56 protein-coding genes are annotated in these 57,134 nt (G+C 33.2%); 25 read left to right on the forward strand and 31 right to left on the reverse strand.

Features of this window, described 5'->3' with window-relative positions; all coding sequences use genetic code 11:
* The 18 genes from DCO46_RS23060 to dusB form a co-directional block, all read left to right on the forward strand.
* On the forward strand, positions 1-231 hold a 231-nt coding region (locus DCO46_RS23060; RefSeq protein ID WP_207784958.1), incomplete at its 5' end, for a hypothetical protein.
* Between the two features lie 5 nt (positions 232-236).
* Complete coding sequence (locus tag DCO46_RS09260; protein WP_116752274.1) at positions 237-899, forward strand: hypothetical protein; 663 nt, start codon at positions 237-239, stop codon at positions 897-899.
* A gap of 19 nt (positions 900-918) precedes the next feature.
* On the forward strand, positions 919-1,536 hold the full coding sequence (locus tag DCO46_RS09265; protein ID WP_116752275.1) for a 3-oxoacyl-ACP synthase: 618 nt from the start codon (positions 919-921) through the stop codon (positions 1,534-1,536).
* A gap of 2 nt (positions 1,537-1,538) precedes the next feature.
* Positions 1,539-1,796 (forward strand): phosphopantetheine-binding protein, encoded by a 258-nt coding sequence (locus tag DCO46_RS09270; RefSeq protein WP_116752276.1) that lies wholly within the window; start codon positions 1,539-1,541, stop codon positions 1,794-1,796.
* A gap of 100 nt (positions 1,797-1,896) precedes the next feature.
* Positions 1,897-3,096 carry a beta-ketoacyl-[acyl-carrier-protein] synthase family protein gene (locus tag DCO46_RS09275; protein WP_116752277.1) on the forward strand — a complete coding sequence of 400 codons (1,200 nt, stop codon included), beginning with the start codon at positions 1,897-1,899 and terminating at the stop codon, positions 3,094-3,096.
* Positions 3,096-4,160, forward strand: a complete 1,065-nt coding sequence (locus tag DCO46_RS09280) for a beta-ketoacyl synthase N-terminal-like domain-containing protein (protein WP_116752278.1) — start codon at positions 3,096-3,098, stop codon at positions 4,158-4,160. The genes DCO46_RS09275 and DCO46_RS09280 overlap by 1 nt, the downstream gene beginning before the upstream one ends.
* The gene (locus DCO46_RS09285) at positions 4,157-4,933 is read left to right on the forward strand and encodes a polysaccharide deacetylase family protein (RefSeq protein WP_116752279.1); all 777 of its coding nucleotides are present in this window, start codon (positions 4,157-4,159) and stop codon (positions 4,931-4,933) included. Before DCO46_RS09280 ends, DCO46_RS09285 begins: the two co-directional genes overlap by 4 nt.
* Entirely contained in the window at positions 4,923-5,552 is a 630-nt protein-coding gene (locus tag DCO46_RS09290; RefSeq protein WP_116752280.1) for an outer membrane lipoprotein carrier protein LolA, read from the forward strand. Before DCO46_RS09285 ends, DCO46_RS09290 begins: the two co-directional genes overlap by 11 nt.
* Positions 5,518-6,153: a hypothetical protein gene (locus DCO46_RS09295; RefSeq protein ID WP_116752281.1), complete on the forward strand. Its 636-nt coding sequence runs from the start codon at positions 5,518-5,520 to the stop codon at positions 6,151-6,153. The genes DCO46_RS09290 and DCO46_RS09295 overlap by 35 nt, the downstream gene beginning before the upstream one ends.
* A gap of 31 nt (positions 6,154-6,184) precedes the next feature.
* Positions 6,185-6,799, forward strand: coding sequence for a porin family protein (locus DCO46_RS09300; protein ID WP_116752282.1), 615 nt, complete (start codon positions 6,185-6,187; stop codon positions 6,797-6,799).
* A gap of 5 nt (positions 6,800-6,804) precedes the next feature.
* The gene (locus tag DCO46_RS09305) at positions 6,805-7,176 is read left to right on the forward strand and encodes a 3-hydroxyacyl-ACP dehydratase (protein WP_116752283.1); all 372 of its coding nucleotides are present in this window, start codon (positions 6,805-6,807) and stop codon (positions 7,174-7,176) included.
* A gap of 2 nt (positions 7,177-7,178) precedes the next feature.
* A complete protein-coding gene (locus tag DCO46_RS09310) occupies positions 7,179-7,664 on the forward strand; it encodes a hypothetical protein (protein ID WP_116752284.1) in 486 nt (161 codons plus the stop codon).
* 16 nt (positions 7,665-7,680) lie between these two features.
* Positions 7,681-8,865 carry a DUF2062 domain-containing protein gene (locus DCO46_RS09315; RefSeq protein WP_116752285.1) on the forward strand — a complete coding sequence of 395 codons (1,185 nt, stop codon included), beginning with the start codon at positions 7,681-7,683 and terminating at the stop codon, positions 8,863-8,865.
* Positions 8,865-12,551 (forward strand): 1-acyl-sn-glycerol-3-phosphate acyltransferase, encoded by a 3,687-nt coding sequence (locus tag DCO46_RS09320; RefSeq protein ID WP_116752286.1) that lies wholly within the window; start codon positions 8,865-8,867, stop codon positions 12,549-12,551. The genes DCO46_RS09315 and DCO46_RS09320 overlap by 1 nt, the downstream gene beginning before the upstream one ends.
* Positions 12,548-14,065, forward strand: coding sequence for a phytoene desaturase family protein (locus tag DCO46_RS09325; protein WP_116752287.1), 1,518 nt, complete (start codon positions 12,548-12,550; stop codon positions 14,063-14,065). The genes DCO46_RS09320 and DCO46_RS09325 overlap by 4 nt, the downstream gene beginning before the upstream one ends.
* 10 nt (positions 14,066-14,075) lie before the next feature.
* Positions 14,076-15,734 carry a C45 family autoproteolytic acyltransferase/hydolase gene (locus DCO46_RS09330; protein WP_116752288.1) on the forward strand — a complete coding sequence of 553 codons (1,659 nt, stop codon included), beginning with the start codon at positions 14,076-14,078 and terminating at the stop codon, positions 15,732-15,734.
* A 2-nt stretch (positions 15,735-15,736) separates the two neighbouring features.
* Positions 15,737-17,026 (forward strand): phenylacetate--CoA ligase family protein, encoded by a 1,290-nt coding sequence (locus DCO46_RS09335; protein WP_116752326.1) that lies wholly within the window; start codon positions 15,737-15,739, stop codon positions 17,024-17,026.
* Positions 17,027-17,176: 150 nt separating this feature from the next.
* Entirely contained in the window at positions 17,177-18,169 is a 993-nt protein-coding gene (gene dusB / locus DCO46_RS09340; protein ID WP_116752289.1) for a tRNA dihydrouridine synthase DusB, read from the forward strand.
* A 40-nt stretch (positions 18,170-18,209) separates the two neighbouring features.
* Here the strand turns inward: dusB and DCO46_RS09345 are convergent, their stop codons facing one another.
* The 3 genes from DCO46_RS09345 to rbfA all read right to left on the reverse strand — a co-directional run bounded on the left by DCO46_RS09345 (position 18,210) and on the right by rbfA (position 21,401).
* Complete coding sequence (locus tag DCO46_RS09345; RefSeq protein WP_116752290.1) at positions 18,210-19,637, reverse strand: MATE family efflux transporter; 1,428 nt, start codon at positions 19,635-19,637, stop codon at positions 18,210-18,212.
* A gap of 170 nt (positions 19,638-19,807) precedes the next feature.
* Complete coding sequence (locus tag DCO46_RS09350; RefSeq protein ID WP_116752291.1) at positions 19,808-21,007, reverse strand: ABC transporter permease; 1,200 nt, start codon at positions 21,005-21,007, stop codon at positions 19,808-19,810.
* A gap of 1 nt (position 21,008) precedes the next feature.
* A complete protein-coding gene (gene rbfA, locus DCO46_RS09355) occupies positions 21,009-21,401 on the reverse strand; it encodes a 30S ribosome-binding factor RbfA (protein WP_116752292.1) in 393 nt (130 codons plus the stop codon).
* A gap of 258 nt (positions 21,402-21,659) precedes the next feature.
* Here rbfA and DCO46_RS09360 point away from each other — a divergent pair, with 258 nt between their 5' ends.
* Positions 21,660-22,049 (forward strand): CBS domain-containing protein, encoded by a 390-nt coding sequence (locus tag DCO46_RS09360; RefSeq protein ID WP_243416283.1) that lies wholly within the window; start codon positions 21,660-21,662, stop codon positions 22,047-22,049.
* A 39-nt stretch (positions 22,050-22,088) separates the two neighbouring features.
* On the opposite strand, the gene DCO46_RS09365 is transcribed toward DCO46_RS09360, so the two are convergent.
* The 18 genes from DCO46_RS09365 to DCO46_RS09455 form a co-directional block, all read right to left on the reverse strand.
* Positions 22,089-23,342: a murein hydrolase activator EnvC family protein gene (locus DCO46_RS09365; protein ID WP_116752294.1), complete on the reverse strand. Its 1,254-nt coding sequence runs from the start codon at positions 23,340-23,342 to the stop codon at positions 22,089-22,091.
* A gap of 23 nt (positions 23,343-23,365) precedes the next feature.
* The gene (locus tag DCO46_RS09370) at positions 23,366-24,145 is read right to left on the reverse strand and encodes a DUF4292 domain-containing protein (protein WP_116752327.1); all 780 of its coding nucleotides are present in this window, start codon (positions 24,143-24,145) and stop codon (positions 23,366-23,368) included.
* Between the two features lie 15 nt (positions 24,146-24,160).
* The gene (locus tag DCO46_RS09375) at positions 24,161-25,510 is read right to left on the reverse strand and encodes a tetratricopeptide repeat protein (RefSeq protein WP_116752328.1); all 1,350 of its coding nucleotides are present in this window, start codon (positions 25,508-25,510) and stop codon (positions 24,161-24,163) included.
* Between the two features lie 45 nt (positions 25,511-25,555).
* Complete coding sequence (locus DCO46_RS09380) at positions 25,556-26,572, reverse strand: sugar phosphate nucleotidyltransferase (protein WP_116752295.1); 1,017 nt, start codon at positions 26,570-26,572, stop codon at positions 25,556-25,558.
* 149 nt (positions 26,573-26,721) lie between these two features.
* Positions 26,722-27,156 carry a dUTP diphosphatase gene (gene dut, locus DCO46_RS09385; RefSeq protein WP_116752296.1) on the reverse strand — a complete coding sequence of 145 codons (435 nt, stop codon included), beginning with the start codon at positions 27,154-27,156 and terminating at the stop codon, positions 26,722-26,724.
* A 51-nt stretch (positions 27,157-27,207) separates the two neighbouring features.
* Positions 27,208-28,668 (reverse strand): lipopolysaccharide biosynthesis protein, encoded by a 1,461-nt coding sequence (locus DCO46_RS09390; RefSeq protein WP_116752297.1) that lies wholly within the window; start codon positions 28,666-28,668, stop codon positions 27,208-27,210.
* A gap of 92 nt (positions 28,669-28,760) precedes the next feature.
* On the reverse strand, positions 28,761-29,207 hold the full coding sequence (locus DCO46_RS09395) for a GNAT family N-acetyltransferase (RefSeq protein WP_116752298.1): 447 nt from the start codon (positions 29,205-29,207) through the stop codon (positions 28,761-28,763).
* Positions 29,208-29,778: 571 nt separating this feature from the next.
* Positions 29,779-30,639 carry an ATP synthase F1 subunit gamma gene (atpG, locus tag DCO46_RS09400; RefSeq protein ID WP_116752299.1) on the reverse strand — a complete coding sequence of 287 codons (861 nt, stop codon included), beginning with the start codon at positions 30,637-30,639 and terminating at the stop codon, positions 29,779-29,781.
* Between the two features lie 91 nt (positions 30,640-30,730).
* A complete protein-coding gene (gene atpA, locus DCO46_RS09405) occupies positions 30,731-32,308 on the reverse strand; it encodes a F0F1 ATP synthase subunit alpha (RefSeq protein WP_116752300.1) in 1,578 nt (525 codons plus the stop codon).
* Positions 32,309-32,346: 38 nt separating this feature from the next.
* A complete protein-coding gene (atpH, locus tag DCO46_RS09410; protein ID WP_116752301.1) occupies positions 32,347-32,880 on the reverse strand; it encodes an ATP synthase F1 subunit delta in 534 nt (177 codons plus the stop codon).
* Between the two features lie 4 nt (positions 32,881-32,884).
* Positions 32,885-33,385 carry a F0F1 ATP synthase subunit B gene (locus DCO46_RS09415; protein ID WP_116752302.1) on the reverse strand — a complete coding sequence of 167 codons (501 nt, stop codon included), beginning with the start codon at positions 33,383-33,385 and terminating at the stop codon, positions 32,885-32,887.
* 127 nt (positions 33,386-33,512) lie between these two features.
* Positions 33,513-33,704 (reverse strand): ATP synthase F0 subunit C, encoded by a 192-nt coding sequence (gene atpE, locus DCO46_RS09420; RefSeq protein WP_165828897.1) that lies wholly within the window; start codon positions 33,702-33,704, stop codon positions 33,513-33,515.
* Between the two features lie 85 nt (positions 33,705-33,789).
* Entirely contained in the window at positions 33,790-34,941 is a 1,152-nt protein-coding gene (atpB, locus tag DCO46_RS09425; protein WP_116752304.1) for a F0F1 ATP synthase subunit A, read from the reverse strand.
* Between the two features lie 568 nt (positions 34,942-35,509).
* The gene (locus tag DCO46_RS09435; protein ID WP_116752306.1) at positions 35,510-35,737 is read right to left on the reverse strand and encodes an AtpZ/AtpI family protein; all 228 of its coding nucleotides are present in this window, start codon (positions 35,735-35,737) and stop codon (positions 35,510-35,512) included.
* Positions 35,706-36,113, reverse strand: coding sequence for a polymer-forming cytoskeletal protein (locus DCO46_RS09440; RefSeq protein WP_116752307.1), 408 nt, complete (start codon positions 36,111-36,113; stop codon positions 35,706-35,708). The genes DCO46_RS09435 and DCO46_RS09440 overlap by 32 nt, the downstream gene beginning before the upstream one ends.
* A 4-nt stretch (positions 36,114-36,117) precedes the next feature.
* Positions 36,118-38,730, reverse strand: coding sequence for a tetratricopeptide repeat protein (locus DCO46_RS09445; protein ID WP_116752308.1), 2,613 nt, complete (start codon positions 38,728-38,730; stop codon positions 36,118-36,120).
* A gap of 87 nt (positions 38,731-38,817) precedes the next feature.
* On the reverse strand, positions 38,818-39,513 hold the full coding sequence (locus DCO46_RS09450) for an ABC transporter ATP-binding protein (protein WP_116752309.1): 696 nt from the start codon (positions 39,511-39,513) through the stop codon (positions 38,818-38,820).
* 123 nt (positions 39,514-39,636) lie between these two features.
* Positions 39,637-41,106 carry a DUF5687 family protein gene (locus DCO46_RS09455; RefSeq protein WP_116752310.1) on the reverse strand — a complete coding sequence of 490 codons (1,470 nt, stop codon included), beginning with the start codon at positions 41,104-41,106 and terminating at the stop codon, positions 39,637-39,639.
* Between the two features lie 128 nt (positions 41,107-41,234).
* Here DCO46_RS09455 and DCO46_RS09460 point away from each other — a divergent pair, with 128 nt between their 5' ends.
* Positions 41,235-42,287 carry a ferredoxin--NADP reductase gene (locus DCO46_RS09460; RefSeq protein ID WP_116752311.1) on the forward strand — a complete coding sequence of 351 codons (1,053 nt, stop codon included), beginning with the start codon at positions 41,235-41,237 and terminating at the stop codon, positions 42,285-42,287.
* Positions 42,288-42,354: 67 nt separating this feature from the next.
* Here DCO46_RS09460 and DCO46_RS09465 read toward each other — a convergent pair whose 3' ends face one another.
* Together DCO46_RS09465 and DCO46_RS09470 are read right to left on the reverse strand one after the other, a co-directional pair.
* A complete protein-coding gene (locus tag DCO46_RS09465) occupies positions 42,355-43,374 on the reverse strand; it encodes a glycosyltransferase family 9 protein (RefSeq protein ID WP_116752312.1) in 1,020 nt (339 codons plus the stop codon).
* A gap of 40 nt (positions 43,375-43,414) precedes the next feature.
* Positions 43,415-44,020, reverse strand: coding sequence for a DUF4254 domain-containing protein (locus tag DCO46_RS09470; RefSeq protein ID WP_116752313.1), 606 nt, complete (start codon positions 44,018-44,020; stop codon positions 43,415-43,417).
* Positions 44,021-44,133: 113 nt separating this feature from the next.
* Here DCO46_RS09470 and upp point away from each other — a divergent pair, with 113 nt between their 5' ends.
* On the forward strand, positions 44,134-44,787 hold the full coding sequence (gene upp, locus DCO46_RS09475) for a uracil phosphoribosyltransferase (RefSeq protein ID WP_116752314.1): 654 nt from the start codon (positions 44,134-44,136) through the stop codon (positions 44,785-44,787).
* On the opposite strand, the gene DCO46_RS09480 is transcribed toward upp, so the two are convergent.
* Entirely contained in the window at positions 44,782-45,711 is a 930-nt protein-coding gene (locus tag DCO46_RS09480) for a DUF6427 family protein (RefSeq protein WP_116752315.1), read from the reverse strand. The genes upp and DCO46_RS09480 overlap by 6 nt on opposite strands.
* Positions 45,712-45,850: 139 nt before the next feature.
* Here DCO46_RS09480 and DCO46_RS09485 point away from each other — a divergent pair, with 139 nt between their 5' ends.
* Entirely contained in the window at positions 45,851-46,081 is a 231-nt protein-coding gene (locus tag DCO46_RS09485) for a DUF6341 family protein (protein WP_116752316.1), read from the forward strand.
* A 43-nt stretch (positions 46,082-46,124) separates the two neighbouring features.
* Here the strand turns inward: DCO46_RS09485 and purD are convergent, their stop codons facing one another.
* Positions 46,125-47,399, reverse strand: coding sequence for a phosphoribosylamine--glycine ligase (purD, locus tag DCO46_RS09490; RefSeq protein WP_116752317.1), 1,275 nt, complete (start codon positions 47,397-47,399; stop codon positions 46,125-46,127).
* 133 nt (positions 47,400-47,532) lie between these two features.
* Here purD and DCO46_RS09495 point away from each other — a divergent pair, with 133 nt between their 5' ends.
* Both DCO46_RS09495 and DCO46_RS09500 read left to right on the forward strand, forming a co-directional pair.
* Positions 47,533-48,843 carry a phenylacetate--CoA ligase family protein gene (locus DCO46_RS09495; protein ID WP_116752318.1) on the forward strand — a complete coding sequence of 437 codons (1,311 nt, stop codon included), beginning with the start codon at positions 47,533-47,535 and terminating at the stop codon, positions 48,841-48,843.
* 41 nt (positions 48,844-48,884) lie between these two features.
* Positions 48,885-49,412 carry an ORF6N domain-containing protein gene (locus DCO46_RS09500; RefSeq protein ID WP_116752319.1) on the forward strand — a complete coding sequence of 176 codons (528 nt, stop codon included), beginning with the start codon at positions 48,885-48,887 and terminating at the stop codon, positions 49,410-49,412.
* Positions 49,413-49,610: 198 nt separating this feature from the next.
* Here the strand turns inward: DCO46_RS09500 and DCO46_RS09505 are convergent, their stop codons facing one another.
* Together DCO46_RS09505 and DCO46_RS09510 are read right to left on the reverse strand one after the other, a co-directional pair.
* On the reverse strand, positions 49,611-50,378 hold the full coding sequence (locus DCO46_RS09505) for a glycosyltransferase family 2 protein (RefSeq protein ID WP_116752320.1): 768 nt from the start codon (positions 50,376-50,378) through the stop codon (positions 49,611-49,613).
* A gap of 34 nt (positions 50,379-50,412) precedes the next feature.
* The gene (locus tag DCO46_RS09510) at positions 50,413-51,396 is read right to left on the reverse strand and encodes a UDP-glucuronic acid decarboxylase family protein (RefSeq protein ID WP_056207444.1); all 984 of its coding nucleotides are present in this window, start codon (positions 51,394-51,396) and stop codon (positions 50,413-50,415) included.
* A 188-nt stretch (positions 51,397-51,584) separates the two neighbouring features.
* Between DCO46_RS09510 and DCO46_RS09515 the strand changes: the two genes are divergently transcribed.
* The gene (locus tag DCO46_RS09515) at positions 51,585-52,661 is read left to right on the forward strand and encodes a glycosyltransferase (RefSeq protein WP_116752321.1); all 1,077 of its coding nucleotides are present in this window, start codon (positions 51,585-51,587) and stop codon (positions 52,659-52,661) included.
* Here the strand turns inward: DCO46_RS09515 and DCO46_RS09520 are convergent.
* The 4 genes from DCO46_RS09520 to DCO46_RS09535 all read right to left on the reverse strand — a co-directional run.
* On the reverse strand, positions 52,638-53,867 hold the full coding sequence (locus tag DCO46_RS09520) for an O-antigen ligase family protein (RefSeq protein WP_243416284.1): 1,230 nt from the start codon (positions 53,865-53,867) through the stop codon (positions 52,638-52,640). The two genes, DCO46_RS09515 and DCO46_RS09520, sit on opposite strands and share 24 nt — an antisense overlap.
* 37 nt (positions 53,868-53,904) lie before the next feature.
* On the reverse strand, positions 53,905-54,969 hold the full coding sequence (locus DCO46_RS09525) for a hypothetical protein (protein WP_116752323.1): 1,065 nt from the start codon (positions 54,967-54,969) through the stop codon (positions 53,905-53,907).
* A 1-nt stretch (position 54,970) separates the two neighbouring features.
* Complete coding sequence (locus DCO46_RS09530; protein WP_116752324.1) at positions 54,971-56,053, reverse strand: glycosyltransferase; 1,083 nt, start codon at positions 56,051-56,053, stop codon at positions 54,971-54,973.
* A gap of 1 nt (position 56,054) precedes the next feature.
* On the reverse strand, positions 56,055-57,134 hold a 1,080-nt coding region (locus tag DCO46_RS09535), incomplete at its 5' end, for a polysaccharide biosynthesis C-terminal domain-containing protein (RefSeq protein WP_116752325.1).

Here is a 57,134-nt window from a genome sequence, read left to right on the forward strand (position 1 = left end):
GATGATTGCGAGAAATTTGGATTTGAAAAATATAAAAACTCAAAAAACATAATAATTTATAATAAGCCAAATTTTCTTTCTATAAATCCAATACACCAAACAAGTAGAATATTTATTTTAGACAAAAATGACATTTATATTGCGATGATAAAAGAAAATCAAAAACTGAATGTTCCTGTTCTTTTCTCGCAAATAGTTTTAAAATCGGATATTAAAAAATTATGCCAATAAGGTTTATGAAAGTATCAAAATTCCTATTACTTTTTCTTTCAATCATTTCCTTTTGGGGATGTGAAAAAAGTGTGACCAAAATAAAAAGACAGTATTTTACTGACGATGTAAAAAATGTAGAATTATTAGCTGTTAACTATTGCGTGGATAATAATGGTCAAATAAGTTCAGTCGTTATTAATCCTGAAAAAACAAATTATAAAAATCAGGAAAAAATAAATGAGGCTATAGAAAACCTGAAAAAGATTTATTATTCTGAAGACAGCAAACTAAGAAATAACTGTTATGATTATATTTTCATATTTGCCAATACAAAATATGAAAATAAAAAACTTGACGCTTCAAAAATTTCAAAATGTGACAACTTAAAAACCGGAACTTTCAAATATAGTGATGGCTCTTTTCCTGAAATGACAATAATAAGGGATGATAAGTTTCAAACAGAAAAGAATTTACATCAAACTTCTACGTTTAGAATTGAGTGGTCTGATAATACGAACTATAGTTTAACCTATGTAAAAGGTAGTAACAAAAGATTAGACTCTTTAATTGGCAGCAAAATTTATGTAGAAATTATAGATATTCTTGATGATGAAAATTATGTCTATAAAGCTACATTGTTAGATAAATCAATTGTTATAGGGATTTTAAAAAAAATCAATTCCTGACCAATACTTTGTTTCAAAAATGACTCAAAACAAAACCTACATACAATCTTATATCACCATCCAAAACAACGAAATTGTTTTGAACGGAACTTCTGTATTTAAAATTGAACCAACCGATTTTGCCGATTTCTCCAAGCAAGCGTATCGTAATTTTGAAATTCAGTATCCAAAGTTTTTCAAAATGGATGCTTTGAGCAAACTGGCTTTTTTAGGATCAGAATTGCTTTTGAGTCCGATCACTTCAAATGAGGAAGAAAATAATATCGCTTTGGTTCTGGCCAATAAATCGTCGAGTTTAGATACCGATATCAAACATCAGGAATCAATTTCAGACAAAGAAAACTATTTTCCGAGTCCGGCAGTTTTCGTTTATACGCTGCCAAATATCTGTCTGGGCGAAATAAGTATCCGTCATCAGCTGAAAAGTGAGAATTCTTTCTTTATATTTGATGTTTTAAACGCTGAATTTTTGTCTAAGTATTCGGAGATTCTGTTAAACACAAATAAAGCAGATTCAGTTCTGTGTGGCTGGGTGGAGTATTTTAACGAAAATTATAAAGCTTTTCTTTGCCTTATCAGCAAGGATCAAAACGGGAAATATAAAAACGAAAATATCAATACATTATATAATAAATAATCATGGAAGCATTAAAAGCAGAATTAAAAAACAAAATCATTTCAACTTTAAACCTTGAAGATATCGCAGTTGAAGATATTGCAGATAACGATCCTTTGTTTGGAGACGGTTTAGGTTTAGACTCGATTGATGCTCTTGAACTAATCGTGATTTTAGATAAAGATTACGGAATCAAATTGGTAGATCCGAAAGAAGGAAAAACGATTTTCCAGTCTATCGAAACTATGGCGGCGTATATCAGCGCTAACAGAACTAAATAGATTGTAGATTTTAAACTTTAGATTTTAGATTTCTTTAGACAGAAATATTTAAAATCTAAGTAATAGTCTGAATCTAAAATTTTAAAATCTAAAATCTAAAATGGCAAAAGGTGTTGCAATAACAGGAATGGGAATTATCTCTGCGATCGGAAATTCGGTGGAGGAGAATTATATTTCATTAATCGAAAATAAAATCGGCGTTTCTCAAATCCAAAATATTTCGACTGTTCATGCAAATGTTATTAAAGTCGGTGAGATTAAAAAAACCAATTCAGAATTGGTTGACGAACTGAATCTTCCTGCTTCTAATAATTTTTCGAGAACGGCAATGATTGGCACTTTGGCAGCAAAACAAGCTGTTCAGAATGCGGGCATTACCTCTATAAACGAATTTAGGACCGGACTTATTTCGGCTACAAGTGTGGGCGGAATGGATATGACCGAAAGACATTATTACGATTATTTTGAAAAACCGGAACTTGTAAAGTACATTACCTGTCACGATGGTGGTGATGTTGCCGAAAAAATTGCCGAAGAACTGGGTTTAAAAGGTATGGTAACAACCATAAGTACCGCATGTTCATCGGCTGCAAATTCGATTATGCTGGGTGCGAGATTAATCAAAACCGGAAAATTAGACCGTGTTATTGTTGGCGGAGCCGATGCTCTGGCAAAATTTACGATCAACGGATTTAAGACTCTGATGATTTTATCTGACGATTACAATAAACCTTTTGACAATAACAGAAAAGGATTAAATCTTGGCGAAGCTGCCGCTTTTTTAGTTTTAGAATCGGATGAAATTGTTGCCAAACAAAATAAAAAAGTATTGGCAAGAGTTTCCGGTTACGGAAATGCAAATGATGCTTTTCATCAGACTGCTTCTTCAGAAAATGGCGATGGTGCGTTTTTGGCCATGAAAAAAGCTTTCGAAGTTTCGGGTTTAAAACCTTCTGAAATTGATTACATCAATGTACACGGAACAGCAACGCCAAACAACGACTTATCTGAAGGAAGAGCTTTACGACGAATTTACGAAGATCAAAAAATTCCTGATTTCAGTTCAACAAAACCTTTTACAGGCCACACTTTAGCGGCAGCAGCTGCAATTGAAGCCGTTTACAGTGTTTTGGCCATTCAGCATAATGTGGTTTATCCGAATTTGAATTTTGAAACTCCGATGGAAGAATTTGATCTTAAACCGCAAACCTCTTTAAAAAATGCAACTATCGAACACGTTTTATCCAACTCTTTTGGTTTTGGAGGAAATTGTTCAACCCTTATATTTTCAAAAAGCTAATGACAAAAAAAACATATATAAATGGAGTAGGCTGTATTTCGACTCAAAAAACATTTGATACTGTTTTTTTAGAAGAAGCCATTGTAAATCATGAAGAAAATGTACTGGCAATTGTTTCGCCGGCGTACAAAGAATATATTTCTCCGGCAGCAAGCCGCAGGATGGCAAAAGGTGTAAAAAATGGAATCGTAGCTTCGGCTTTGGCGATGAAAGATGCCAATATCGAAAACGTTGATGCCATTATTACCGGAACGGGTTTAGGCTGTATAGAAGATTCTGAAAAATTCCTGAAAAGTATTTTAGATAATAAGGAAGAATTTTTAACACCAACTTCTTTTATCCAGTCGACACATAATACGGTTGGTGCACAGATTGCCCTTTTACAACAATGCAAAGGGTATAATTTTACGTATGTAAACGGTGCGGTTTCTTTTGAATCGGCACTTTTGGATGCTAAAATGCAGATTGAAGAAGATGATGCCAATTCAATTTTAGTGGGCGGTGTTGATGAAAATGGTGAGTATACCACTTCTCTTTTTAAACTAAACGGACGCATCAAAGCAGATAATTCTGCTCCGTATGACGTTTTAAATTCTACAACAAGCGGTGCCGTTTATGGAGAAGGAGCCAGTTTTTTTGTTTTAGAAAACGAAAGAAAAGAAAACACATACGCTGAACTTCTGGATATTGCCATTGTAAATACACTCGAAGAAAATGAAATTGAAGCAGAAATCGTTTCTTTTTTAAAGTCCAATAATCTGGAGATTTCAGATATTGATGCCCTGGTTTTAGGTTTTGACGGAAATGCTGATTTCGAAAGTTATTATAAAGATCTTGCAGAAAATGCTTTTGCCAAAACAACTGTTTTGTATTACAAACATTTGAGCGGCGAATATGATACGGCTTCGGCTTTTGCCTTCTGGATGGCATCAAAAGTTATAAAAACACAGGAAGTTCCAGAAATTATCAAAGTAAATTCTATTACGAAACCGGCTTATAAAACTATTTTATTGTACAATCAGTTAAACGGAAAAAATCATAGTTTTACGTTGCTTTCAAAATGATAACGCATAAAAACATATCGATATTTTTTATCCTTTTGTTGCTTTTATTGTTTCTCCTGAACCTTTATATCGCAATTAATTTTTGGTGGTTTGTTGGTATTGTTTTCATATGGCTGGGCATAAATGCGATCGGTTCTTCACTAATTTCTTCTGATTATCATGTAAAGGCATTCTGCAATAATCCATCCGAAACAGAAAAAAAAATTGCACTTACTTTTGATGACGGCCCGACTATTTTTACTTTGGAAGTTTTAGAACTTTTAAAAAAATACAATGCCAAAGCGACCTTTTTCTGTATCGGAAAAAATATAGAAGCACATCCCGAAATACTTAAAAAGGTGATTGAAGAAGGCCATCTGGTTGGAAATCATTCCTACTCTCATTCTGATTTTTTTGATTTTTATACTGCTAAAAAAATTACAGAAGAAATTCAGAAAACGGATTTGCTTTTAGAAAAATATACTTCCAAAAAAATAAACTTTTTTCGTCCGCCTTACGGAGTTACAACTCCTTCTATACGAAGAGCTTTGAAAGTAACCGGGCACAAAGTAATCGGCTGGAATATTCGTTCGCTTGACGGAGGAACTAAAAATCAGGATTTAATTTTCAATCGGATTATAAAACGCATTTCTCCCGGCGGAATTGTACTTTTGCATGATACGGCTCCGCATTCTGTTTTAGTATTGGAACAGTTTTTGCAATTTTTACAGCAAAATAATTATAAAGTAATTTCGACCGAAGAACTTTTGAATCTTAAAGCTTATGAAATCTAAAATATATTTTTTCGTTTTACTCTTAAATATCTGTACTGTTTTTGCTCAGGAACAAAAAATGACTGATGCAGAAATTACTGCTTTTAAACAGGATGTAAATGTGGTGGCCAAAAAAATCAAAACGCTGAGCACCGATTTTGTTCAGTATAAACATTTGGATTTTTTATCGAAAGATATTGAAACGTCCGGAAAAATGATCTTTAAGGAACCTGCTCTTCTTCAATGGCAATATAAAAAACCATACAATTACAGCATCGTTTTTAAAAACGGAAAAATTCTGATCAATGATGAAGGAAAAAAGAGTGCGGTAGATATTGGCAACAGCAAAATTTTTGGGCGAATCAACAAATTAATTGTTGGAAGCGTGAGCGGAAATATGTTTGACGATAAAGAATTTACCATTTCGTATTTTAAATTGAAAGGGCAAAATCTGGCGAAGTTTATCCCGAAAGATGCAACGCTGAAAAAATACATCAAACAAATTGAACTGACTTTTGATAAAGAAGAAGCAACAGTTGTTCAGGTAAAATTATTAGAATCATCTGAAGATTACACCCGAATTGTACTTAAAAATAAAGTAATAAATGCAAAAATCGACGATTCAGTTTTTACTAATTAATTGCTTTCTGGCAATTGTTTTAGTTTCTTGTGGCTCGGTCACAAAAAATTATACGCCTAAAAAATTAGACAAAACGTCTTATCAGTCACCTTATTTTTCAGATTCAAAAACGGATTATGTCTACAAAACCAATATCACCGTTTATGGAAATGAATTGTCCGGAATTTTTATTGCAAAAAAAATAAACGACACGGTTCACCGGGTGGTTTTTACAACTGAATTCGGAAATAAATTACTGGATTTTGAAATTTCTGAAAAGAGTTTTAAAGTCAATTCAATTGTATCAGAATTAGACCGGAAAATCCTGATTAATACCTTAAAAGAAGATTTCAGATTATTGCTTAAAAAGGAATATCTGATTCAGGAACAATTTGAAAATGAATCAGATAACATTTACAAATCAATAGATGGGAAACGTTACAATTTGCTGTTTTTATCCAAAAAAGACCAGAAATTTGAAAAACTCATTCATGCTTCAGCAACAAAAGAAAAAATAACGCTTACATTTAGTTCAGAAAACAATATTTTTGCCGAGAAAATTCAGATTGTACATCAAAATATTAAATTGAAAATCGAGTTAAATTATTTTAAACCAGAGTAGAAATTTAAATTCACCATTAAATCAAACCAAGATGAAAAAAATAATTTTAATTGTTTTCGTTTTTTATATCGGAATCATTGCAACACAAGCGCAAGTAACTGTTAGTCCTGGGATTAGAGGAGGTTTGAACCTTTCGAGACTAACAAATATTGACTACAACAATACCAAATCTGATTTTTATATTGGAGGATTTGTAAACATAAAATTCAATAAATATTTTTCACTTCAACCGGAGCTAAATTATTCCAGACAGGGTTCAGAAGGAAGAGAATATGCTTTTGACAGCAACGCCTACAGAAATGTAAATTACGAGTTAAATTATGTAACGCTTGGAGCACTGGCAAAGTTTAATTTTAAAGGAAGTGGTTTTCACGTTTTAGCGGGACCTTCCTTTGATTTTAAAACAGATGACAATTTTAGTAATTATGATTACAGCCCTGTAAATTTTGATTTGGCTTTTGTTGGCGGCGTTGGTTATAGTTTACCAAACGGACTGACTTTTGAAGCCAGAATTAAACAGGGTCTGATTGATATTTATGGTTACGACGGTCTTAATTATGATGAGAACGGAGATTATTACTATGATGATGTTATCCTGAATCAGGTATTCCAGATCGGTATTAGTTATACTTTTAAAATGAAATAAAATAGATGGTTCTAAAAGATTTTTACAAAATACTTTCGGAAGAAAAAATATCCGATTCTAAATATGTTATCACGATTTTGGTCAATGAAAAACACGACGTTTTTAAAGGCCATTTTCCGGGGAATCCGATTATGCCGGGAGTTTGCATGATTCAGATTATTAAAGAACTGACTGAATCTATTACAAAAAGTACGCTGATGATTCAGACGCTTGCAAATGTAAAATTTATGGCGCTTATAAATCCTGAAGCTACTCCGGAATTGCGTTTAGAACTTGATGTTGTTACTAGTGAAGATAATTTGGTTAAAGTGAAAAATACTACTTATTTTAACGAAACTGTTGCTTTGAAATTAAGCAACACTTATAAAAAATTATAGTTATGAAACTATTACTGACACTATTTGTCTGGATTAATTTTGTTGGTGCTCCCGATTTGGCGAGTATTCGCAAAATGTATACAGAAGCGCCTAAATCTGAAGCAAATGCCAAAGATTTTGTAGAAAAACTTTCGGGTATTTCTACTACTGATGATAAAATTATGGTGGCTTATAAAGCGGCTTCGATTTTGCTGGATTCAAAATACGAGAAAAAATTAGGCGAAAAAATCAGCCGTTTTAAGGAAGGTGCAAAACTGCTAGAATCTACAATTACAAACGAACCCAACAACATCGAGATCAGAATGATCCGCCTGAGTATTCAGGAAAATGTTCCTGGAATTACGGGTTACAAAAAAAATATAAAAGAAGACAAAAAATACCTTACGACGCATTATGCTGAACAGAATGGTCCTTTAAAAGAATACTTAAAAGACTTTGTATTACAATCTAAAAGTTTTTCTGAAAAAGAAAAACAATTCGTAAAGTAGGTAAATAACACTATCCATGAACCCTACTCTATCTCAGCAGGAATTATTAAATTCGACGCATTTTTGCGTTATTGTACCCACATACAATAATCACAAAACGCTAAAAAGAGTTTTGGATTCTATTTTAGATTTTACCCAAAACATCATTATTGTGAATGATGGCTCAACCGATGATACCAGGGAAATCTTAAAAGGATATTCACATTTAATACAGATTCATCACCCAAAAAATTCGGGAAAAGGAATGGCTTTGCGAAATGGTTTCAAAAAAGCAATTGAGTTAAATTTTGAGTACGCGATCACGATTGATTCAGACGGTCAGCATTTTCCTTCCGACATTCCAAATTTTATTGCAGAAATTCAACGGGAACCAAATTCCTTATTGATCGGAAGCCGAAATATGGCGCAGGAAAATGTGCCAAAGAAAAGTAGTTTTGGTAACAAATTTTCAAATTTCTGGTTCAAATTTGAAACCGGAATTAAACTCAGTGACACGCAATCCGGTTTTAGGCTTTATCCTTTAAAACTAATTCCAAAACTATTTTATACCAATAAATTTGAGTTTGAAATTGAAGTAATTGTGCGTTCTGCCTGGAAAGGAATTGTTGTAAAAAATATTCCGATTCAGATTTTATATGATCCGGCAGAGCGAGTTTCGCATTTTCGTCCATTCAAAGATTTTACCCGAATCAGTATTTTAAATACTGTTCTGGTCATCAATGCTATTTTCTACATTAAACCAAGGGATTTCTTTAGAAAAGCAAAAAAAAAAGGTTTTAAAAAATTCTTTTTAGAAGATATTTTAGAAAGCAATGACTCCAATTTCAATAAAGCCTCTGCAATTGCTTTGGGAATTTTTATCGGAATGTCTCCTTTCTGGGGATTACAAACCGTATTGCTTTTGTTTTTTGCCACTATTCTTAAGCTCAACAAAGTCATTGCCTATTTGTCTTCCAATGTGAGCTTTCCTCCTTTTATTCCTTTTATTATTTATGGATCGCTAAAAATGGGAAGCTATTTTGTACCCACCGAAGGTACTTTGGTTTTAGACAGTTCCCTTACGTTTGATGATATTCAGAAAAATGCAACACAATATATCGTCGGAAGTCTTATTTTAGCATCAGTTTGTGCCCTAACTGTCGGACTCTTAAGTTATTTGCTTTTGAGCTTATTTAGTTCATCCAAAAATAAAAAAATATAATGCATCGTTATTTCTATGCCATTCATTTATTTGTAAACCGCAGAAAATCTTTATCGGTTTTACTGGCTTTGCTTATGCTCGTTCTTTTTGGATTTTTTGCATCACAGCTTAAGTTTGAAGAAGACATTACCAAACTTATTCCAACAAATGATAAGTCTGATGTGACGGCAAAAGTGTTGAAACAGCTTAATTTTGCTGATAAAACTACCGTCATTTTCAAACTGGAAAAAAACGGCACAGAAGAAGATTTAAAGGAAATGGCAACCGCTTTTTCTGATAGTGTTAATCATTCCTGCAAGCCTTATATTACAGGAATTCAGGGCAAAATTGACGAAGAAAATATTCAGGAAACAATTGATTTTGTTTACAATAATCTCCCTCTTTTCCTGGAAAACAAAGATTACGCAAGCATACAGGATAAACTTCAGAAAGACAGTATTGCGGAGACCGTTCAGGGAAATTACAAGTCGATTATTTCACCATCAGGATTTGTAACCAAAGATTTCATTCTTCAGGATCCGCTTGGGATTTCTTTTATTGCTTTAAAAAAATTACAACAGCTAAATGTTGGTGATGATTTTACACTCAGCAATGGTTTTGTAATGACGAAGGACAAAAAGAAATTATTGCTTTTTATTACCTCGAATCTTCCGTCGAGCGAAACCGAAAAAAATACTCTTTTTGCTGCTAAACTAAAATCGATTCAGGAAAATTTAAATCAGAAATTCAAAAATAAAACTTCCATCAGTTATTTTGGTTCTGCTCTTATTGCTGTTGCAAATGCCAATCAGATTAAGAGCGATATTATTTTAACAACATCAATTGCAATGTTTACACTGATGTTGATTTTGATTTTATTTTACAGGAAAATATTAATCCCGTTAATCATTTTTCTCCCAACTGTTTTTGGTGCTTTGTTCGCTGTGGCCTTTTTATATTTTGTGAAAGAGCAAATTTCAGCCATTTCTTTGGGAATTGGTTCTATTTTATTGGGAATCACCATTGATTATTCGATTCATATCCTGACGCATTATAAACATAACAGCGATGTAAAAACATTGTACAAAGACATTACAATGCCTGTGATTATGAGCAGCTCCACCACTGCTGTTGCTTTTTTATGTCTTCTTTTTGTAAAGTCCGATGCGCTAAATGACCTGGGGATTTTTGCTGCTGTCATTGTAATGGCTTCTGCATTTTTCTCTCTCTTGATTGTTCCGCATTTGTACAAACCAAAAGAAAATCCGGAAGAGCATAAAAAAAATGTAATCGACAAACTGGCCCATTTTTCTTTTCACAATAATAAATTCCTGATTGGTTTTTGTGTCCTGATTACTATTGTATGCTGTTTTACTTATAATAATGTCGGTTTTAATAATGATTTGTCACAACTGAATTTTGTTCCAAAAGAAATAAAAGCCGCCGAAAAAGATCTTGAAGAAAGTTCCAGTTTAACTTCAAAAACAATTTATGTTGCTTCGTACGGAAAAAGTATGGAAGAAGTTCTGCAAAACAACAGCCGTCTTTTTTCTGATTTGTCTGCAGCAAAACAACAGAACAAAATTTTAAATTTCAGTTCTGTTGGCGGAATAATGCTTTCGCTGAAACAACAGCAGAAGAAAATTGATCAGTGGAATTCATTTTGGGATACCAACAAAAAACAGCTTTTAAAATCGCAATTGATTTCAGAAGGTTCAAAACTTGGTTTTAAGCCCACAACTTATTCGTCGTTTTTTGATCATCTGGATTTTAATTTTAAGCCTATTTCATCCAACGATTATTTAAAAATTAAGGCGTTGCAGTTACATGAATTTGTAACTCAGAAAAATGGTTTTTATACCATTTCAACTTTGGTAAAAGTAACTCCGGAACAACGGGATTCTTTTGTAAAATCGGCCGACTCCAAAAAAGACCTGATTGCAATTGACCGTCAGCAAATGAATGAAACTTTTTTCAGCACATTAAAAACCGATTTTAATTCGCTTGTCAATTATTCTTTTGTGGCCGTAATCCTGATTCTGTTTTTCTTTTTCAGAAGAATCGAACTGGTAATTGTCAGCTGTATCCCAATTGCTTTAACCGGAATTGTAACTGCCGGAATTATGGGAATATTTGGCATTCAGATGAATATTTTCAGTATGATTGTCTGCACATTGATTTTTGGTCATGGGGTTGATTTTAGTATTTTCATGACAAGCGCGCTTCAAAAAGAATATACTAACGGAAAAAATGAAATTGCGATTTACAGAACATCGATAATCCTGGCTGTCATCACAACCATTTTAGGAATTGGTGCGATGATTTTTGCGAAGCATCCGGCTTTGAGATCCATTTCGTCGGTTTCCTTAATTGGGGTTTTTGCTGCTTTGATTATTACGTTTATTTTCTATCCGATTTTATTTAAATTATTTTTATCAAATCGTCCTAAAAAAGGAAATGCTCCTTTTGCATTGCGCAGTTTAATACACGGAATTATTTCATTTGCTTATTATGGCCTTGGCGGAATTTTAATGTCACTTTTTAGTTTGATTATTATGCCAATCCTTCCCATTAGCGAACAAAAGAAAATGAAAGGATTTAGATATATGATTTCTAAATTCATGAAATCGGTATTGTATTCCAATCCTTTTCTTCATATCAAAGTCGTTAATAAATTCAACGAAAATTTTGAAAAACCGGCCATACTGATTGCCAACCATTCTTCTTTTATCGACATTTTGGCGATGGGTATGCTGAGTCCTAAAATTATATTTTTGGTAAATGACTGGGTTTACAATTCTCCAATTTTTGGTGCTACAGTAAGAAAAGCAGGTTTTTATCCGGTGTCGGAAGGAATTGAGGGCGGTGTTGAACATCTGCGCCATAAAGTAAATGAAGGATATTCGTTAATGATTTTCCCGGAAGGCACACGTTCAGAAAGCAATCAAATTAAGCGTTTTCATAAAGGTGCTTTTTATCTTGCCGAAGAATTTAATCTGGACATTGTCCCGGTTTTGATTCATGGTGCTTCAGAAGCAATTCCGAAAGGAGATTTTGTCATTCACAGCAGTAATCTTACCGTTTCTGTTTTAGATCGGATTACTCCTGAAAATCTTTCGTTTGGAAAAAATTATGCTGAAAGAACAAAACAAATCGGAGCTTTTTTTAAAGACGAATTTCATAAAATCCGCCAGGAATTAGAAGGAGTTGACTATTGGAAAAAAATGCTGGTTCACAGTTATGATTACAAAGAAATTGAAATCATAAATAGTGTAAAAAGCAATCTGAAAACACATTTAGAAACGTATTATAATCTCAACAAACATCTTTCGGCGAAAGCCAGAATATTACATTTATTTAATGATTTTGGTCAGCTGGATGTCTTGCTGACTTTGCAGGAACCGCAGCGAAAAATATTTTCTTATACTTCAGACGAAGAAAAACTGGCTGTTGCCAGGACTAATTATGTGGTCACAAAAAGAAAAATTTCTTATTTCGAAAATCTTGAAACAGCATTAAAAAATCAATATGATGTTGTTTTGATTTCTGATGAAAATTATAATGATGATCTTGAGAAAATTATTTCTGCAGCAACGTCCGTTATTTTAATTGATAGTCCGGGTTTAAAAACTAGTTTGATTAACTTTGGTTTTGAGTCGGTTCTGGATGAAAATTCGATAATTATTTTAAAGAAAAAAACAGCATGAAAGAGCATTATGATGTTGTAATTGTCGGCAGCGGTTTAGGCGGATTGGTTTCGTCTATAATTCTGGCTAAAGAAGGCTACAGCGTTTGTGTGCTCGAAAAAAATAATCAATATGGCGGAAACCTGCAGACTTTTGTACGCGACAAAACCATTTTTGATACCGGAATCCATTACATCGGAGGTTTGAGTGAAGGTCAGAATCTTTATAAATATTTTAAATATCTCGGTATAATCGATCATTTGAATTTAAAAAAAATGGACGAAGACGGTTTTGATATTATTTCTTTTGGTCATGATAAAACCGAATATCCGCATGCGCAGGGGTATGAGAATTTTGTAAAACAATTAGAAAATTATTTCCCCGAAGAAAAAACAAATCTGGAAGAATACTGCCGGAAAATAAGATCCGTCTGTGATTCATTCCCGCTTTTTAATTTAAACTGGCAAGGCAGATATGATAATGCTATTTTAGAATTAAATGCCAAAAATACAATTGACGAATTTACTGAAAATGAAAAACTAAGAGCGGTATTGGGAGGTTCTAATTTTTTGTACGCCGGAATTCCGGATAAATCTCCTTTTTATGTTCATGCGCTTTCTGTAAACTCGTATATCCAAAGTTCTTGGCGCTGTGTTAATGGCGGAAGCCAGATTACCAAACAACTTTTGAAACAACTGAAAAAATACGGCGGCGAATTTTATAAACGCAAAGAAGTAGTTCATTTTTCTGTTGAAAATAATAAAGTTACTTCTGTAAAAATGAAAGATGGAACGGAGGTTTCCGGAACTTATTTTATTTCGAACATTGAACCAAAAACCACTTTAAAAATGGCTGGCGAAGAGTGTTTCAGAAAGTCATTTTACAGTCGGATTCAAAGTCTCGAAGGCGTAATTTCTGCCTTTAGCCTTTATGTTGTTTTTAAACCCAACTGTTTCAAATACATCAATCATAACTATTATCATTTTAAAAATAGTGATGATGTCTGGACCGCACATGATTATGATGAAAATTCATGGCCCAAGGCCTATATGGCTTCTATGAATGCATACAAACAAGACGAAGAATGGGCAGAGGGAATGACTTTTATTACCTATATGAAATATGATGATGTTTTGCCCTGGGCAGACACTTTTAATACGGCCGCTGAAGAAAATCATCGTGGAGAAAGTTATGATGAATTTAAGTCCAGAAAAGCTGCTATATTTTTGGATGAAATCGAAAAAAAATTCCCGGGCATCAAACAGTGTATTAAATCCGTACACACTTCAACACCGCTCTCCTATCGGGATTATATTGGCGGAGACGGAGGCAATATGTACGGTTACGTAAAGGATTCAAATAATCCGATGAAAACCCTCATTGCCTCAAAAACAAAACTGGACAATTTATACCTCACCGGGCAAAGTGTCAATATGCATGGTGTTTTGGGCGTAACGATCGGAGCTGTTGTAACCTGCTCGGAAATTCTCGGAAAAGAATATCTGGTAACCAAAATCAATCAGGCTTCTGAATAAAAAAAGGCAAATGAAGAATCGAATTAAAATACTTTTCTTTTTAGGTTTCTTATTGATGTTGGTTTCTTGCGGCATCACAAAATCAAAACGTCATTTACCAGATTTAACCCATTATAATGCGACAAAACCTGTTGTTACCAAACTTTCTGATTCTGTTTTTATTTCAGGCAAAAATTCATTTTTAAAAAACAAACAAGGTCTTTGGGAACTATATGTTGAGGGTGATCCGCTCGAAATTGGCCTTACTACCGGCGCCTTGACTGATTCACTTTTAAAACAGCAGCAAAAGGCTTTTTTCTCCAAAGTAACAGATTTTGTTCCGTCAAAATTCCAGCAAAATCTGCTTCGGAATTTCCTAAAATGGTACAACAGAAAATTATACCAGAATGTTGCAAACGAATATCAGGCGGAGATTTATGGTGTTTCGCAATATACGTCTCATGAGTTCGATAATTTGGCTCCGCAGTATCAACGCAATTTGTATCTGCACGGAGCGCACGACATTGGTCATGCACTTCAGGATTTGGCTTTGGTTGGCTGTTCTTCTTTTGCTGCCTGGGGCGAAAAATCTGAAAATGGAAATTTAATCCTGGGACGCAATTTTGATTTTTATATCAATGACGCTTTCGCGGAAAATAAAATCGTGGCGTTTATAAAACCAAAAACCGGATATCCTTTTATGATGGTAACCTGGCCAGGCATGAGTGGTGCCGTTTCGGGAATGAACAATGAAGGTTTGACGGTAACTATAAATGCCGGAAAATCTAAAATTCCGCTGGTTGCCAAAACCCCTATTTCTATTCTGACAAGAGAGATTTTAGAACACGCAAAAAATATTGAGGAAGCGATCAGCATTGCCAAAAAAAGAAACGTTTTTGTTTCTGAATCTATAATGGTCGGAAGTGCAAATGATGATAAGGCTGTTTTAATTGAAGTATCTCCCAAGAAAATGGATATTTACACGGTTCCAAACAGTGATCAGTTAATTTGTTCCAATCATTTTCAGAGTGATGCTTTTAAAAACGATAAGCGAAATGAATCGCAAATTGTAAATAGTCATTCGAAATATCGTTTTGAAAGAATGCAGGAACTTTTTCAGGAAAACCCAAAAATCAATCCCAAAATTGCTTCAGAAATTCTCAGAAATAAAAAGGGTCTTCAAAATACAGAACTGGGTTACGGAAATGAAAAAGCGTTGAATCAGCTGATGGCGCATCACGGAATTATTTTTAAACCGAAAGAAAAACTGGTTTGGGTTTCGGCAAATCCATATCAAATGGGAGAATTTGTCTGTTATAATTTAGATTCTGTTTTTGGCGAAAGAAAAAATCCTCTCATTTCTTTTGAAGATGAAACCCTGAATATTACAAAAGATCCCTTCATCGAAACTACGGCATGCAAAAACTATCAGAAATTCAGAAAAGAAGACCATAAGATTGATGGCTTTCTAAAAAATAAAACAGAAATTCCTGCAGATTTTATTCAGAACTACCAATCTTTAAACCCTGATTATTGGGTTGTGTATTATAAAGCAGGATTGTATTTTTACCAAAAGAAAAACTTTCTGCTTGCTAAGGAAAATTTTGAAAAAGCATTAACCAAAGAAATTACAACTGTTCCCCAAAAAGAAGCAATTGAAAAATATTTAAAAAAAATCAAAAGAAAATGAACATGATCCCATCAATAGAAAAGGATTCTTTAGAACAGATTAAAATTTTTCAGGAGCAAAAATTAAGCGAGCTTTTAAATTATATCAGTCAGAACTCTCCATTTTATAAGAGACTTTTTGCCGGACAAAATATTGATATTTCAAAGATTAAAACCCTCGAAGATTTACAGCATTTACCCGTAACTAACAAAGAAGATTTACAGCAATACAACGATGATTTTTTGTGTGTACCACAGCATAAAATTATTGATTATGCCTCAACCTCTGGTACTTTGGGAGATCCTGTAACTTTTGGTTTGACCGATTCTGATTTGGATCGATTAGCTTATAATGAAGCCATTTCGTTTGCCTGTGCCGGTATTCAGGAAGGAGATGTTGTTCAGTTAATGACAACCATTGACCGGAAATTTATGGCCGGTTTGGCTTATTTTTTAGGGCTTAGAAAACTAAAAGTGGGCGTTATTCGCGTCGGCGCCGGAATACCGGAATTACAATGGGATTCTATTTTAAAGTACAAACCTTCGTACTTAATTACCGTTCCTTCTTTTTTACTGAAATTAATTGAATACGCCGAAATCCACGGAATAGATTATAATAATTCGAGTATCAAAGGCGCTGTTTGCATTGGAGAATCCTTAAGAAACCAGGATTTTTCAATGAACACTTTATCTCAAAAAATTACAGAAAAGTGGAATATTAAGTTGTTTTCTACTTATGCTTCCACAGAAATGAGCACTGCTTTTACAGAATGCGAACACGGAATTGGAGGTCATCATCATCCAGAATTAATTATTACCGAAGTTTTGGATGAAAATAATAATCCGGTTAAAAATGGTGAAGCGGGTGAATTAACTTTCACCACTTTGGGCATTGAAGCGATGCCGTTATTGCGTTTTAAAACGGGAGATATTGTCCAGCTTCATGATGAGCCTTGTGCCTGCGGAAGAAATACTTTTCGTGTTGGTCCGGTTATTGGGCGCAAAAAACAAATGATTAAGTATAAAGGAACAACGCTTTATCCGCCTGCGATGAATGATGTCCTGAGCGGTTTCGATAACATCGAAAATCATATTATTGAGATTTCTACCAATGATTTAGGTACTGATGAAATCGTGATAAAAATTGCTGTAAAAAATCAGACTCCTGAATTTTTGCAGGAAATCAAAGATCATTTCAGGGCAAAATTGAGAGTTACTCCAAAAATAGAATTTGCTTCTAAAGAAATTTTAAATCCTCTGGTTTTTAATCCAATGAGCCGAAAACCCATTCGGTTTTTTGACTATAGGTCTTAATATAGGGGACAAAGTAACAAAGGGGCAAAGGTTCAAAGGCTGTTAATCAGGACTATAAAAAAACCTTTGTCCCTTTGTTACTTTGAGCCTTTGTCTCTCGAATTGTGTCAATTCGATTAAAATGTTGTAATTTTGCACAAAATATTGAAGATGGTCAAGATTGGCAACATAGAATTACCCGAATTTCCCTTATTACTGGCACCGATGGAAGATGTGAGCGATCCGCCGTTTCGCAGATTATGCAAAACGCATGGTGCTGACTTAATGTATTCTGAATTTATTTCGTCAGAAGGATTAATTCGTGATGCAATCAAGAGCAGAATGAAACTTGATATTTTTGATTATGAACGTCCTGTCGGAATACAGATTTTTGGTGGTGACGAAGAAGCAATGGCACTTTCTTCTAAAATTGTTTCTACGGTAAAACCAGATTTGGTTGATATCAATTTTGGATGTCCGGTAAAAAAAGTGGTTTGTAAAGGAGCCGGAGCCGGAGTTCTGAAAGATGTCGATTTGATGGTACGTCTGACAAAAGCGGTTATTCGCAGTACTGATTTACCTGTTACGGTAAAAACACGTTTAGGCTGGGATGAAAGTTCTATTAATATTGATGAAGTTGCAGAAAGACTTCAGGATATTGGTGTTCAGGCTTTGACGATTCATGCGAGAACACGTGCGCAAATGTATAAAGGTCATGCTGATTGGTCGCATATTGCTCGTGTAAAAAACAATCCGAGAATTACAATGCCTATTTTTGGAAATGGCGATATAGATAGTCCTGAAAAAGCATTAAAATATAAAAATGAATATGGTATTGATGGCATCATGATTGGTCGTGCTGCGATTGGTTATCCGTGGATTTTTAATGAAATCAAACATTACTTTAAGACCGGAGAACATTTACCTGCTCCAACCGTTATTGATCGTGTTGAAGCGGCCAGAAATCATTTACAATGGTCGATGGACTGGAAAGGTGAACGTTTGGGAATTGTAGAAATGCGTCGTCATTATACCAACTATTTTAAAGGAATCCATTCATTCAAAGAATTCAAACAAAAATTAGTTACCACTGATGCTCCTGAAGATTTATTCGCCATTATGAAAGAAATTGAACAGGTTTATGCGGATTATGAGTTTGTTTAAAAGTATAAAAAAAGGCCTTCAAAATTGAAGGCCTTTTTTATTATACTTGAATACGTTTCCACTTTCCTTTTTTATAGAAAAAGATTCCAGCTAAAGTAATGGCAGTTTCCGCAACCGGAATTGCGATAAAAACTCCGGTCGGTCCCATCTTAAAGTGTTTTGCCAATATATAAGCTAATGGAATCTGGAACAACCAAAATCCGAAGAAATTGATTCCGGTTGGCGTCCAGGTATCTCCTGCCCCATTGAAAGTATTAATCAATACCATACCGATTCCGTAAAAAATAAATCCTACACTCATAATCTGCAAAGCTTCTACAGCAACGGTTTTTACCATTTCATCATTCGTGAAAAAGGAAATGATATACTCACCAAATCCTAATGTAATTATCATGATTGAAGCCATAAAAATAACATTATATCTTGCTGTTGTATAAACTGATTTTTCTGCACGGTCTATTCGTTTGGCGCCTAAATTTTGCCCAACCAGGGTTGCCGCTGCATTACTTAATCCCCATGCAGGAAGAATAAAAAACATCATAATCCTTAGTGCTGTCTGGTATCCTGCAGAACCATGATCTCCTCCGGTTGTTGCAACCAATTGAGCCAGAAAAATCCAGCTGCAGGATGCAATTACGAATTGTAAAACACCTGGGGCAGCAATTTTTATTAAGGCTTTTATTTGTTTAAAATCGGGAACAAAATACGAAGCGATGATTTTTAAAGCACCTTTTCCAAAAAACAAATGGTACAGCTGATATAAAACTCCAATGCTTCTTCCTAAAGTAGTTGCAATTGCAGCACCTGTTAATCCAAAAGCCGGAACAGGACCAAAACCATTAATTAAAACCGGACACAAAATAATATTGCAAATATTCGCTAACCAAAGACTTTTCATGGCTATGGCAGCATTTCCTGCCCCACGAAAAATTCCGTTGATCAAAAATAAAAGCATGATACATAAACTTCCCCCAAGCATAATTTGTGTAAAGATGTAACCATGCTCGGCAGCATCAACAGATGCCCCCATTAGTATCAGAATATCTTTGGCATAAATAAAACCCAGAATACTCATCACACTATTAATTACAAACGCAATAATAATAGCCTGCATACCTGCTTTTGCTGCTGCTACAGGATCTTTTTCTCCAATGCGGCGAGCCACGACAGCTGTAGCTGCCATACTGATTCCGATTGCAACTGAGTATACAATTGTAATCACAGATTCTGTTAAACCAACGGTTTGAATAGCAAAACTACTATGTTCAAGATGTCCGACAAAGTACAAGTCGACCAGTGCAAAAACAGATTCCATCATCATTTCCAAAACCATCGGAATGGCTAATAAAATGACTGCTTTTTTGATACTCCCGGTTGTATAATCAAAAGATTCGTCTCCTTTGATTGCTAATTTTAATGTGGTAAAAATTTTAGAAAATAAACTCTTTTTTATTGTTGTCTCTGACATGATATATTAGGATAAATGATAGAAATTCAGACATATTTATTGCCTGAACAGAAGTAAAAACGTAAGTATCCTAATTATTTAAAAAAACGAATTAGGATTAAGCAGAAACAATCATATGCTTAAAGTTTTGAGACGATAAATATAAGTAATAATTTTTTTAACAGGAAATTTTAATCTAATAGCTTTTGACTTACTCTGCTGCTGGCGATTAAAGAAGCTACAAATCCAAGAGAAACGATTGTTGTCATTACCACAAATACATTTTCTAAGGTAAAAACTACGGGATAAGCCAAAGTAGGCGTTATCATAATTAGTTCATATTTTTGTTGCAAAAGCACCAGGATTATACCGAGAACAAGGCCTATAATTCCGCCAAATATACTTAGTAAAGTTCCCTGAAGCAGAAATATTTTTCGCAGATGACTGATATCTGTTCCTAGATTAAAAAGGGTTTTGAGGTTTCCTTTTTTGTCCAGAATCATCATAATCAATGCGCCTATCAGATTAAAAAGAGCTACTATTATTACCAAAGTAAAAATAAGGTAAACGGCAATATTTTCAGTGTTGAGCATTTTGTATAAAGACTCGTTTAACTGGGCTCTGTTTTTTAATGTGATTTTGTTTTTGAAAATCCTTTTTAATTCTGCATTAATAGATTTTTCATTTGCATTTTCTTTTAAATTGAATTCAATTCCGGAAATCTGATTGGGCTTGTACATCAATAATTCCTGCGCTAAACCTAAGTCTGCAAACACATATTTAGAATCCAGATCTTCACTTATAGAATAAATCCCGACAGGAAGAACATCCGTTTTATTGAATGCTTCTTCCGGGTTTTCAAAAGCCCCTTTTCCGGGTTTTGGTGCAAATACTTGTAATGGATTTTCAAAATCTAAAATTCCCATCGAAAAATCCCTTGCAATTCCATAACCAACAACTACCTGATAGGTATCTGGTTTCAGCCATTGCCCATTAAAGAGTTTTTTCTTAATGTCATTTACAACCACATAGTTACTGTCAACTGCTTTTAAAGTGGTAACCTGTTGTTTGTCTTTAAACAAAAACAATACACGCTCTTCTATGATTTTGGTGTAGGAGGCAACACCTTCAATATTTTTAATTTCTTTTTCCTGATCGGGAGTAATCAAAAATGATTTTCCATAAGTAATGGTCATTTTTAGATCAGGATCAATTTCATTTGTAAACGAAAGACTAAAAACTTTTAACCCGCTAAAAACTGACAATACCACAAACAAAGCCATTGTACCAACAATAATTCCCATGCTGGCAATGTAGTTGATAATATTAATAGCATTGTTTTTACTTCTGCTGAAAATATATCGTTTGGCTATGTAAAGAGGGAAATTCAACTTATGATTTTCTTCTTTTTTCTAAAAGATCACGATTTTCTATTGGGTTTTCTCTCCCGGCAAGGGCATTATCTATTTTTTCGATATAATCTAAAGAGTCATCAATAAAGAAAACCAAATTTGGTACACGGCGCAATTGCAAACGTACACGTTGCGATAAATCGTGTTTAATTAAAGTTGTATTAGATTTTATTCCTTCTAAAGTTTCCTGGGCTTTCTCCTGAGGAAATATACTTAAATATACTGTTGCCACTGATAAATCTGAAGTCACACTAACTTTGGACACTGAAATCACTAAATTACTAATTCCGTTTTTTCGCACTTCACCTTGCAAAATATCAACCAAATCTTTTTGGATGACACCGCCTATTTTTTTCTGTCTGTTTGTTTCCATAGTGCAAAAATACTATTTTAAAATTCAATCATACAATTTCGAATAAACAATAGGACGATTTTTACATTGTTATTTGTTTTTATCACTGCCTGAATTTGTACTGCTTTATAAAATTAAAAAAAATAGATCAATTAAAATCCTAAAAGCTAATGTTTTAAAGATGATATAAGTCATATTTTTTATCAGAAATATTGCACAAATTTGATAGAAATATAACAACTGTCCATTATGAAAAAAAGAGAGCCTATCAGTCATATAATGACTAAAAGTGTAGTTACAGTAAATCAAAATGATAGCCTGAAAGAAGTTGTAACTAAATTAAGATCAAATTCGATTCGGCATATTCCCGTCGTTAATGGTAAAGAGGTAATCGGTATAATAAGCCGTACCGATATAAACCGCTTAACTTTTGGTGCTTTGTTTGATGGTCAGGAAGGTGCAGATGAAGCCATTTTGGATATGCTTAGTATTTCACAAATTATGACTTCAAAACCCAAAACAATATCTTCAGAAACTATTATTAAGGATTTGGCAGAAATTTTTGTGAAAGAAGAATTCCATGCTTTGCCTGTAGTTGATAATGGGCAATTAAAGGGAATTGTCACCACCACAGATGTTATTCGATATTTAATAGAACAATATGATTAGTTGTTCAACAAAAAAGGGAGCTAAATTAGCTCCCTTTTTTTATCTGTTTTGTAACCATCCTTCCGGATTATTGTTTGATGTATTTTGAAGAATCAAAAATTTAATAATTGTTTTTCCTGTGTCACCACTTGTTCTTACTTTCCCGATACTTTGTTTGATATTTACTTTATCTCCTTTATTTACAAATACCTGGCTTAAGTTTTGATAAACGGTAAAGTAATCTCCATGCTGAATCATAACCGCTCTGTTGATTGGTGATAAAACAATAATACTCGAAACTTCTCCCTCAAATACCGCGCGGGCATTTGCTCCCTGTTCCGTAGTAATTTCTACTCCCGAATTATGAACCGTTAATGAAGGAACAAGAGGGTGCGGCTGATCTCCGTAGCCAAGCGATATAAATCCTTTTTCTACCGGCCATGGTAATTTTCCTCTATTGGCTTTAAAGTCGGCAGCTAAAAGTTTTCCCTCAGGGGTTAATGCAATTTTTGATGACGAAACCGCTGCTGTAGAAGCCGTTGATCCCGGATTGTCTTTTGCTTTCTCAAGAGCCGCTTTTCTGTTTGCTTCTGCAATAGCTTCACGAATCAAACGATCAATTTGCCTGTCAATTCTTTTTGCTTCTTGTTGTTTGCTCCTTGTATCGGCAATAATTTTATTTTTATCTTTTTTGATCGAGTTAACAAGCTTTTGTTGTTCTTTCTTTTCAGCTTCCAAAGCGACACGTTCTTTATTGTTTTCAGCAATAATCTTTTTCTTAACTTGTCTCTGTCCGTCTAATTTTGCATTGAAATCTAATAATTGTGCACTTTTTGACTGAATTTCTAAACCTTGATTTTTTCTAAAAGAAGTATATTGTTTTAAATATTGTGCTCTTTTATAGGCCTGTAAAAAGTTTTCAGAAGATAAAATAAACATTGCCCGGCTTTGTTCTGAGCGGCTTTTATATGATTTGAGAATCATTTTTGCATAATCTTCTTTCAGAACTTTCAGTTCTCTTTTTAACTTATTAACCTGAAGCTGATTAATATACATATCATTGGTCAAGAGTTTCTCTTGTTTTGCTGTTGTATTAATCAGTTTTTCTTTCAGTTTGATTTTATTTGCCTGAATTAAAATTACATTTACCGCCGATTTTTCTTTTGATTTTACAGATTGCAACATCTTTTCGTTGTCTCTAATTTCCTGCTGAATCTGAGCTTTTCGCTGTTCAAGTTTTTCTTGTTGCGAGTCTTGTGCCCACATAAATGTAGTGGTGCATATAAAAATTAGGCTTAGGAGAAATTTTAGCATGTTTCTATTTTCTTTTTGCAAATTTACTTAATTATAACCTTTTTATAGCCACTTGGCACACTATAAGGAAAAGAAAGTTCTTCGTTGAACGAAATATTATTATAATTCAGATTGATATCTGTTTTTCCTTTAGGCTGAACGGCATTAATTTCAATTGCTGTCGGAATGGTTCCCTGATCAAAAACTTTGCTATCAGAGTATTTAATCTCCAACATTCTGTTTTCTGCAGGTTGCGAAATTTGTTCTTTTTGCAACAAATATTTTTCAGGATCCAAAAAGAATGTTTTTTTGATATTTGCCTCTTTTTGATCCTCTAAACTAAAAAGATTTTCTACAATTGTCTGTGTGTATTTTCCTTTTCTCAAATCATCCAAAGCTTCTCCTACCAATAGATTCTGAACTTTGCTGTAATCCAGTTCAGTTCCAAGCCATTTGCTCAGGCTTGTAAAATCACCATCATAATAGGTACCGTTTATTTTTTCGTAATAGCTTACTGATGTTGGTGTGATAAGTGCTTTTGCCATTGTTATTCCGAGAAAGCGAACACTTACTAAAATCTGTTTGTCTTTTTCAATTCTGATTTCGGCTGTAACATTCTGACTTTGTTTTTCATCAACATATTTTGCACTTGCTTTTATGTATAAAGTCTTAAAATCTAATTTGTTATCGTAATGCTTTTCTATTGCTTTTTTGTCTGTTTTCGTCTCTACGACTTCTGTAGGATTGTTTTGAACGGCAACAGCTTTAGATTTACACGAAATCATAAAAACCGGAACCAATAATATTATTATATATTTTTTCATCTGCATGTAGTCTTTTTACTTTTTTTTCTTTAATAACTCATTTGCTTTCAAAAAGTATTCCTCTTTTTTCTTAGCGTCTCCCAATCCATTGTAAGCTTCACTTAATTGTATATTAAAATTTGCCTCCAGCTTAGTATCGTCAACGACATAATCAAGTCCCATTTCTAAAACCGTTTTTGCATTTTTAAATTGCTGTAACTGGTTGTTTCCTAAACCTGCATAATAATAAAACTGAGGCTGGCTCGGATACACTTCAATCATGTTCATCGCTCTTTTTGTCATTGGCTCAAATTGTTTTGCCTGTTTATAAGCTTCAAGCAAAAGCAAATTTGTCTCACGATCCGTATCTGAGTTTGCTTTTAGATCCTTCTCATAATATTTAATCGCATTTTCAAATTGATTTTTGCTGTGATAAAATTTACCAATTTCTTTGGCAACATCAACTTGTTTGTCATTATCAAAATATGAAATTGCTTTTTCTAAATCCGGAGCATATTGCGGATTTTTATTTACATAAATCAAAAATTCATTAAGCGTTCGGTGTTTTATTTTTGAATCAATTTTTGAACTTGACAAAATTACATTCATCGATTTGATTGCTTTGTCGGCTTGATTTGCATCAAGATATCCTTTAAATAAACTTACTTGTCCCCATTCAGAATTTGGAATTTCTTTTGCCAGTTGTTTTGCAACTTCTAACGCCTTATCTGTCTCGTCGGCTTTCGAATACAAAAAAATCAGATTTACATAATTCGATTCTTCTTTTGGATTCTTTTTAATCTGATCAATCAAATTACCAATTTCTGCATTTTGATATTTTCCCTGGGATAAAATCTGGTTTTTATAAATCTCACGATCAGAAGATTTTCCAAATTTATCGTTCATTTCATTAATAGCAACAAGAGCTTTATCATATTGATTGGTAATCATATATAACGAAATCAGATCGTCTTTATATTCTTCATCAAAAACAATAATTTTCTGAATCGTTTCTATTGCCAGAGGATAGTTTTTGGTTTCATAACTTACATCATAAATTCCAAGCCAAAACCATTTATTCTTAGGATCTATCTGAGTTGCTTTTTCAAAGAAATCCTGTGCATTTCTATACTCTTTTAATGCAAGGTAGTTTTTTCCCAACTCAAAATAAGCTACGGCATCATTGGGTTTTAACTTAATGCATTTCTCTAATGATACAATTGCTTTATCATAATTTTCGATTCCTTTTTGTTTTAATGATTCATAAAAAGAATCCTGATATTCATCTGCTGCCAATGCAATATCTTCCGGTTCAGTCTGAGCCTTAACCGATGGTATACTGCCAAGCAAAGTGATAAATAAAAACAGTAAAACTCCTTTTCTCATTTTCATTATTTCATTTTAAACAAAATGGATCTTTAAATTGCTATTTTATTCTAGAACAGAGTAATCACCTATGCTTACGCTGGTAAACTTGCCATCATAAATAACGTGATTTCCTATCATTGCATTATCTAAGTTAGCATTTTTTATTTGAGAATAAGTCTGCACTAAGCTATTTTTAACAGTACTGTCAATTACATGACATCCATTTCCGATAGAAACATTTGGCCCTACAGTTGCGTTTTTCAGAACAACATTTTCGCCAATATAACAAGGTGGGATAATTGTTGCGTTTTCTAATTTAACATTATAATCAACTAAATGTTCCCCGTCATTATGTAAAAAACCTAACATTCTGGAATTAGTTTCAACGGTAACATCTTTATTTCCGCAGTCCATCCATTCATCTACACTTCCGGTTTTAAAAACTTTCCCGTTTGCCATCATGGCTTTTATTCCGTCATTAATCTGATATTCACCGCCATTTTGAATATTATTATCTAATACGTTCTGAAGTTCTTTTTTCAGATCTCCAACTTCTTTAAAATAATAGATTCCGATAACAGCCAAATCGCTTACAAACTCTTTTGGTTTTTCAACCAATTCTATAATTTCATTGTTTGGATTTAATTTTACAACTCCAAAAGCTTCCGGTTGTTCTACTTGTTTAACCCATATTACTGCATCAGCAGCTGGATCTAATTCAAAATCTGCTCTGATCAGAGTATCTGCGTAAGCAATAACTGCCGGTCCTGACAATGATTCTTTTGCACACATAATAGCATGTCCGGTACCTAATGGCAAATCCTGACGGTAAATTGATGCTTTTGCTCCTAAACTTCCGGCCAGCTCTTCTAAACTTGCTACAAGATCATCTCCAAAAAAAGCAGGGTCTCCTAATATAAAAGCAACTTCATCGATAGGTTCTTTTAATATTTTAGCGATATCCTCTACTAAACGATGAACGATAGATTTCCCTGCAACAGGAATTAATGGTTTTGGAACTGTTAAAGTATGTGGTCTAAGTCGTGATCCACGACCCGCCATTGGAACGATTATTTTCATTTGATTTTATTTTTATGGGAAGATTAAAAATCTTCAAGTGTTGGTTTGGTTCAAATTAATTTAACACAATTCGCGTATTTTGAAAGTATATATTTACTCTCTAAAATACTTATGTATGCAATAAAGATTTATTGAAATGTTATTGCAAACTATTTTACTCCCGTACTTCCAAAACCGCCTTCACCTCTGGATGTAACAGAAAGTTCTTCAACTTCAATCCATTCAGCTCTTTCGTGTCTGGCAATAATTAATTGTGCAATTCTTTCTCCGTTTTCAATTACAAAATCCTCATTAGATAAATTTACTAAAATTACTCCAATTTCTCCTCTGTAATCTGCATCTACTGTTCCAGGAGAATTTAAAACAGTTACTCCTTTTTTGGCTGCCAAACCACTTCTTGGTCGGACCTGTGCTTCATAACCAATTGGCAATTCAATAAAAAGTCCTGTTTTGACAATTGTTCTTTCTAAAGGTTTTAGGGTTACAGATTCCGTTAAGTTTGCACGTAAGTCCATTCCGGCAGAAGCAATTGTTTCGTAGTTTGGTAAATCGTGTTGTGATTTATTGATAATTTGTATTTTCATTTTTATTCTTTAATTCTTAAATGCAGAAATTGGATTCACAAAAATCCAATCTTATTTTCTATTCATAATTCCTTTTATTGTACTTTTCTCGTTATGATAAACAAAATATATAAAGATTAAAAGTAACGGAATTCCAACATAATATTTTTCTCTAAATCCATAAAAAGAAATAGCCGAAAACAAAATTGAAATACCCAGATATGCTCCAATTTTCTTTGTATCATAAGGGATTGGATAATATTTGTTTCCTAAGACATAGGAAATCAGCATCATGGAACCATATGCAGAAATAGTGGCAATTGCTGATCCGTAATAACTGTATTTTGGAATTAAAAGATAATTTAAAACCAAAGTCACTATAGCACCGACGATTGAGATATAAGCACCGATTTTTGTTTTATCTGTAAGTTTATACCAAACTGACAAATTATTATAAATCCCCAAAAAGAAATTCGCAAGTATAATAAGAGGAACTACTTTCATAGCCTCCCAATACGATTTATTGTCTAGTAAGAGAAATTTCAAAATGTCTGCAAAAACAATTACACCAAGTAAAATCAATGAACCAAAAATCACAAAATATTTGGTAATTACAGCATACGTTTGTGGTGCATTTTCATTTTTGGCATGGCTGAAAAAGAAAGGTTCAATACCTAATCTAAATGCCGTTGCAAACAAAACCATAAACAACCCCAGTTTATAACAGGCTGAATAAGCCCCCACTTCAGACTTTGCTAAATTTTCTGGTAACAAGTAACCTAATAAAATTTTATCAAAATGCTCATTTACGGCAAATGCAAGACCGGCAACCAAAATAGGCAGACCATATTTCATCATTTTTTTCCAAAGTACAGGGTCAAATTTTCGTCCAAGCGAAAGATAGTTTGGAGACAATACGATAAAAGTAGCTAAACTGGCCAGCAAATTAGCAATGAAAATATAAGCAATCTGGAAATTCTCAACATATAAGCTGTCCCAGACAGAATTAGGGTGTGCTGCTGCAAGTTTTGGCAGGTATATTAAAAAGAAAAAGTTTAGTAACATATTGATTACTACATTTCCAATTTTAATAGCCGCATAAACCATTGGTCTCTGATTCGCCCTAAGTTTAGAAAAGGGCACTAACACCAAAGCATCTAAAACTAAAATCCAGACAGAATAAGTAATATATTGTGCGTCAACCTCGGCCCAGCTTGCCAGCGTATTTCTGAAAATTAAAGCCGCAAACAAGAAACCAATAGAAGACCAAAATATTGATATTGTAGAAGTTGCTATAACATTTTTCTTATCATCTTCGGCACTGTAAAACCTAAAAAAAGCGGTTTCCATTCCGTAAGACAATACCACATTAAAGAAAACCATCCAGGAAAGAACGATTGAAACTTCTCCGTATTCTGCAGTTGGCAGAATACCTGTATATAGTCTCACCAATAGAAAACTCAGCATGCGGGGCAAAACAGTCGCGAGCCCGTAGATAGCGGTTTGTTTGAATAGATTTTTATATAATCCCAAAATTTTTTTTGTAATAAAGTTTATACAACAAAAATAACCATTTCTTTGGTTAATTATTGTTTTGTTGATTCAATTAAAACGTAATTACAAATTTATAACGTTAATTTATTTTCATCTAATATTTTAACAAAGTGAAATCCCTTTGGCGCATAACCCTGATTATAATAAAAACGGTGTGCTGCAAAATTTCCTGTAAATGCATCTAAGACAATACTGCTGCAATCCAGCTCCAAAGCTTTTTTCTCAATATGATCTGTAAGCAATTTTCCTATTCCTTTTGAACGGTGTTCCGGATTAACAACAAAATTATCTATTTCAAGATATTTTCCTGTCCATAATTTTGTTGCCGACCAACAGCCTGTGATTCCCAAACAAACGTTATCTTCAAAAACCGCAACCTGTATATAATTATGCGGTATCATCTCAGAAAGAAACTTTTCATATTTTTCAACCGAAAGGTTAGGATATAGAAATCTAATCGTATCAATTTCAGCCAGCATTTCTGGGATTGTGGTTAGTTCTTTTATTTGTAATTTCATGATTATAAAGGATAAAGAGCAAAAATACTCAATTTTTATTCTGGCATTTACACAATTTTAAAACTAAACATGTGAAATATGTAAATTAAAGCTAAAAATTATGTAAGATTTTTTTCTTAAACTCTTCTTAAATTTGCTTCACAGGGATTGAGAACAGCTGATTTGTAACCCTTAAAAAAACATAGCACTGGGACTAATAAAGCTTGTTTGTTCCCACAAAAGACAAAGCACAAGGGATTGATTCTGCTGAAATGTAACCCTAAAAAAACAGAGCATTGGGACTAATAAAGCTAGTTTGTTCCCACAAAAGACAAAGCACAAGGGATTGATTCTGCTGAAATGTAACCCTCAAAAAAACAGAGCATTGGGACTAATAAAGCTAGTTTGTTCCCATAAAAGACAAAGCACTGCAGGTGTCTACGATCTGCCAATAAATCTTAAAATGGTATTGATTCTCGGTTTTTTGAATTAATCGAGAATCACCATTTTAAAATCAGGAAACTTCAAAAAACTATTATAATAAGAAAAGGGTCAACTAATGTTGACCCTTTTCTTTTATTCTTAATAAATATTATCCGTTCAAAGCTTCTGCTCCACCAACAATCTCAAGGATCTCATTAGTAATAGCTGCCTGACGTGCTTTATTATAAGTTAATTTCAATTGGTTTCTCAATTCGGTTGCGTTGTCAGTTGCTTTGTGCATTGCTGTCATACGCGCTCCATGTTCTGAAGCAAATGAATCACGAATTCCTTTATATAATTGTGTTTTCAATGATTTAGGAATCAAAGTCAACACGATTTCTTCTTTTGAAGGTTCAAAAATGTAATCTCCGGTAGAAACTGGTTTATCCGTTTTAATTGGAGCTAATGGTAAAAACTGTTCTACCTGTACAATTTGAGTAGCTGCATTTTTAAACTGATTATAAACCAATTCAATTTTGTCGTACTGTCCAGACAAGAATTTTTCAGTTAAATTTTCTGCAATTCCAGCAACATTATCAAAAGTCAGATGATCAAAAATAGCGTTATGATGACCATGAACTTTATGGGTTTTAGCCAGAACATCGTTTCCTTTTTTACCAATAGGAAAAACATCAACCTGTTTTCCTGCGTAAAATTCAGTACGATTTTTAATCTCTTTAATAATATTTGTATTAAATGCTCCACATAAACCTCTGTTTGAAGTTATAGCAACAAGCAATACTTTTTTTACTTCACGCTGTGTCGTGTAATCTCCTCCAACTTCACCTTCAAGTGTAGCAGAAAGATTTTGCAGTAACTCCGTTAATTTCTCGGCATAAGGGCGCATTGCAGTGATTGCATCTTGTGCTTTCTTAAGCTTTGCAGCAGAAACCATTTTCATAGCCGATGTAATCTGCATCGTCGATGAAACGGAAGTAATTCTATTACGGATTTCCTTTAAATTTGCCATCTATTAAATTAGAAAATGTGACAATCTGAAAATTAGATAATTAGAATAATGTTTGAGCATTTTCCAATTATCTAATTAACGAATTATCTAATTAGTTATATTTTGCTGAAATTTCTTTTGCTGCTTTTTCGATAACATCAGTAATGTTGTCATCTAACTTACCAGCTTTCAACGCATTAAGAGTATCTTTATGCTTGCTGTTTAAGTATGCTAAGAAATCAGCTTCAAATTCTTTTACTTTATTTACAGGAACGTTTCTTAATAAGTTTTTAGAACCTGCATAAATAATAGCTACTTGATTTTCTACTGTGTAAGGATCATTCAAACCTTGTTTCAGGATCTCAACGTTTCTTTTACCTTTTTCAATTACGTTTAAAGTAACAGAATCCAAGTCAGAACCAAATTTAGCGAAAGCTTCTAATTCACGGAATTGAGCCTGGTCTAATTTTAAAGTTCCGGAAACTTTTTTCATTGATTTAATCTGAGCATTACCTCCAACACGAGATACAGAAATACCTACGTTGATCGCAGGACGAACTCCAGAGTTGAACAAATCTCCGTCAAGGAAAATCTGACCATCTGTAATCGAAATTACATTTGTTGGGATATATGCAGAAACGTCACCAGCCTGAGTTTCGATAATTGGTAATGCAGTTAATGAACCACCACCTTTTACGATAGACTTGATAGAATCTGGTAAATCGTTCATGTTTTTAGCAATTCCGTCATCAGCAATTACTTTACAAGCACGTTCTAATAAACGAGAGTGTAAGTAAAAAACGTCTCCAGGATATGCCTCACGTCCCGGTGGTCTTCTTAATAAAAGAGAAACCTCACGGTAAGCAACAGCTTGTTTAGATAAATCATCATACACAATAAGTGCAGGACGACCTGAATCTCTAAAGTATTCTCCAATTGCAGCACCAGCGAATGGAGCATAAACTTGCATTGGAGCCGGGTCAGAAGCATTTGCAGCAACGATAACTGTATAAGCCATTGCACCTTTCTCTTCTAACATTTTAGCGATTCCTGCTACAGTTGAAGCTTTTTGCCCAATTGCAACATATATACAGAACACAGGTTTTCCTGCATCGTAAAATTCTTTTTGATTTAAGATGGTATCAATACAAACAGTTGATTTACCTGTTTGACGGTCACCAATAACAAGCTCACGTTGTCCACGACCAACCGGGATCATAGCATCAACTGCTTTTACTCCTGTTTGTAATGGCTCAGTAACTGGCTGACGGAAGATAACTCCAGGAGCTTTTCTTTCCAAAGGCATTTCGTATAAATCTCCACCAATTGGTCCTTTTCCGTCAATTGGAAAACCAAGAGTGTTAACTACACGTCCTACCATTTGCTCACCTACTTTAAGAGAAGCAATACGTTGAGTTCTTTTTGCAGTAGATCCTTCTTTAAGTCCTGTTGATGGTCCTAAAAGTACAACCCCAACATTATCTTCTTCAAGATTCAATACGATACCTTCCATACCGTTATCAAATTCTACTAACTCACCATATTGTACATTAGATAGCCCGTAAACACGAGCAATACCGTCTCCAACTTGAAGTACTGTTCCTACTTCCTCTAGCGTAGCACCAGATTCAAAACCTTCTACTTGCTTTCTTAATATTGCTGAAATTTCAGCAGGTTTGATTTCCGCCATCTTAATTTATAATTTAGACACTTTTATGTGTAATAAAACTAATTACTTAACTCTCTCTTTAAAACTTGTAATCTGTTTGCAACAGAAGCATTGTATTGCTGATCTCCAATTCTCAAAATAAATCCTCCAATAATGGCAGGGTCTACAATGTTTTCTATTGTTATTTTTTTATCTGATAATGTTGCAATTTTAGCTAAAACTTTTGCTTCTAAAGCTGCGTCCATTGGAATTGCAGTTGTAACTTTTGCTACTTCAACTCCGTTGCTTTGGTCAAAAACTTTAGAATATTCTACTGCAATTGCATCCAGAATTTCGAATCTTTTGTTTTCAAATAATAAATGAAACAAACCTTTGGTTACTCCATTAACATTTGCAAAAACTTCTAATAAGGCACTTTCTTTAACTTCAACTTTTGTAGTTGGGTTCTGAATGAATGTGCTCAATTCCTGATTGTTTTCAATTGCAGAAGCAATTGATTTCATATCGTTATTTACAGCTTCGGCAACACCTTTAGAGTTTGCTAAGTCCAGAATTGCTTTTGCATAACGAATTGCTGCTCTTGTACTTGCCATAATCTTAGTTTAACTTTACGTCACCTAACAATTTCTCCACTAATTTAGTCTGAGATTCTTTGTTAGATAATTCTTCTTTCAATAATTTTTCAGCAATGCTTAATGATAAAGTTGAAACTTGTGATTTCAATTCTGCCATTGCAGCATTTTTTTCGCTTTCGATAGCCGCTTTAGCCTGCTCGATCATTTTTTGACCTTGAGCTTGTGCTTCGTTTTTAGAATCAGCAATCATTTTCTCTTTCATTTCGCGTGCTTCTTTAAGCATAGCGTCACGTTCAGCACGGGCTTCATTCAAAATTCTTTGATTATCAGCTTGCAAATTTTGCATTTCCTGTCTTGCATTTTCAGCAGAAAGTAAAGCATCTTTAATACCTTGTTCTCTATCATTTACTGCGTCAAGAATTGGTTTCCATGCAAATTTTTTCAACAAAAGAATTAATCCAACAAATATTAGTATTTGCCAAAAGAACAAACCGAACTCAAACTGATTTATTAACTTATCCATTATTTCTGATTATAAATTTTAATTTATGTCTTTTTTAAATTGCATTTATAAAAGCAATTTGTAATGTTTTAATTTTAAAACAATAGTTACAACCAACCGTTGCAACTATTGTTTTTTTGGATTTTAATTAAGATGCGAATAACGCAGCGAAACCAATACCTTCAATAAGTGCAGCAGCGATAAGCATAGCTGTTTGGATTTTTCCAGAAGCTTCTGGCTGACGAGCGATAGCGTCCATTGCTGAACCACCGATTCTACCAATTCCTAATGCTGCTCCGATTACGATTAATCCTGCTCCAACGATATTTGGAATTTCCATAATATATAAATTAAAAATTAAACATTCAATTTGATTTTAGACTTTAGATCTTAGATTCTTGCAAATCTGATTCTGAAATCTAATTTTAATGATGACCTTCTTCGTGATGATGCTCTTCTACTGCTGAACCAAAATAAAGTGCAGACAGCATTGTAAAAATATAAGCTTGTAAAAAGGCAACTAAAATTTCAAGTATAGAAAGCACAAATGACAATCCAAAAGATAAACTGCTTCCAATCCAGCTTTTAAAGATAAACATTAATCCGATAATACTCATTAAAACGATGTGACCTGCAAAGATGTTAGCATACAAACGAATCATTAATGAAAATGGTTTGATGAAAACTCCTAACAATTCAATCGGAGCCAAGATAATTCTCATTGGCTTTGGTACTCCCGGCATCCAGAAAATGTGACCCCAGTAATTTTTATTTGCTGTAAGATTTGTAATTAGGAAAGTAAGGATTGCTAATGAGAACGTAATTGTTAAGTTACCTGTCGCATTAATTCCCAGTGGTGTTAATCCGAAAATATTTAAAAACAATACAAAGAAAAATATGGTCAATAAATAACTCATATATTTTCTGTAATGTTTTACTCCAATATTAGGAATAGCAATTTCATCTCGGATGTAAACTACTAATGGTTCAAAAATTCTACCAGCACCAGTAGCAATTCCTCCGTTTTTAGCGTACGATTTAGCAAGGCTAGAAAACAAGAAGAACATTAATAAAGCAGCTGCGAAAATAGAAACTACTGTTTTTGTAATTGAAAAGTCTAAAGGACGAACATTTTCAGGGTGACCTGTTTTTTCATTTTCAATTATTTCTCCGGAAGCATCTGTTCTGTAGATTTTTCCATCATGATGATTAATCGCATAGTAGCTTCCTTTTGATTCTGCTGCTGTGTGACCATGATTAAATTTAGAAGAAGAAAAAATATGCAAACCATTATCCCAGATAATTACTGGTAATGGAAAACCATAATATTTTCCAGTTACATCATCCTGAGTAAAAGTAAAATCATGAGAGTCTAAAACGTGGTGACCTACAAATGCTTTAATCTTAGATTTTACATCTGTTGGCTCTGCTGCATGATGCCCTTCTGAAACAGCTCCATGAGCTTCTTCAGTTTGAACATGCGCTGAGTCCTTTTCAGTATTTGAAAAGCTCATTAGTGGAAGACAAGCTACTAAAGCTGCAAGAATAAATCTGAGTGGTTTGTTTGAAATCACCATATCTGTGGAAATTCTTATTTTTTACGTTTCTAAAATTTGGTGCAAAGGTACATTTTTTATTAATATTCAAAAGGATATGAAAAATTATTTTTGAACCTATTTTTACAGAATCGCTAATTTAACGCTTTTCATTTAATAATCGGGCAGTTAAAAGCGTCTCAAATAACAAAAACAAAATAAATGTTATAAAAAAATTGATTTTTTCGAAACGGATGTTGTGAATAGTGTCTGATAAAATCGGCCGCAAAAATATATACGCCACAAACATTTGAATAAATGTTCCTAACATGAAGAACATTCCGATACTGTCAAATTTATCTTTTTTAAACCTTAATATAATTACAAGCAGTATTGTCGCCAATATTAAAAAGATTAGATACAATGCTTCAAGACTATAATGAAAGTTTAGGTCGTTAATCTTAAAAACAAAAAAAGCTGCCTTATGTAGTATATAGGAAGAAAAGGCAATAAGATATAAATGGAAAATGAGCTTAAGATTTTTTAAAAACATTTTTGAATAATTTTCTGCAAAGATGCACTATTTTTCAAGAGTTTTTTTAAACGCAGATTACTTCGTTTTATTGATTTCGTTTACCTGTCGAATCACATTATATAAGGCGAGCGCCACACCAACCATTACAAGGATCTTGTTGTAGTATACTTTTTCGCTTGGGTGGTTTTCATCCAGCCAGCTTCCTAAATAAGAAAACAAAAAAATAATCGCACCCATTTGTATCGGAATATTAATGAGTGCGATCCATTTATTACGTTGGTTTTTGTTCGGTTCCTTTTCCATTTTTTTCTGAGGTTTCTTTCGAAGTTGTAATCATGGTACAAGTTGCCGTAAATTCTGCTCCTGGTTCGATTGAAAGTTTTCCGACCAAAACTTCTCCGTGTATTTTTGCAGTAGATTTTATATTCAGGATTTCGAGTACTTTTATTTTTCCGTCAAATTCACCTTCTATATCTGCATTATTACAGATAATCTCTCCTTTGACTGCGCCTTTTGCTCCGATTACGAGCTTACCTTGTGAAGTAAAATTTCCTATCAATTCGCCATCCAATCTAAAATCGGCTTTTGAGACAATGTCTCCAACTATAGAGGTTCCTTCTACAATTCTATTCGTTTTTCCTAACAGTTCCGTACCGGGTTTTTTAACTTTTTCAAACATTATATTATGGGTTTTTGGGGGCTAAGTAGGCATCAAGATTTTTCTTGATTTGAACGATTTTATAATTTTCGCTCGAAATTATAATCGCCTGATTTGAGATTTTATATTTCTTATCATCTCTAAAAACACCGGCAATATCATTCGCATAAGCTTCAGATTTTAAACCATGTATAACTAAAAAACTTTCGGTTTTATTGTATTTATCAAAAGAAGTTGTTAACCTTTCGAAATTTTCAACCAATAAAAATACTCTGATTGCTTCTTCTATTTTTTTAACTGTTTTTGTATCGTTATTGGCAACCGGATAAATAATTTTCCAATTCTTATTGTCGTTTGTCGTAAAATTAAGTCTCTCCAGAACCGGAACTTGTTTCTCTAAAAGTTCGCGCGCATTTTTTCCTTCAACACTGTTAGGATAATTATCTGCCACTGCTTCCAACCCTTTTTTATAGGCTGCCAAACCATTTACTTTTCCTAAAGTATTGGCTTTTAATAATTCATATTTAGAAACAATTTCATCTCCGGAATACTGATTGATTAAATTATCAATATTGTCCAAAATGGTGTTAAATTGTTCTTCTTCGAAAAGCTTATACCATTTTTGATATTCCTTCTCAGGAGATGCCAGGTCTTCACTATTTGTTTTGTTTAAAATTTGGGCATATCTTGAATTCGGATATGTTGCTGTAATGTTAGCTTTTATAGCCTGTGCTTTTGCCGGATCTGTAATTTCATAAATTTTATACAAATTGTACATGGCCGGTAAAACCAGTTTTTCTTCCGGATTGTTTTTTAATAACTGCTCTAATTTATCGCTTGCTAATTTATTTTCCTTAAACTTTTCTTTATAAATAAGACCTAACTGATAGTAAGCAAAATTGCGCTCCTTACCAATACCGTCCATTGCTGTTGGTGCTGTCGGAAGTTGTTTTTCGTAAAACGCCGTTGTATACTTTTCTATAACTATTGAATCTTTTACAACGTTTAAAGAGTCCTGATTGATCTCGGATTCTTTTAGCAATGCATCATCGTTTGCTGCTTTCGCCGAAGCCATTCTCCAGTAACCTCCTAAAATCCTGTTGCCCCATGTTTTCTTAAATTGCAGTTTACCATAAGCAACTGTCGTTGGGTTATAAAAATAAAATGTACTTACCGGATCATTTCCTGTAGGCGGATTATAGGCTCCAACTCCCGGAGGACTGCCCGGTTGAGATTGAGGGTTTACTGCCGTTGGGTCACTGTCAGCTTTTGTATTGCGTTCTATATTTGCCAGTTTTTCTTTTTGCTTTTCTTCAAGGATTCGTTTGGCTTCGTCTTTCTTTTTTAATTCTGCTATATAATTTTCAAAATAAACTTTTCTCTCGGGAGCAGGTAGACCATATACTTTTATAATACTGTCATTGCGTTTTGCAATTGCTTCATATTTTATAACATCGTCAAGGTTTTTTCTGTTTTTTTCAATGTAGACAAACTCTCTTGTTTTGGGATCTAACTTTACTAATGTACTGTCATAATATTTGGCAGCCATAGTATAGTCTGTATCTTTAAAATACATATTACCAATATTACGATAAGTTGAAGCTGCCAGATAAGGATCTTTGGGTTTTCTGGCTAATGATTTATTATAAAATTTCAGGGCATTTTCTTTTTCTTTCTTTTTATCATAAAAGACTCCCATTTCATACAACAAAACATCATAATAAGGTCTGTTCTCCCGATCTGCTGTTAATTTGTTATAGGTTTTTAAAAATATAGTGTCGTTACCATTTTCATAATCATACAACTGAGCTTTTTTCGCATAAGCGTGCATCATATATTTTCGGTCAGCCTTTCGGTTCATATCAATAACTTCGTCGAAAAAATAAATTGCGCTGTCTTTTTTTCCCTGCTCCTGATACATTTGTCCTAAAATAAAACGGTATCGGGCTTTGTCTTCGTTTACACGACTAAAATCTTCGGCAATTCGTAGCTTCGCAACTGCACTGTCTTTTTCTTCTAAATTTAAAAAAGCTTCAGACAACAAAGCATTTGCATCAGAAAATGTCTGTTTGTCTAAATCGGTTTTCTTTAATAAAAGCTTGATGTTTTTAATAACAATAGCATCATTTCCTAAACGCATATTGGTTTTTTCGCGCCAGATTTTTGCTGTGTAGATATTACTGCTGTTTGGGTATTTGTATAAAATATAATTGAATGCTTCTAAAGCAGGAATAAAACGCTGATCGTAGTATCTGGCTTTTCCGAGCATTAAATACGCTTCATCTATCTGATAGTTTTTTTCCCTTCCACCAATATTCATGGAGTGTTTTTGAATGGCCTTGGTCGCTTTTGTTTCTGCTTTTTCAAAATCAGGATTTTTTGCTTTGTTTTCATCAGCAAAATTCTCATCAAACTGCATTTTTTCAATCGGTAATATTTTCCAGAAATTATCGTGATTGTTGCCCTGAATAGATTGCAGTCCTTTGTCTAAACCAATACCGCCATTGTACAAAATATTATACTTCGTACTTAACGCATGTGAGTTACGTGACAAAAAAGTGTTTTTTTTGGTAGAACAGGCTATCAAAAAGAAGAGAAACACAATGAAAAAACTATATTTAAGAGTAATCTTTTTCAATTGAAAGAGTTTAAATCATTTAACTTCAAAATAAGATTTTTAGTATAATAACTTGTAAAAATACGCTTCTTTTTGTTATTTATAAACTTAAACTGAAAAAAACAATTCCAGTTCCTGTAAGGTTTCTTTTGATGTCTGAATATCTTTTACAATTTCACCTTTACTTAGTGCAACTATCCGGTCGCAAACCTCAACAGTATGTTGTAAGTCATGACTGGAAACAAGAACCGTAACATTTGGATCGTCAGCCAGTTCTTTGATAATTTTTTTTAACCTGCTAACCGTTGTCGGGTCCAGATTAGCAAAAGGTTCATCTAAAATCACCACTTCCGGATTACCAATAAGCGTTGCAATTATGCCCACTTTTTTCTGATTTCCCTTTGATAAATCCCGTAAGTATTTTTTGTTTTTGAGAATTTCTCCATTAAAAAACTCTTCATGTTTTGTCAATAAAGCATCAATATCAGCTTTATTCTGATGGCGTAAATCTCCAATAAAATAAAAATATTCTTCAGGGGTTAAATATCCGATAAGGAAACTTTCATCTAAAAAAGAACCCGTAAAAGATTTCCAGTTTTCACTTATATTTACCTGAATTTCATTGCTTTTAATATTTCCCGTTGAAGGCTGGATCAAATCTAAAAGCAAACTGAAAAAAGTTGTTTTTCCTGCTCCGTTATTTCCAACCAATCCGAAACTCTGGCCTTTTGGAATTTCAAGATGATCGATATTTAAAACTGTTATATCGTTATATTTTTTTGAAAGCTGGCTTACCTGTATCATATAAATTTTAGATTTTAGTCCCGAAACTTCGGGATTGATTTTAGATTAAAAAATCTATTGTTTGTTGCTGAACTTAAATTTGAATCTGATAAAAATTATCAAATTGCCACATTCTCTAATTATTTAATTCTTTTGCTTATAAGCACTTATTGTACTGTATTTTTCTATTTTGTATCTTTTTTCTATTAACGAAAAGACTTTATTTCTTAATACAAAACCTGTAACTCCAACCAAACCAACGAACGCTAAACCAAGATTTGGTCCATTAATTTTAAAACCAATCCAATATAAAACTATTGGAAGTAATAACTTAGGAATCGTAAGCAACATTACATTTATATTGAACGCTTTTTTATCTCCAAAAGCACCGCTGGCCGAAGATAAATCAATTGGCGTTTTTGTATATGCGCCACCTAAGAGCACCAAATGGGAATTGATGCCAATATTATAAATCGCACCTACAACAATTATGATATAATAATGTAATCCGAAATAAATGTAAAAAGATGCTGCGATTGTAGATATAACTGTTGCAATAACTATTAGCCACCATTTTGAAGTAATATATCCTCTGTAGGGAATATTTTGAGTCATCATAAGCTGGTAATAGGAACTGTCCCAGCTTGGTACAAATTGTCCGAAAGTAAATAAAAATCCTCCTGAAACGAATATGCCGGCAAAAATATGCATCGTAGGGTTGTCATATGTTTCTATACCACCGGAAAAAAATAAAAATCCGTAAAACAAAAAAACCACACTCATTAATATGGTCATTTTTGATCTCTTATTTCTTTTAATCAGTTTAATATCGTTTTTAAGAAATGTTCCTAAAGTCCCAAACTGATTTAGCCAGGAAAGGTTTTCTGTTGTCGCGATATCTTCTTTTTTTGAAAGTCCGGCATCCAGATACAGATTGTTTTTAAAATATCTGAATGTAAAAACATACAATCCAATTAAGACAAAAACCGGAATAAGAAATATCCATTTTGTAGCATAAAATCCTTCAAAGAAAGGTGTCGTAAAAGTAGTTACATCAAAAATCTTATAATATTGTGCCGCACCCAGCGCCAAAATTAGCACGATGAAAACCACAAACAATTTGTCAATATTACTTAAAATTATGTTTAGAAAGTTGTTGATGTAAACTAATGAAAAAGCAGCCACAAACCACAAAACAACACTAACAGCATCATAACCTTCTATAATCAGAACCACAGAAAAAGGGAAAAAGAAAAAGGCATGAACCCAATTAAAAAAAGACAAAACTGTTTTGCCCAGTGAGAAGTAAACAATGGTTGACTTTTTGAAAGGCAAAACCAGCAACGGTTTTATATTCAGAACAGGAATGGCCTGCATCAATAGCCGAATTACCAAATCGGATAAAAAGTAATAAATCAAAAATCTGTTCACTGTAATCAGCGGCTCCATATTCATCTTTTTTAGAATATAAAATGCCCCTACTCCCATTCCGATAAAAATAATCGAAAAATAAATCATCAGAAAACCTATTAAAATTTTCATTGCCAGGTTTGCTCCAAACGACGCAGATCTGGTAAAGGCTTTCCATTCAAGATAAATAAACTTTTTAATCATGGTTATTTGGTTTTCAGTTTTATAGTAAGAGATCAAATGTATGCAAACGTTACAAAAAAAGTTAAAAAAAAATAATTAGTAAGTGTCAATTAGCTCTTGTTTGCTACTTTTGCAGAAAATATAATATCATGCCTTCATTCTTAAAATTAATAATTAAAGAGGTTAAACGCGAAACTGCCGATGCCGTTTCTGTACTTTTTAATGTTCCTGAAGAACTAAAACCGGACTATAAATTTATTGCCGGGCAATATATAAATTTAAAATTAACTCTTGATAATCAAGAAATAAGACGTGCTTATTCTATTTGCTCAGCTCCAGAAAGCGGCGAATTGAGAATTGCTGTCAAAGCTGTAAAAAATGGTTTGTTTTCGCAATTTGCAAATACAAAATTAAAAGCCGGAGATGTTCTTGAAGTTGGGCATCCTGAAGGAAAATTTACCTTTGAACCAGACGCTGAAAGACAAAAAAATTATGCTGCTTTTGTGGCAGGAAGCGGAATTACTCCTGTGCTTTCTATCATAAAATCAGTTTTGAAAAGTGAACCAAAAAGTTCATTTGTATTGGTTTACGGAAACAAAACGCCTGACGAAACTATTTTTCATCAGGAATTACATGACCTGCAGCTACAATACGTAGGCCGTTTTTTTATACATTATGTTTTTAGTCAGGCTAAAGCCGAAAATGCTTTGTTTGGCCGAATCGAAAAATCGGCGGTAAATTTTGTGTTGAATAACAAACACAAAGAATTAGAATTTGATAAATTTTTCCTGTGCGGACCTGAGGAAATGATTAATACTGTTTCTGGTATTCTGAAAGAGAAAAATGTAAAAGAATCGGCAATTAAGTTTGAACTTTTTACTTCTTCTACAGAAGAACATGAAATTAAAGCTTCGCTTGAGGGGCATACAAAAATCACTGTTTTGGTAGATGATGAAGAAGTATCTTTTGAGATGTCTCAAAAACAAACCATTCTTGACGCAGCATTAAAAAAAGGAATTGATGCTCCGTATTCTTGTCAGGGCGGAATTTGCAGTAGCTGTTTAGCCCGTATTACAGCCGGAACTGCAGAAATGACTAAAAACTCCATTTTAACAGATAAAGAAATTGCAGACGGATTAGTTTTAACTTGTCAGGCGCATCCAACATCAGAAACTATTTATGTAGATTTTGATGATGTATAATCTTCGTTAAATTTAAAGTATAAAAAAATCCAAATTCCAGTTTTAAGCTTGGGATTTGGATTTTTTTTTATTGGATTTTCTCGATTATGTTTTGAATTCTTTTCACTACTTTCTTTGGTGAAATAGTTCTCATTGCATCTTCATATCCCTCTACTATTTTATTTCCGTAAACAGAAGTTGGGAGTTTTGGATATATATTTCTATCTGAAACTAACGTATTATCAGCACTTTGACTGAATGGTAAAAATCCGGCATAAGGATGCGTAGCGCCCCAAAGCGTAATCACTTTTACTCCCAGCATCGCCGCAATATGAGCATTTCCTGAATCCATAGAAAGCATGACGTCCAGATTGCTAATCAATTTTAATTCCTGCTGAAATTTAATTTTTCCTGCAACATTTATCACATTTTTAAAAGACGCAGAAAGCGAATCCAAAATTTCAATTTCTTTCTTTCCTCCTCCAAAAAGTAAAATGGTATGATCTTTATTTTCTGATAGTTTTGCAATAACTTCCTGCATTAAATCTAAGGGATAAACTTTAGAATCGTATTGTGCAAAAGGTGCAATCCCAATTAGTTTTTGATAATGTTCTCCAACTAAATCGGTAATCTCGGCACTTAAAACTGCTTTTTTTGGAAATTCAGGATTCGTCAGATCCAAAGGAAAACCAAGTTCTTCAAACACTTTTGCATGCCTTTCGAACATGGTTGGGAGCTGTTTGAATATCTTCTCTTCGTGTCGTGTTAATTCTTTTTTTCCGTCGCGTCCTTTGTCAACTGTTGCTCTTTTTTTTCCGCTTAAAGCGAAAAGCAAACTCACAACTTTAGATCTTAACACATTATGAAGATCTGCAAAAGCGTCTATTTTTAATTTTTTTACATCCGAATATAAACGCAAAAGCCCTAAAAATCCTTTGTGGCGATTTTTTTCATCAAAAGCAAAAAAATCCAGATTTGGAATTCCTTCAAAAAAAGGTTTAAAAAATGGGCGGGAAATTACTGTGACTTTTACTGTCGGATATTGTTTTACAAAAGCACGTAAAACAGGAACCGTCATGGCGACATCTCCCATTGCGGAAAGTCTCATGACGGCTATATGCTTAATTCTATTGGACAATTCTGCCAAATTATTTTTTATTTTGATATAATACCGGGTTCAGGTCATCATCATTGTACATTTTCATTTGTTTGTACACTTTCATGAATTTATCTCCATTTTCGATATCTGTAAGTAATTCTTCAATTGCAGTAGACAAGTCGCTTCTTTGCTCTAAAAGAATATTTAATTTTTCCTGGCATTTATCTCTGTGTTCCTGCGAAGCCTCGGCACGTGTAGCTTCTTCCTGCATATGATAAATTTTTAAAGCCAGAATAGACAATCTGTCAAAAGCCCATGCCGGACTTTCTGAGTTGATTTTTGCTCCGTCTTTTGCTTTTACATTACTGTATTTTTGCAAAAAATAACCGTCAATATATTCAACCATATCCGTACGTTCCTGGTTAGAAGCATCAATTCTTCTTTTAAGTGTCAGAGCTGCTACAGGATCAATTTGCGGATCACGAATGATATCTTCAAAATGCCATTGCACTGTATCAATCCAGTTTTTTAAATACAATAAATGCTCAAACTTATCTTTTGGATAAGGATTATTTATTGGCTGGTCAACGTTATCAAATTGATGATAATCTTTTATACTTTGTTCGAAAACTGAATATGCTAATTTTGAAAACATGTCTTTATTTTTTATAGACACAAAGATACTTTTTATACTTTTATAGTGCGAAAAAATCCTTTGTTTTTTCGTTATCAACAACAATTACAAGTTAATAATTATAAAAACACATTATGAAAATTCATTATATCTCTGAAAATAACAGCATCTTAAATCATTTTTTAGGGCAAATCAGAAACGTTAATGTACAGAACGACAGTATGCGTTTTCGAAAAAATATAGAGCGGATTGGTGAAATAATGGCGTATGAACTAAGCAAAAGTCTATCTTACAAAGACGTAGAAATTAAAACTCCGCTTGGTATCAAAAAAACGACTGAGATAAGTGAGGATCTGGTTTTGTGTTCTATTCTGCGTGCCGGTCTGCCTCTTCATAATGGCTTTTTAAATTATTTTGACCATGCAGAAAACAGTTTTGTTTCTGCTTGCAGGCATCATCCGAACAATGATGATTATTTTGAAATTTTGGTTGAATATCAGGCTCTTTCTAACATCAATAATAAAACGGTTTTGCTTCTCGATCCCATGTTGGCAACCGGTCAGTCTATTGTTGCTGTACACGAAAAACTGGTTCAGAATGCAACTCCAAACGAAATTCATATCGTTGTGGTCATTGCTGCTCCTGAAGGAATTGCCTATCTGGAAAAAAGTCTTCCCGAAAATTGTCATTTATGGGTAGCTTCTCTGGATGAAAAACTGAACGAAAAAAATTACATCGTTCCGGGTCTAGGAGATGCAGGTGACCTTGCGTATGGAAGTAAATTATAATTGAGAGAAAAAAGTAAACAAACTACAGGCAATTAGTACATAAAATACAATATCGTTATTTAGTCTTTTCTGCATATATTCTACATGACTTGCTGCCATAATTGTTAATGGTGCAATACTAAATAGCAGTAAATCATTGCTTTTATCCGGTGAAATAAGATAAACAAAAACGGCTATAAAAAAGCAGGCTATAATTTTTTTATACGATGAATGCACAATTTGCGGTCTGTTTGATAAGGTTGTCAGCATGGAAAATACAAAAAACAGGACAACCGCAGCGTAAATTGAGAGTGCACCGTTTTCATAATTGTTTTTGAAATAATCAATACTAAAATCTACTGTAGCACGCCTTTCGAAAAAATTAATGGCGTCAATATGGAAGATTAGTGATATCAACAAAAAGATAACCGCGACAGCCATAAGCGCTATAAAAGGCAAAACCCAGTTTCTGTAATCGCGCGAAACGTGAAAAATGATCGATATGAAAACCAGTATCAGAAACAAAATACACCAAAACTGAAATAAAGAAGCTATTAAAATCCAAAAAGAAGCATCGAATATTTTTTCTTTTGAGGCTTTTAATGACTGAAGTGAAATCAGTCTTCGCAGTGCCAGTAAAATAAAAAAGTTGGCATATATTACATTTGGATTATTAAATATTGTCGGAAAAAATAACAGCAGCAATAAATAGAAAAAGATCGAATAACCGTTGTCTTTACTGAGCCCGTTCTTTTTTACTATGAAATTCACCAGGAAAAACGAAGCAAAAACAAAGCACAAAAGACTCATTTTCTGAAACGCCAAAAAGGAAGAACTCACCCATGAAGGTTCCTGAATTTGATAAAGAAAAAAGAAAACCAGTATCAAAATTACAACCAATGAATAATTTAATGGTGTAGATTTTCTAAAAACACTTGTTATCATAAGGATATTTTATACTTTTGTGATTGTAAATATAATACTTGTTTAAAAGGAAACCCAACAAGTTGAAAAAGATTCTATCAATTGAATTTTGTTTTCAATGCGTTACAAAATAATAAATAACATATAATTTTATAAAATTATGAAAGCTTTTTTTGAAGGAATACAATACTTATTCGTTGATATTTTGTTTGCTCCACTTGACTTTTTACGTCATTTAGAATTAGTTACCTGGTTTGGTGCAAATACTATCAACTGGATTTTTATGATCATCTGCTCATGCGCAATCGTTTATTGGATTAAACAATTACGCATTTTTGATGATGCCGGAACAGAAAACCAAGATACTACAGCTCATTCATTTTTAAAATAATAAACCAAACCCTTTAATTAAAAAGGGCTGGTGAATTTATTTTTTAAATTAAATCGAAGCCGATATCTTTTCTAAAATACATCTTATCAAAGCTTAGTTTATCTATGTTTTGGTAAGATTTTTTTATGGCCTGCTGGAAATCGTCTCCATATGATGTTACTGTCAGTACACGACCTCCGTTACTTAAAACATTTCCTTCTTCTAATTTTGTTCCTGCATGGAAAACGATAGAATCTGTAATGTTTTCTAAACCTGTAATTACTTTTCCTTTTTCGAAATCTTCAGGATATCCGCCGGAAACAACCATAACTGTTGTAGCGCTTCTTGGATCAACTTCCAATTCAAAAGAATCTAATTTCTGATCTGCAACAGCTAAAAATAATTCTACCAGATCAGATTTTAATCTTGGTACCACAACCTCAGTTTCAGGATCACCCATTCTTACATTGTATTCAATAACGATTGGCTCATTTTTAACATTGATTAAACCAATAAAAACAAATCCTTTATATTCGATTCCGTCTTTTTGAAAACCTTCAATTGTTGGTTTTACAATACGTGTTTCAATTTTTTCCATCAAAACAGCGTCAACATAAGGAACCGGAGAAACTGCTCCCATACCACCTGTATTTAATCCTGCGTCTCCTTCACCAATTCTTTTGTAATCTTTTGCGGTTGGAAGAATTTTATAACTTTTTCCATCCGTTAAAACAAAACAGCTTAATTCGATTCCGTCCAGAAATTCTTCAATAACAACTTTAGAACTTGCTGCTCCAAATTTTGAATGAACAAGCATGTTTCTTAATTCTGTTTTAGCTTCTTCAAGATCCTGAATAATCAAAACGCCTTTTCCTGCCGCTAATCCGTCTGCTTTTAAAACATAAGGTGGCTCTAAAGTTTCTAAAAACTCGCATCCTTTCTCTACCGTTTCCGCAGTGAAACTGTCATAAGCTGCAGTTGGAATATTATGTTTCATCAGGAATTCTTTAGCGAATTCTTTACTTCCTTCTAGTTGTGCGCCTAATTTTGATGGCCCGATAACCGGAATATGTTTTAGGCTTTCATCGTTTTTGAAAAAATCATAGATCCCTTTTACCAAAGGATCTTCCGGCCCAACGACTACTAAACTTATTTTTTCCTCTAGTACAAGTGTTTTAATTGCATCAAAATCGGTTGGAGCTATGGCAACATTTGTAGCAATACCGGCAGTTCCGGCATTTCCTGGTGCAACAAAAAGTTTTTCGCAAAGCGGGCTTTGAGTCATTTTCCATGCAAATGCATGCTCTCTTCCGCCTGATCCCAATAGTAAAATTGTCATGTGTCGTTGTATTTAGTTGTGGTGCAAAAATAATTGCTTTTGCACGTAAAAAATAATTAAATCTTAAAAAGTTCTGGATTCTGTACTGTTAGTAATTGTATAATATTATTTTTGATGAAAATTTCACCTCCAAATGATTACTCTTTTTGATATTTCGCTTCAATTAAATGGTTTTCCGATTAAGAAAGCAAAAGCTGATCTGGATGCAATTACCCAATTAACTGACGAAGAATTTATGTTATTTCTTCAAAAGCAAAAAGACGAAATTGTTGATTTTCATTTGAAAAATAATCTTTTTTATAACGAATTAGTTGGTGATAAAATTGCACCCAAATGGGAAGATCTTCCGATTCTAAATAAGCAAAACCTTCAAAAACCTTTGGAACAAAGACTTTCTAAAGGCTACACTTTAAAGAATGTTTACCTCAACAAAACCTCAGGTTCCAGCGGAACTCCGTTTGTTTTTGCAAAAGATAAATATTCTCATGCCTTAACGTGGGCATCTAATATGATGCGTTTTGGGTGGTTTGGAATCGATTTTAATCATTCTTACCAGGCACGGTTTTATGGAATTCCAATGGATTTTATTGGATACCAAAAAGAACGTTTTAAAGATTTTTTGAGCCGCCGTTTCCGATTTCCGGTTTTTGATTTATCAGATGTTGTTTTAGAAAAATTTCTGCAGAAATTCAAAACAAAAAAATTCGATTACATCAACGGTTATACAAGTTCTATCGTTTTATTCGCCAAATATTTAGAACAGAAGAATATCAATTTAAAAGAAATCTGCCCAACTTTAAAAGCCTGTTTTGTTACTTCGGAAATGCTTTTTGAATCGGATAAAAAACTTTTAGAAAAACAATTTGGTATTCCGATTATCAATGAATACGGGGCTTCAGAATTGGATTTGATTGCTTTTGAAAATCCTAAGGGCGAATGGCAGGTGAATTCTGAAACACTTTTTGTAGAAATTTTAGACGAAAATAATAAGGTTCTCCCTTACGGGGAAGAAGGCAAAATTGTGATTACTTCGCTCTTCAACAAAGCAAATCCGTTTATCAGATATGAAATTGGCGACATTGGAATTTTAGATGAAAAAAGCAAGCCTCAAAAACCAATTCTAAAAAAATTAATTGGCAGAACAAATGATGTTGCAATTCTTCCAAGCGGGAAAAAATCACCCGGCTTGACCTTTTATTACGTTACCAAAAGTATCATTGAAGACGACGGAAATGTCAAAGAATTCATAATTAAGCAAACAAAATTAGACACTTTTGAAATTGAATATGTTTCAGAAAATGGATTGGATTCAGAACAAATTCAAAAAATAAAAGAAGCTATCGATTTATATCTGGAACCCAATTTAAACTTCACTTTTACCCGAAAAACAGTTTTAGAAAGAACCAATCGCGGAAAGCTAAAACAGTTTAAGTCGTATTTATAAATATAAATAAAATCTTACATTTGTTTTCTAATTAAAAACTTATGGAAGATCAATCTTTACTTTCTGAAGAAACAATTTCTAATAAAATATATTTTATCCGTGGTCAAAAAGTGATGCTTGATCGTGACCTTGCGTTACTTTACGGAATAGAAACTAAAGTTCTAAAACAATCTGTAAAAAGGAATTTGTCTAGATTTCCCGAAGATTTCATGTTTGAACTAGATAAATCAGAGTTTGAGAATTGGAGGTCACAATTTGTGACCTCCAATTCTGATAAGATTGGTTTACGATATGCACCTATGGCTTTTACTGAACATGGCGTTATGATGCTTTCAAGCATTTTAAAAAGCGATAAAGCCATTCAAACCAATATTCAAATTATGAGGATTTTCACGAAAGTGAGACAAATGCTTCTCGATACAACAGAAATTAAAATTGATATTTTACAGATTCAAAAGAAGTTAGAAAATCATGATAAAAATATTGAATTGGTATTTTCGTATTTAGATGAATTAACTGAGAAAAAAGAAAATGAATCTGAAAGAGTAAAGATTGGTTATAAAAAATAATTCTTTAAGATCACAAATTGTGATCTTAAAAACTTGATATCACAAATTGTGACATCAAGTTTGCAATAAAATTTTGTAACAAACTTGATAAAAATTGGAAATTACAAATTGCGACCTCCAATTCTAAATGAAATTCTTCAAGGTCACAAATTGTGACCTTGAAACTTGATGTCGCAAATTGCGACATCAAGTTGAACTTTAAATCTTCTTTATATACTTTGGTTTGATTATCAATTGAGTAAACAAAAACCTCATCATCAATAAAACAGAAAAAACGAGATTATATTCATGGAATTCCCTGTAAACTCCAAAGTTGTGTTTTATCAATTTAAATTTTGATGATGAAATAGAATCTTTCCTAATTCTGTAAAATGCTAAAGATTCCGGGATTGCTTCTGCTGTTTTTATTTGTTTCAAAATGGTTAGCCACAATCGCCAATCTTGTCTTTTTTGAGAAGATTCTAATTTGATTTTTCCAAAAAATTCCGCGTCGTAAATAGCAGTTAAATTTCCAACGTAATTACAGAAAAATAGCTGGTTATAAGTCAATGGTACCGGAGTTTCAACTCTTCTTTTTAAATCATTTCCATCGTCATCAATACAGTCATAAAAACTAAAAGTAAACGGCAGATTTTTTGTTTTTAAAAAGCGAATTTGTTTCTCCAATTTTTCAGGAAACCATAAGTCATCGGCATCCAAATAAGCAATGTATTTTCCTGAAGCTTTTTCTAAAGCTATATTTCTTGCAAAACCGTTTCCTGAATTTTTTTCTAATCTGAATAATTTGATTCGGTTGTCATTTTGGGCAAATTGCTCAATTATAGCAACCGTCTGATCAGTTGACGCGTCATCAACCAAAATCATTTCCCAATTGGAAAAAGTTTGATTTTGAACCGATTGCAAAGTTGCTCTAATGAACTTTTCAGTATTGTATGTCGGAATTAAAATAGATACTAAATCGTTCATTAGATTTAAGATGCTTTCAGAAATGTATTATTTCTTATTTTATGTAACTAGAAAAATCTTTGTGTTCTTCTTTTGATAATTCTTCTTTTGATAGTGACCTGAAATAATCATACGTAATTTTCATTCCTTCAGAACGGCTTACTTTTGCTTCCCAGCCTAATAATTCTTTTGCTTTTGTTGTATCCGGCTGACGCTGCAAAGGATCATTTATTGGCAACGGATGATATACTACTTTTTGATTTGTTCCTGTTAGTTTTATGATTTCTTCGGCAAAATCCTTAATCGTGATTTCGTCCGGATTTCCAATATTTACAGGATAAACATAATCAGAGTGCAATAATCTGAAAATCCCTTCTACCTGATCATCTACATAACAGAAAGAACGAGTTTGCATTCCGTCTCCAAAAATCGTTAAATCTTCTCCACGAAGTGCTTGTCCGATAAATGCCGGAATTACACGTCCGTCATTTAATCGCATTCTTGGTCCGTACGTATTAAAAATACGAACGATTCTGGTTTCTACTCCGTGAAAAGTATGGTACGCCATTGTTATCGATTCCTGAAAACGTTTTGCTTCGTCATAAACACCGCGCGGGCCAATTGTATTTACGTTTCCGTAATATTCTTCCGTCTGTGGGTGAACTAAAGGATCTCCGTAAACTTCAGAAGTAGAAGCAATCAAAATTCTCGCTTTTTTTACTCTTGCCAAACCTAATAAGTTATGCGTTCCAAGCGATCCTACTTTTAAAGTCTGAATCGGAATTTTTAAATAATCAATCGGGCTGGCCGGTGATGCAAAATGCAGTATATAATCTAAATCGCCCGGTATGTGGACAAATTTGGTAATATCGTGATGGTAAAATTCAAAATGTTCTAATTTGAATAAATGCTCAATATTTTTAAGATCTCCGGTTATCAGGTTGTCCATTCCGATGACAAAATAACCTTCTTTAATAAATCTGTCGCACAAATGCGATCCCAAAAATCCTGCAGCTCCGGTGATAAGTATTCTTTTCATATTTGATTTTATTGAATATTTTTCGGATTATCTTCTTTATTAAAAATCCTGAGAAATAGCCACAAATGTAATAAAATATCTGGCCTTTTGAATGTCATACAAAATCATATTTTTTGAAATAACTTTACTATTTGCTGATTGTATGTAAGCATATTTCTCTATTTTTACTCACAATTAAACATCCAGTTTTGAAAGTTGTACATATTATTGAAGCTCTTGGCGGCGGAGTTTATACCTATTTTAAGGATTTATCTGATTTCTTTGGAGATGATGAACAAAATAGGGCTATCAAAACAACAATCATTTACAGCGGAAACCGAAAGGAAATTGATCCTGAAAACATAAAAAAGGATTTTTCAGACGGTGTTGATCTTATAGAAATCAATATGACCCGGGAATTTTCTCCTATCCAGGATTTAAAATCAACTTTTAAATTATGGAAGGAACTCAAAAAAATCAATCCTGACATTATCCACCTTCATTCTTCAAAAGCAGGTGTATTGGGTCGAATTGCACATTTTTTCTTATTCAGCAAAAAGAAGTTGTTTTATACTCCGCATGGTTATGCATTTCTCCGAACGGATATTTCTTCTTTTAAAAAGAAATTGTACTGGCAGATTGAAAAAATGATTCAGCAATTATTTGGCGGAACAACGATTGCCTGTGGTGATACGGAATATGAAATTGCAAAAACAATTGGAGATTCAAAATTGGTACGTAATGGTATTGACATTGATTCCGTTGCTGAAAGTTTTACTGTTCCCAAAAATGAAAAAATAACGGTTGGGATCATGGCCAGAATTACAGCTGCAAGAAATCCTGCCCTATTTAATAAAATTGCTTTACGATTTCCTGATTACCATTTTGTGTGGATTGGCGATGGCGAATTAAAACCCTTAATTACAGCTCCGAATATAAGAATTACGGGCTGGATTACTGATCGGAAAAAAGTTCTAAAAGAACTTAATAACATTGATATTTATATGCAGATCTCGCTTTGGGAAGGTTTGCCTATTGCTGTCCTTGAAGCCATGGCTTTACAAAAACCTGTGATTGCAACCAATATTATTGGTAACAAAGATGCCGTTTTACACAACCATACGGGCTTTCTATTTACTGAAATTGATGAACTGGATCAATACTTTGAATTCCTGAAAGATCCTGAAAACAGAATGATTTTTGGAAAAAATTCACTTGAAAGATGTAACGATTTATTTGATAAAGACAAAAATTTTAAGGATTTAGTCCTTATTTACAACCAATAGTTTTTCCTGCAACCAAAAGCTTCCAAAAACGGAAAACCAAAATCCGCTAAAGGCTATTCCATCAAAACGAAGTAGAAAATCATCCATGAAATTTGAGGTCAAAAAAATTATAAAAAACGAAAGTATTAAAGCGTTTTTTAAATCATAGCCCAGATAACCTATTGTAAAAATATAAAGTACAACAACCAAAGGCCCAAGAATACCGAACTTTAGTAAAAAATCAAGAAACTGGTTGTGCGTCGGAAATTCATATTTAGCCAAAAACTTTTGATTGGTTTCCTTGTAGTATTTGTTTAGTTCCGGTTTTCCATCAGAAGCGCCAACTCCAAAAGGAAGATTGTTTAAAGACAATTCCCAAGCCGATTTCCAAATGGAAACTCTTGTTACAAGCGAATTAAAAACTTTGCTTTCAGGATGATCGATTTCGTCCAGTTTTCCGATTTTATCCATATAGGCAAAAGATACCGATGAATATTTTTCTTTCATGTAAACATCTTTTTTCACAAAGAAAAACAAAATCCCTCCCAACAAAATAAAAAGAGATATAGCTGTCAGAATAATCGTTTTTGGTTTGATTTTGGTTTTAATCTCCAAAAACAAAACAATCAAAAACCCTATAAAGACATTAATTAACGCCATCCTCGTATTGACAAAAAGTACAAAGAAAAATGACAACAGAAATATAATTATTCGGGCAATTTTTAGTGTTGTTTTTTCCTGGTTTTTAAAACCTGCAAAAACAAAATAGAATGCGCAAACTGACACAAAGGCCAGGTGCATATTGAGCGCAGGTGCGTGTATTCCGATCGTATTTGAAAACTCATATCCCATTTCCCATAAATGAACCCCGTTTAGATATTTGTCCATTAACTCCGGAAATAGGACATTAAACCTAATAAAGAAAAACAACAGGATTAAAGTTGTAGCAATGATGTATGTTTCTGCCAATTTTAAAAAATTGACGCGTTGATAATTACCAATTATAAATAATGGAAAAACCAATAATGATGTACTTTTTTCTATTGCTTTGAGTCCTTTTGAAAATGAATCGTTATTCCAAAAAAGCAGTAATTCTAGTATAATTGGCGAGGCAATACAGGCCATTAAAATTAAAGCTGTTTTGGTATATTTTAATTTCCTGAAGAAGATCAGATTAAAGACAGCAAACAAAATAATCAGCAATGAACACGGTTTCCTGAAAATCATGGCAACGGCAATGAAACACAAAAAAATGTGAAATATTCTATTGAAGTTCTTTTCGGAAATGTTCATAGTATAAGGCAAAATAAATTAATGGAAAAATACCGATTTTATGTCTGACCGCCGATCCTAAATCAGGCTCGAAAACACCCTGCACAATGAAGAAAGAAAATATAATAAACAAAATAAGAAGTTCGTATTTATAATCTTTTCTTTCTTTTAAACACTTTGAAAAACGGACTAATAAAATATAAAACAGCAAAAGCTGCCAAATGATAAACAGTATTATCTGAGGCGAGAAAATATGTTTCAGGCCATTTACGGGAACATTTACAATAAAAAAACCATAAAAAACGGCTATTGTTTCTCCATACCAGGTATCTGGTTTCACAGGTGAAACAATCATTGAATTTGCATCTGCAGATCCCATTCTGTCTTTGTTTACCAATTCACGGCTCATTTCAGAAAAATGTTCTCCTTTTACAATTCCGTAGCTTAAGGATAAAAAAACAGCGATTAGTAAACCATAAAAAATAACCGTTACTGTTTTATTTTTAAAATTAATAAAACTTATGAGATACATTCCGCCGGCAATTATCGGAATTAAAGCAAAATAAGGACGATAAAGGGCGCCAAAAACAAATAACAATAATATTGTTGTTATTATGGTTTTCTTAAACGTGAAGCGCTTATTCCTGCAAATAAACACAATTGGCGTAACGAATAGAAAAGTAATAAATTCTTTTGATGGCATCGCTATAAAAATAGCAATCATGAAAATCCCTAAATAAACTAAAATGTTTTTGATGCTTATTTTTTCAAAATCATCGGGGATTCCTATTTTATAAAGAACAAACATTAATATCGGAAACTGTATAAGCGCAATTACAGGAAATGGTAAGTAACGTAACCCTGTAACTTTATAAAATAAAATGGTTAACGGATAGCTTCCAAGAAATCCAATTTCGCCAAATTTATCATATATAATAATTGCAGAATCATAAAAAAACTTGGGTGGTAAAATAAAAAAAGAAGCAAATGCAACAACAAGATTTGCCATTGCAATAAGAAGAAATGCAGCTGTGCTTTTTTTTATCAAAAATGACATTCTAAATTATTGTTTTATATAAGTTAATATGTTTTTCTACCATCATTTCTATATCAAATTGTCTGGCTCTTTCTTTACCAGAAGCAACTGTACTTTTGTAAAAGTCTTTTTCATTGATTAATTTCTTAATAAAAAAAGCAAGTTCGTCCGCGTTTCCTTTTTCAAATAAAATACCTGCTCCTTTTACATTTATCATTCCGGGAACATCCGAAGCTACAAAAGGCAATTCTGAAGCCATACTTTCGATTGCAACCAAACTAAAACCTTCTCCATTTGTACTTAAAACAGATATGTCTGCCGTTTTTAAAAGTTGTGGCACATCTGTTCTGTTTCCCAAAAAAACAACTCTTTTTGTCAGATGAAGTTGTTCTGCTAAATTTTCGCAATTTTCTTTTAAAACCCCGTCACCAACAAATATAAGTTTAATATTCTCCGGTAAATATTGCAATGATTTTATGACTGTTTCCTGATCTTTATGTTTATTAAAACTCGCAATATGTATTAGCAAAATATCCTGGTTTGTGAATAAACCGGAGACTTCATTTTTTGCATATGGCCGGGCATCATATATGTCTTGAAGCATGACTCCATTTTGTATCACTACAATTTTAGATTTTGATTGTTTTAAATGTTTAGCAATTATTTCATAAACATCTTCTGTGATGCAAACAACTCTGTCATAAAATTTATAAATAAACCGGTCTATTATGCTGAGAAAAAAATTATTTATACGAGGGTTGGTTGTGCTGTGTTCTGTAACGATTAATTTAATTTTAGATAAAGAAAATATTTTAGCAAAAACAATCCAGTATTGGGATGGAAATAAGTGAACATGGGCAATATCGTATTTTTTTAAAAAGGGTATTATTCTAAAAACATTAAACGGATTATATGCCACAGAACCAACAGAATAAATAGTACCGCAATTCGTATTTTTCAGGATTTCTAAAAAAGGAGTGTTCTTTCCGTTTAGTAATAATAAGTCCGTTTCAATTCCTTTCTTATTATAAATGGGAATTGTTTCTAAAAGCAACTTTTCTGCTCCTCCTGTGTCTAAACTATTTATTACATGGAGTACTTTCATTTTAATTCAAAAAAACTTTCATTTTATCTTTCCTGTAAATCACTATTGCTGAAACAAAATTCCAGAAAAAAGAACTCGAAACAAAGGCAACTGCAGCTCCGGACATTCCGTAAACAGGAATTAAAAATAGGTTTAAAACAAAATTAATAACCACTGCCATAATCAAAATAATCTGGTAAATATGCTGTCTGCCGGTCATATTCAGGTACACGGAAGCGGAACCAAATGCAGAACAGACTCCCTGACCAATTATTAAAATCAGAAAAGCCTGTTTGGCTGCTATATATCCTTCACCAAAAAATGATAAAATATAGTCTGAAAAAATACTCAGCAGTACAATTACCGGAAGTGTTATACCAAAAATTGTCCGGGAACTGTTCCTTAAAATCCTGGCTAATTCACTTCTGTTCTGATCCGAAAAATGTTCTGAAATTTTGGCTGAAATCGTAATGTTTATTGTAATAATGATAATCGAAACGATTGTCATCAATTTAACTCCAACCGAGTAAAAAGCAACTGTTTCATCGTTACGGTATTTTTTCAAAAACAGGATATCAAAACTCATCAGTAAAAACAGCGCCATTCCACTGATCGCAATGGGATATGATTTAAGAAAAATCTCTTTGTATGGGATTTTTTCTGTCGAATTTTGTTTTTCTGCTTTATTAAAATAAATAAAAACAAAAATGGAACTGATTGCTGCTAAAGCAACAAATCCGATTAAAAATACATCTACCAGCCAGGTTTCTTTTTGATAATAAAATAAAGCGATTGATCCTAAAATTAACGGAACATACTTAATAATGTTCCGAAAAAGTTCGGCAACAATTAATTTATCTAATACCCTAAAAATCTCTGTATTTAACATCGATATTCCGGAAAAAAATAATGCTATTGATGACTTTAGAATTATAGAATAAACATCATTATCCGAAAAATAGTTGTTTATCGTTTTTTCATCAATTATCAGAATAATTATTAAAGCCGTTAATGATGCCAAAAACAGCATCACAACCATTTTTGAATATATGTTTTTTAATTCTCCTAAAGATTTTTTACTGGCCAGCCTTCCTTTAAAGTA

It is taken from the genome of Flavobacterium sp. HTF (assembly GCF_003105115.1).
In the GTDB taxonomy this organism is placed as follows: Bacteria; Bacteroidota; Bacteroidia; order Flavobacteriales; family Flavobacteriaceae; genus Flavobacterium.

Coding starts and splice junctions, on each gene's coding strand:
- DCO46_RS09260 (WP_116752274.1), top strand. CDS start 237: ATGAAAGTATCAAAATTCCTATTACTTTTTCTTTCAATCATTTCCTTT.
- DCO46_RS09265 (WP_116752275.1), top strand. CDS start 919: ATGACTCAAAACAAAACCTACATACAATCTTATATCACCATCCAAAAC.
- DCO46_RS09270 (WP_116752276.1), top strand. CDS start 1,539: ATGGAAGCATTAAAAGCAGAATTAAAAAACAAAATCATTTCAACTTTA.
- DCO46_RS09275 (WP_116752277.1), top strand. CDS start 1,897: ATGGCAAAAGGTGTTGCAATAACAGGAATGGGAATTATCTCTGCGATC.
- DCO46_RS09280 (WP_116752278.1), top strand. CDS start 3,096: ATGACAAAAAAAACATATATAAATGGAGTAGGCTGTATTTCGACTCAA.
- DCO46_RS09285 (WP_116752279.1), top strand. CDS start 4,157: ATGATAACGCATAAAAACATATCGATATTTTTTATCCTTTTGTTGCTT.
- DCO46_RS09290 (WP_116752280.1), top strand. CDS start 4,923: ATGAAATCTAAAATATATTTTTTCGTTTTACTCTTAAATATCTGTACT.
- DCO46_RS09295 (WP_116752281.1), top strand. CDS start 5,518: ATGCAAAAATCGACGATTCAGTTTTTACTAATTAATTGCTTTCTGGCA.
- DCO46_RS09300 (WP_116752282.1), top strand. CDS start 6,185: ATGAAAAAAATAATTTTAATTGTTTTCGTTTTTTATATCGGAATCATT.
- DCO46_RS09305 (WP_116752283.1), top strand. CDS start 6,805: ATGGTTCTAAAAGATTTTTACAAAATACTTTCGGAAGAAAAAATATCC.
- DCO46_RS09310 (WP_116752284.1), top strand. CDS start 7,179: ATGAAACTATTACTGACACTATTTGTCTGGATTAATTTTGTTGGTGCT.
- DCO46_RS09315 (WP_116752285.1), top strand. CDS start 7,681: ATGAACCCTACTCTATCTCAGCAGGAATTATTAAATTCGACGCATTTT.
- DCO46_RS09320 (WP_116752286.1), top strand. CDS start 8,865: ATGCATCGTTATTTCTATGCCATTCATTTATTTGTAAACCGCAGAAAA.
- DCO46_RS09325 (WP_116752287.1), top strand. CDS start 12,548: ATGAAAGAGCATTATGATGTTGTAATTGTCGGCAGCGGTTTAGGCGGA.
- DCO46_RS09330 (WP_116752288.1), top strand. CDS start 14,076: ATGAAGAATCGAATTAAAATACTTTTCTTTTTAGGTTTCTTATTGATG.
- DCO46_RS09335 (WP_116752326.1), top strand. CDS start 15,737: ATGATCCCATCAATAGAAAAGGATTCTTTAGAACAGATTAAAATTTTT.
- dusB (WP_116752289.1), top strand. CDS start 17,177: ATGGTCAAGATTGGCAACATAGAATTACCCGAATTTCCCTTATTACTG.
- DCO46_RS09345 (WP_116752290.1), bottom strand. CDS start 19,637: ATGTCAGAGACAACAATAAAAAAGAGTTTATTTTCTAAAATTTTTACC.
- rbfA (WP_116752292.1), bottom strand. CDS start 21,401: ATGGAAACAAACAGACAGAAAAAAATAGGCGGTGTCATCCAAAAAGAT.
- DCO46_RS09360 (WP_243416283.1), top strand. CDS start 21,660: ATGACTAAAAGTGTAGTTACAGTAAATCAAAATGATAGCCTGAAAGAA.
- DCO46_RS09365 (WP_116752294.1), bottom strand. CDS start 23,342: ATGCTAAAATTTCTCCTAAGCCTAATTTTTATATGCACCACTACATTT.
- DCO46_RS09370 (WP_116752327.1), bottom strand. CDS start 24,145: ATGAAAAAATATATAATAATATTATTGGTTCCGGTTTTTATGATTTCG.
- DCO46_RS09375 (WP_116752328.1), bottom strand. CDS start 25,510: ATGAGAAAAGGAGTTTTACTGTTTTTATTTATCACTTTGCTTGGCAGT.
- DCO46_RS09380 (WP_116752295.1), bottom strand. CDS start 26,572: ATGAAAATAATCGTTCCAATGGCGGGTCGTGGATCACGACTTAGACCA.
- dut (WP_116752296.1), bottom strand. CDS start 27,156: ATGAAAATACAAATTATCAATAAATCACAACACGATTTACCAAACTAC.
- DCO46_RS09395 (WP_116752298.1), bottom strand. CDS start 29,207: ATGAAATTACAAATAAAAGAACTAACCACAATCCCAGAAATGCTGGCT.
- atpG (WP_116752299.1), bottom strand. CDS start 30,639: ATGGCAAATTTAAAGGAAATCCGTAATAGAATTACTTCCGTTTCATCG.
- atpA (WP_116752300.1), bottom strand. CDS start 32,308: ATGGCGGAAATCAAACCTGCTGAAATTTCAGCAATATTAAGAAAGCAA.
- atpH (WP_116752301.1), bottom strand. CDS start 32,880: ATGGCAAGTACAAGAGCAGCAATTCGTTATGCAAAAGCAATTCTGGAC.
- DCO46_RS09415 (WP_116752302.1), bottom strand. CDS start 33,385: ATGGATAAGTTAATAAATCAGTTTGAGTTCGGTTTGTTCTTTTGGCAA.
- atpE (WP_165828897.1), bottom strand. CDS start 33,704: ATGGAAATTCCAAATATCGTTGGAGCAGGATTAATCGTAATCGGAGCA.
- atpB (WP_116752304.1), bottom strand. CDS start 34,941: ATGGTGATTTCAAACAAACCACTCAGATTTATTCTTGCAGCTTTAGTA.
- DCO46_RS09435 (WP_116752306.1), bottom strand. CDS start 35,737: ATGGAAAAGGAACCGAACAAAAACCAACGTAATAAATGGATCGCACTC.
- DCO46_RS09440 (WP_116752307.1), bottom strand. CDS start 36,113: ATGTTTGAAAAAGTTAAAAAACCCGGTACGGAACTGTTAGGAAAAACG.
- DCO46_RS09450 (WP_116752309.1), bottom strand. CDS start 39,513: ATGATACAGGTAAGCCAGCTTTCAAAAAAATATAACGATATAACAGTT.
- DCO46_RS09455 (WP_116752310.1), bottom strand. CDS start 41,106: ATGATTAAAAAGTTTATTTATCTTGAATGGAAAGCCTTTACCAGATCT.
- DCO46_RS09460 (WP_116752311.1), top strand. CDS start 41,235: ATGCCTTCATTCTTAAAATTAATAATTAAAGAGGTTAAACGCGAAACT.
- DCO46_RS09465 (WP_116752312.1), bottom strand. CDS start 43,374: ATGAGACTTTCCGCAATGGGAGATGTCGCCATGACGGTTCCTGTTTTA.
- DCO46_RS09470 (WP_116752313.1), bottom strand. CDS start 44,020: ATGTTTTCAAAATTAGCATATTCAGTTTTCGAACAAAGTATAAAAGAT.
- upp (WP_116752314.1), top strand. CDS start 44,134: ATGAAAATTCATTATATCTCTGAAAATAACAGCATCTTAAATCATTTT.
- DCO46_RS09480 (WP_116752315.1), bottom strand. CDS start 45,711: ATGATAACAAGTGTTTTTAGAAAATCTACACCATTAAATTATTCATTG.
- DCO46_RS09485 (WP_116752316.1), top strand. CDS start 45,851: ATGAAAGCTTTTTTTGAAGGAATACAATACTTATTCGTTGATATTTTG.
- purD (WP_116752317.1), bottom strand. CDS start 47,399: ATGACAATTTTACTATTGGGATCAGGCGGAAGAGAGCATGCATTTGCA.
- DCO46_RS09495 (WP_116752318.1), top strand. CDS start 47,533: ATGATTACTCTTTTTGATATTTCGCTTCAATTAAATGGTTTTCCGATT.
- DCO46_RS09500 (WP_116752319.1), top strand. CDS start 48,885: ATGGAAGATCAATCTTTACTTTCTGAAGAAACAATTTCTAATAAAATA.
- DCO46_RS09505 (WP_116752320.1), bottom strand. CDS start 50,378: ATGAACGATTTAGTATCTATTTTAATTCCGACATACAATACTGAAAAG.
- DCO46_RS09510 (WP_056207444.1), bottom strand. CDS start 51,396: ATGAAAAGAATACTTATCACCGGAGCTGCAGGATTTTTGGGATCGCAT.
- DCO46_RS09520 (WP_243416284.1), bottom strand. CDS start 53,867: ATGATTTTCAGGAAACCGTGTTCATTGCTGATTATTTTGTTTGCTGTC.
- DCO46_RS09525 (WP_116752323.1), bottom strand. CDS start 54,969: ATGTCATTTTTGATAAAAAAAAGCACAGCTGCATTTCTTCTTATTGCA.
- DCO46_RS09530 (WP_116752324.1), bottom strand. CDS start 56,053: ATGAAAGTACTCCATGTAATAAATAGTTTAGACACAGGAGGAGCAGAA.